A 57,671-nucleotide genomic window follows, 5' to 3' on the forward strand; every position below is an offset into this window, starting at 1 on the left:
ACTTCTTCAACATGGAAAAGATGTTATCGTAGTAAACAAAGATCGTCAGATTGCTGAAGCTAAAAAACATGCTTTGTTAATCGCTGAAGCGGGTTATACACAACCAATCAGAAGAACTGATGTGAAAGTATTAGGAAAACAAGCTCTTGGAATGTTCTTAGTTGGAACAGATCAAATGGAAGCTGGAAAATATATTTCTGAGCATGATAAAAAAATCGCTAACAAACTGGCTTACGTTATGGCCGGAGGTGATTTATCGGAAGCTACTTTAGTATCGGAACAATATTTATTAGATATCGAACGTGAAGCTTTTTTATCTCTTTGTACTGAGCGTAAGACTTTAGAGAGAATTCAATATATGTTAACTAAAGGAAAACCGCTTAGAAACTAGTAGTTGAGTATTAAGATCTGAGTATTAAGTATTAAGATTAAAAAGAATTATGCATCAATTTGAAAAGTTAAAAATCTGGCAGAAAGCTATGGATATTGTAGAAAATGTATACAAAGTTTGTGCAGAATTACCATCAGATGAGAAGTTTAACTTAATAAGTCAAATAAAAAGATGTGCAGTATCTATTCCTTCAAATATAGCTGAAGGCTCTGGTAGAAATTCTAACAATGAGTTTGCTCATTTTTTAGGAATTGCAAATGGTTCAACTTATGAATTAATAACTCAATTAATGATTTCAAAACGTTTGAAATTAGTAGACGAAGAAAAAATATCAACGATAATAAATGAATTAGTAGAAGTCAGCAATATGAATTTTGCTCTTCAAAGAACTCTAAAAAAATAATAACTATATCGATTGGCAGTCTTAATACTTAATACACCAATCTTAATACATTTTATAAATGAAAACAGCATATATAGTAAAAGCATATAGAACAGCAGTTGGAAAAGCTCCAAAAGGTGTTTTTAGATTTAAAAGACCTGATGAATTAGCCGCAGAAACCATTCAGTTTATGATGGATGAACTGCCAGATTTTGACAAAAAACGTATCGACGACGTTATGGTAGGAAACGCCATGCCGGAAGCAGAACAAGGTTTGAACGTTGGCCGTTTGATCTCTTTGATGGGATTAAAAGTAGAAGATGTTCCCGGAGTTACTGTAAACCGTTACTGCGCATCCGGATTAGAAACTATCGGAATGGCGACTGCTAAAATCCAGTCAGGAATGGCAGATTGTATCATTGCAGGTGGTGCAGAAAGTATGAGTTTTATTCCGATGGGAGGTTACAAACCAACTCCGGATTATAAAGTTGCCGCTGCAGGTCACGAAGATTACTATTGGGGAATGGGTTTAACTGCAGAAGCAGTTGCCAATCAATATAAAATTTCAAGAGAAGATCAGGATGAGTTTGCTTATAACTCTCATATGAAAGCCTTGAAAGCGCAAGCGGAAGGAAAATTCGACAAACAAATCGTTCCGATTACTGTTGATCAGACTTTCATCAATGAAAATGGAAAAAAAGAAACTAAGTCTTACGTTGTAAAACAAGACGAAGGTCCAAGAGCCGGAACTTCTGTTGCTGCTTTGGCGGGTTTAAAACCTGTTTTTGCTGCCGATGGAAGCGTTACAGCAGGTAACTCATCACAAATGAGTGACGGTGCTGCTTTTGTTTTAATCATGAGTGAGGACATGGTTAAAGAATTAAACCTTGAGCCAATTGCCAGATTAGTAAATTTTGCTTCATCTGGCGTTGAACCAAGAATCATGGGTATTGGTCCGGTAAAAGCAATTCCGAAAGCTTTGAAACAAGCAGGTTTAGAATTGAAAGATATTGAATTGGTTGAATTAAACGAAGCATTTGCTTCACAGTCTTTGGCTGTAATTCGCGAACTAGGTTTAAATCCTGATATCGTAAATGTAAACGGTGGCGCAATCGCATTAGGACACCCGCTGGGATGTACAGGGGCTAAACTTTCTGTTCAGTTATTCGATGAAATGAAACGCAGAGGCAGTAAATACGGAATCGTGAGTATGTGTGTGGGAACCGGACAGGGAAGCGCAGGGATTTACGAGGTTTTGTAAACAAAGTATTCGCTCCTATTTGTCATTCCGACGAAGGAGGAATCTCCTCGATAATTATCCGCATAGTTTATCAATCGTTGTGGAGCTACTTACGGAGATTCCTCCTTCGTCGGAATGACAAAAAAGCCGGAAATACTAAATTATATAAGGTTATAAAATAAAAAAACATACAAAAAACAAAAGCAATGGCAGATACAATCGAAAAAAACGTAACCCGTGGTGGTCAGTTTTTAGTTAAAGAAACAAAGTGCGAAGATGTCTTTACACCAGAAGATTTTTCGGAAGAGCAGTTAATGATGCGTGACTCTGTTAAAGAGTTTGTAGACAAAGAAATCTGGCCTAACAAAAATCGTTTTGAGAAAAAAGATTACGCATTTACTGAAGAAAGCATGCGTAAAGCAGGTGAACTAGGACTTCTTGGAGTTGCAGTTCCTGAAGAATACGGTGGATTAGGAATGGGATTCGTATCTACAATGTTAGTTTGCGATTACATTTCTGGTGCTACAGGATCTTTCTCAACTGCTTTTGGTGCACATACAGGAATTGGAACTATGCCAATTACCCTTTATGGTACTGAAGAACAAAAGAAAAAATACGTTCCAAAATTAGCTTCAGGAGAATGGTTTGGAGCTTATTGCTTGACTGAACCAGGCGCAGGATCTGATGCTAACTCAGGAAAAACAAAAGCAGTTTTATCTGAAGATGGAACGCATTACAAAATTACAGGACAAAAAATGTGGATTTCGAATGCAGGTTTCTGCAGCGTTTTCATCGTTTTTGCCCGCATTGGAGATGATAAAAATATTACTGGTTTCATCGTAGAAAACGATCCGTCAAACGGAATTTCTATGAATGAAGAAGAGCATAAATTAGGAATCCGTGCTTCTTCTACGCGTCAGGTTTTCTTTAACGAAACGAAAGTTCCGGTTGAAAACATGCTTTCTGAAAGAGGAAACGGTTTCAAAATCGCGATGAATGCATTGAACGTTGGTCGTATTAAATTGGCTGCTGCTTGTTTAGATGCACAAAGAAGAGTTACTTCCGGAGCTGTAAAATATGCTAATGAAAGAATTCAGTTTAATACTGCTATTGCAAGCTTTGGAGCTATCCGTTCTAAATTAGCTGAAATGGCAACTAGTGCTTACGCCGGAGAAAGTGCTTCTTACCGTGCTGCAAAAGACATCGAAGACAGAATCGCTGCTCGTGAAGCAGAAGGAACTTCTCACCAAGAAGCTGAATTAAAAGGTGTTGAAGAATATGCTATTGAGTGTTCTATCCTGAAAGTAGCAGTTTCTGAAGATGTTCAGAATTGTGCTGATGAAGGAATTCAGATTTTCGGTGGAATGGGATTCTCTGAAGATACTCCAATGGAAAGTGCGTGGAGAGATGCCCGTATTGCTCGTATTTATGAAGGTACAAACGAAATAAACAGAATGCTTTCGGTAGGTATGCTGATCAAAAAAGCAATGAAAGGTCACGTTGATTTACTTGGACCTGCAATGAAAGTTCAGGAAGAATTAATGGGAATCCCTTCTTTTGATACTCCGGATTTCTCTGAATTATTTGCAGAAGAAAAAGGAATCGTGGCTAACCTGAAAAAAGTTTTTCTGATGGTTGCCGGTAGCGCTGTTCAAAAATATGGTCCGGATTTAGATTCTCACCAACAGTTATTAATGGCTGCTTCTGATATCTTAATCGAAATTTATATGGCCGAAAGTACAATTTTGAGAACGGAGAAATTAGCAAAATCTCAAGGAGAAGATAAAGTACAAGAGCAAATCGCTATGGCAAAATTATACTTATACAAAGCTGTAGATATTGTAAACTCAAGAGGAAAAGAAGGAATCGCTTCATTCTCTGAAGGCGATGAGCAACGCATGATGTTAATGGGATTAAAACGTTTTACAAAATATACCAACCTGCCAAACGTTGTGGCATTGAGAGAAAAAATTGCAGAAAAATTAGTGGCAGAAAATTCATATTGCTTCTAATTTAAAAATAGTTTTTTAGCTTTTAATTTGTTAAATCCGCATTTGTCCCGAAACAAATGCGGATTTTTTATTTTGTATACATTAGAGAATTTAGGATAATGAACTACGCCACTATTTTTTAACTTCGTCCGGCTTTGGGAACTCAATTTCTCCATCATAAGAAATTGATGCCCTGTTATTACTATTAACTGAAAGAGATGCACCCCCATCAAAAAAAACAATCATAAAAAGATTGTAAACATCATCCTTACCTTTTACAGTTGCTTTTATATTATAGGATTTTTTCTTTTTTTCAATTTGTATACCCTCAGGAATGCCTTCAAATTTTACACCGCCATCACCTCCTCCATAAGGTACGCTAAATGCACGTCCAAAAAATGGCAAATCGCAAGTTGTCCTGGTTTCACTGAATTTTAAAAAATAAGTATTATAATCTAAATTTAAAAGTCCACCTCCTTGAGGTATGACTTTTTGTGCCTCAAAAACAAAATTTTTAGAATCAATAAGACCTTTAATTTCTTTTTGTTTCTGTAATTCTTTTTCTGCTTTAAGTGCTTTTTTAGATTTTTCCTGTGCCAATACGGGAAAAATTAAAAAAGAGCATATGACTAATAAAACAAATACTTTAGTTTTCATAAATTATATTTTAGTTTAAGAAAGGAGGTTTTATCTTTTTGTGAATCGCATCGTTTCAATATTACCAGAAATAAAATTTAAAGTTCTTCCATCATCCGTAATAGTATAGGAAGTTACTTTAGACAAAGTACTCATAAAAACCTGTTCGCCCTGCCCATCTATACACATCATTTTGGTTGTAACCATAGGCTCCTGAAAATTAATTTTGTTTTCAGATACATTAAGTTGGCCTGTATAAGAATTACAGCTGTTATTACCCGAAACCAAATTTTCTTTAGTATTGAAATTTATTGTAGGTTTTTTATCCGGATATAAACCCTCAAAAGCAATTCTTGGTCCAGTGATATAAATAAGTTCCCAATTCCCTTCCAGTTTATAAACGACATCCTTTTTTTTACACTTAAAAACATTACAGGAAATTAACAGAAAACCAACAAAAAAAAGGATAAAAACATTCTTTATCATAATATTAAAATTTTAAAAATCAACAATTAAAAAACAGTTGAAGCCTATTTTTTTCGTTAAAAACAAATACTAATTTAAGCAATCTTTTTAAGCTTTATGTTTAAAGTTAATTAAATAACATCGAATAGTTTTGGATTTTTTTAACGTAAATACTTAAAGAATATCTTATGTTTTATGCTAAATTTACTTATCATTAATTTAAATGCCACACATATGAAAAAAATAATTGTTTCGTTCGCAATAATTACTGCCTTAATAATTGGTTGTAAGACCAGTACAAAATCAAATGATGCTAAAACGCTGACTGTAACTTTAGAGCCAAAAAGCAATAGTAAAGTTACAGGAACCGCAACATTTACAGAAAAAAATGGCAAAGTAACTTTTACAGCAAAAATAGCGGGTTTACAGCCGGGTGTTCATGCCATTCACATTCACGAAAAATCAGATTGCACTGCTGCTGACGGAAGTTCTGCCGGTGGACACTGGAATCCAACTTTCAAAAAACATGGAAAATGGGGAGTTGGCGAATATCATAAAGGCGACATTGGTAATTTTACAGCAGATGCTAATGGAAACGGAACTATAACCATGACTACTGATGAATGGTCTATTGGTGGTGATGATGAAACTAAAAATATTTTAGGAAAGGGATTAATTGTTCATCAGGGAGCTGATGATTTTACTACACAGCCCACAGGTAATGCAGGTGGTCGCGTTGCCTGTGCGGGGATAATTAAATAATAAAAAATTTAATAACCACTATTTTTTTACAAAATCTAGTGGTTATTTCATTTAAAACTAATCTTAAACACAAGAAAAAGATATAGCTTTGTATCCTCAAACTCAAGTTAATGATTAACCCATCGGCACCAGGCTGGATAGACAAATTTTTTAGTGAACAAAAATTCTCAGAAGCTATTCCTTTTGAGACTACTGACTCGTTTTACTATAAGGTTAGAGAAACAGGCTTTATCTATGGGCATATTATCTCTATTGATTCTCAAATCCCAATTCCTATAAAAGGCTGGTTTAAAACCGAGATTTCTAAAATTGCTTTATTAAATACATTATATCATGTTTTTTGTCTTGAAAAAAGAAATTCAGAGCCGAATAACTTTATTTCTGAAGTTCTAAAATTTTATAAAGAAATGAATCCCGAAGGGTTTAGTTTGTTTAAAATTTTGCTACCAAAAGACACTCCATCATTATCATTAGAAAATATAATTGATCAAAGAGTTCAAACCAATGACAGTATCATTAGTAAAAACTTCTCACATCTTGTAACCAATGCTTTATTATTTATAGATGTACTGGCTTTTAGACAATATTTAGAACATGGCGTAATTCCGGAGAAATATCTCAAGCGAATTGAAGAAGCTGTACTTGGAATTGTAGGATTAGCATTAAAAACTAAAACAGTAAAATCTCAACACGACGACTTATTAATTAAACTTTTTGAAGCTTCTATACGGTACTCAAAATTTTCAAAAGTTACTGTTGATACTTTAGAAACTTTAACCCTAAGTTATTTCGATAATAAATTAGAGCATTATTATTTAATCGATATGGCCGGAATGGCTTTATGGAGCGACGGCGTGGTTGAAAATGAAGAAGCTTACTTTTTATATTCGTTAGGATCAATGATGAAAGTTTCTGATGATTTCGTAACTCAAAGTATTGCTACAACCAATTTATTCATCACAACGCACAAAAAGAAAATTCCATATTTTAATTATTCTAATCCGGTAAAACACTTTTACGACCAGATGACACACACAGTTGTAAAACTAATTATCCGAAATAAAAACAGACTGGTTAAGGAAATTGTTCAAAGTAAAGAATTAATGGTTCTTTTGGCGTACTCTACAACAAGAGATCTGGATGCCAAAGAAAAGAAAAAAGTAAAAAAACAGCTTTTGGATATCTGTAAAACGATTCCGTCACTTACCATTTTTTTACTTCCCGGCGGAAGTTTGTTATTGCCGATTTTAATAAAGTTTATTCCAACGATGTTACCTTCTGCTTTTAATGAAAACCTGGACGAGAATGAATAAAAAAAATCGCCCTTTTGAGGCGATTTTTTATTTTATAGATTATTAAGTTGATAAACTTCATCAAGTTCAGAATTCGAACTGATATTTACATTTAAATCTGTTACAAAACCTGAATTTAATCCGTAAACCCATCCGTGAAGCATTAAATCCTGGCCGTTTTGCCAAGCTCCCTGCACGATTGATGTTTTTGCTAAATTGTAAACTTGTTCTTTGGCATTAATTTCAACAAAAGTATTGAAACGTTCTGTTTCATCTTCGATTGAATTTAAATATTTATCGTGCAAACGATACTCATCTTTAATATGACGAATCCAGTTATCGATAATTCCAACAGATTGGTTCCCCATTGCTGCTTTTACACCTCCACAGCCATAATGTCCACACACAATTACATGCTTTACTTTTAAAACATTTACCGCATAATCCAGAACACTTAACATATTCATATCTGAGTGTACGACCATATTGGCAATATTTCGGTGTACAAAAACCTCACCTGGCTTTGCTCCAATAATTTCATTAGCAGGAACACGACTGTCAGAACAACCTATCCATAACAATGGTGGGGTTTGTCCTTTTGCTAAATCTGCGAAATAATTAGGATCTTTTGCTAATGAATTTTCAACCCATTTTTTATTGTTTTCAAGTATTTGTTTATAAAACTCTATCATTGTTTTTTATTTTTTTTGAATGGTATTTCTCTGTGATAACGATTACAAAAGAACTCATGTAAAGTTACCTAAATTTAAGATTCCGCACTCTTTTAGAAATACATTAATTATTTATTTTGTTTTAAAATTTTTCTTTTGCTTCTTCTTTTTTTACTAATACTCTCTTTGCTACATCATAATAATGTTCAATAGAAACATGATTATTATTATCCGGAGTATTTTCTAATTCGTAAGCTTCTTTAAAACCTTTCAGTTTCACCTTGATATTTTCATCAATAGCACGAGTTTCTTTAAATTCTCTGATTAAATCCAATACATCATGGGCAATATATTCTGTATCATGTGCATTGATGATAACTTTAGAGTTTTCAGGAATTTCACTTAATGTTTGTTTTATAGCAGCTTTATTCAAAAATGATACTTCCTGAGCCAAGTCGATGTGAATAATGTCTCCATCTTCGTATTCTTCTTTCTTGAAGATATAAGCTCTTTTTAAGTTACCTCTCAATACAAAAATGATACTGATGATAATTCCCAACGCCACACCTTTTAGTAAATCTGTCGCAACAACAAATACCAAGGTTGCAATAAAGGGAATAAACTGATATTTTCCTTTATGCCAGAAATGTAAAAATGTAGCAGGTTTTGCTAATTTATATCCTACCAAAATCAAAACTGTAGCTAATGTTGCCAATGGAATTTTATTTAATATTGCCGGAATAGACAAAACACTAATTAATAAAAGTACACCGTGAATAATTGAAGACATTTTTGATTTTGCTCCAGCATTATTATTTGCAGATGATCTCACAACTACAGATGTCATTGGCAATCCTCCTAAAAGGGAACTTAACATATTACCAATACCCTGAGCTCTTAATTCTACATTTGTATCTGTATAGCGCTTTTGAACATCCATTCTGTCAGAAGCTTCAATACACAACAACGTTTCGATAGAAGCTACAATGGCAATTGTAATGGCTACGACCCAAACTTGAGGATTTGTAACTGCGCTAAAATTTGGCGTGATAATAATGGACTTAAAATCATCAAAAGATTTTGGAACCGGTAACGAAACTAAATGTTCTTTTGCAATTGCAAGCGAGCTTCCTGACGATATAAAGAATTCATTTAATAAAACCCCCAGAATAACTGCTACCAAGGCGCCTGGTACTAATTTTAATCTCTTTAAAAATGGGACTTTATCCCAGGAAATTAAAACCACAAGCGAAATTAATGAAATTACTACAGCACCTAATTGAATGTGATTAACAACATCAAATAGAAAAGAAAATGAATTGCTTCCATCATTTTGAATGAAAGCCTGATCTCCTTCAAAATCTGAATCGTAACCAAATGCGTGCGGTATTTGTTTTAGAATAATAATAATACCGATACCGGCAAGCATTCCTTCAATTACATTGGTTGGAAAATAATTCGATATACTTCCGGCTTTTAAAAACCCTAATGCTAATTGAATTAATCCTGCAATAAAAACTGATAGTAAAAAAACATCGAAAGCACCAAAATCAGTGATGGCGGTTAAAACAATAGCTGTTAAACCAGCTGCTGGTCCGGAAACACTAATATGTGACTGGCTTAAATAACCTACCACAATACCTCCAATAACACCTGCAATGATTCCAGAAAACAAAGGTGCGCCGGAAGCCATTGCAATACCTAAACACAATGGAAGAGCGACCAAGAAAACCACCAAACCTGAAGCAAAATCAGATTTAAGGTTAGCAAAAAGATTAATTTTTTTTGACATAATACAATACTAAAAATTGATACATTAAAGATCTACTATATTTACTACAAATACAGTTAGTTTAAAATAATCGGAAGTATTACACTAAGTTTGGAGGTGGTGCAAATATGCTAGGAGAAATATTGTCTAGTTTGACAATATTTTCAGACACTATTGTTTTTTTCTGTATATAAAGAGGTATTGCAACTTCATGTTGCAATATTACCGGATAAACGGCTGCCTTAAGTTCTTTGTGTGAGTGCTCTTCTTCAGAAAAACTAAAAAAAATAGATGTATCATTACTCTTCTTCATCAACGTCACAACTGTTGGCGTTGCTAAAAAAGCAATGAATATGAATAATAATATGCGAGCGATTAGTTTCATTCAAGCAAAAATAACTTTTAACAGATAAAATCAAAGTATGAAGCTAAAAATTTTATAGAAATTTAACATTTGTAAAAAAGCTGAATATATACATTTGACTATTCATATTTTCAAACAATTCATAAACAACATATTAAAACACTTCTTCCAGCCAGACATTCATCATATAATTTGTACCTTCATCGCTAATTTTTCCTGACTTATTCAAAATTTCTCTTTCAGTTTTAAGCAAATCTGATAAGAATGTATTTTATTAATTGAACTGCTTTTTCGTCATTTGAAGTGTTTCCTGACGATAAATTAAATCTTCTAAAGTATGAATGGAGCTCCTTAAATCGTTAAAACTCGTTCGGCTATCCTATCTATTTTTAATTGTGAATAGATATACAATTCTTCAATTATTTTTACAAATCTAAAATAACTTCCTTGTAATAATTATAATGAAAAATTATATTTTCTTATTTTTGCATCACAAAATACTATTAAAATGACTATAACTCAACTACAATATGTTTTAGCAGTAGCCGAGCATAAAAATTTCACATTAGCGGCAGAAAAATGTTTCGTGACTCAGCCTACTTTAAGTATGCAGATTCAAAAAATTGAAGAAGAATTGAATATTTTAATTTTCGACAGAAGCAAAAAACCAATTCAGCTTACAGATATTGGTCAGAAAATTGTAAATCAGGCAAAAAACATTGTAAATGAGGCAAATCGTATTCAGGATATTGTCGAACAGCAAAAAGGTTTTATTGGCGGTGAGTTTCGTTTAGGAATTATTCCAACAATCATGCCTACACTTTTACCTATGTTTTTAAATAATTTTATAAAAAAATATCCAAAAGTAAAGCTTTTGATTGAAGAGCTTAATACCGATGAAATTATTACAAAATTAAAAAACGGTCATTTGGATGCGGCTATTGCTGCAACCCCGCTTGAAGACGAAAAAATCAAAGAAATTGTATTATATTTTGAACCTTTTGTAGCCTATATTCCTGAACACCATTCCAGTTTTCAAAAAGACGAAATAGAAGTTTCTGACTTAAACATCAATGAAATCTTACTTTTACAAGATGGACACTGTTTTAGGGACGGTATTTTAAATTTATGCAAAAATGGAACTGATATTGATCAAAACAATTTCCAGATTCAAAGCGGAAGTTTTGAAACACTGATAAAATTAGCAGATGAAGGTTTGGGCACAACATTACTTCCGTACTTACACACACTGGATTTAAAGGACTCCGATAAATTAAAACTTCGTAATTTCAAAGAACCAAAACCTGCACGTGAGGTGAGTTTAATTTATCCTAAAAGCGAATTAAAAATGCAAATCATTGATGCCTTAAGGAGCACTATTGCAGGTGTCGTAAAAGGGGCCATTGTTTTTCAGAATGTTCAAATTGTTAGTCCATTACAAAAAAAATAACATTCATTTAATTATTCAATTTGCTATAAATATAAAATCGTATCCGTAACTGTAAAAAAGCCTATCCGGATACGATTTTATTTAATAAAGATTATTCAGGCTATTTAATTCCCTTCTTAAGTGTTTCAACAGAAGAATCTTCTAAAAGTTTTATTTGCTCAACAACTATTTGTGCAATCTCTGTTGCTCCTTTTAAAGAAAGATGCGTATCATCGTCTTTAGCATCTTTATAATATGGATTTTCTCCTGCTTTGAAATGTAAATGCAACTCTTTTGATTTTTCAGGTCCATAAGATTGTTCTAATAATTCGGTAAAATATTCCAAATCAATAAAAGGAACATTAAATTCCTGCGCAACCAACCTGGTTTCTAAAGGATAATCCCCGTGAGTTCCAATTAACACTCCTTTTTCATTAAAATTTCTTCTTGCAATTGAACTCAGTAAAATTGGAATTGCTCCTTTTGCACGGCTTTCTTTTACAAAACGGATTAGATTATGTCTGTAAGCCGTATGCGGGTTTGTATAACGTAATGAATCCATGTTTTTCCCATCATTATGCCCAAACTCAATAAAAACATAATCACCTTTTTTTAGTTTTTGGTATACCGCATCCCACTGTTTTTCAGCTATAAAACTTCTGGTACTTCTTCCATTTAAAGCCCTATTGTCGATAATAATATTATCTTTAAAAAAAGGTTGTAATACCTGAGCCCAACCGTGTTCAGGGTTTTTTTCCGGATCTTTTTTATTCGCCATTGTTGAATCTCCAATGGTATAAACAGTTGTTTTTTGTGCAAAACAAGTGGCTGACATCAACCAAAGAATTAAGATATAATGTTTCATTTTTTATTTTTTATTAAACTATTTTGCTGCTGAAGGAAATGTAGCTTTTTCTCCGATAAAAACTTCATTCAGAATTACATTCTCAGCATTTGTACTTGATATCGCATTTTTAGCCCACTTAATTTCGATATTATTTAAAGAGATATTTTTGATCTTTTTATCAGCAAATCCCTGAATAACAATCCCTGAAGCAGAAGCTTTATTACATGAAATATCAGAAAAGGAAACATTTGATATTTCAGACTGAAACCCTTTTCCCTCTCCGTGATAATTGGCTGTGATATAAAGACAATCTTCTACTTCATCTAATTGGATATTTCGAACAAAAACATTTTTTATAAAACCACCTCTGTCAGCATTGGTTTTTAAATAGATACCTCTTTTTAAATAACCAGTGGTTTTGCAATTCTCAACAAAAACGTTTTGTACTCCAGCGGACATTTCGCTGCCTATAACTACTCCGTGAAGCCCTTTAAAATTACAGTTTCTAATGATAATATTTTCACTTGGGGTAGCTGCATTAGCTCTTCCTTCATGATCTCTTCCTGCTTTTATTGCTACATTATCATCACCGTTATTGAAAGTTACATTTTCGATCAAAACGTCTTTTGCATATTCAGGATCTACACCATCATTATTGTAATTCAATGACTTATAACTTAATCCTCTAACGGTTATACTTTGTGATTTTAATAAATGCAGACACCAAAAAGGAGAATTTTCAATACGGATATTTTCGACTAAAATATTCTTACAGTTAAAAAACTGAATCATTTGTGGACGCAAAAAATAACCTGTCCCAAATTTCCTTTCATTGACAGGAACATTGTTATGATTCATTTCCCGGCTCAGCTCTTTACCTTTTCCTTCTTGAGATTTAAAGGTTTTCCATGTTTTACCACCTTCTCCATCAATAATTCCCTCACCGGTTAATGCAATATTGGTACAATCATATGCATAAATTAACGGGCTGTAATTATAAAGTATTGTCCCTTCCCAGCTGGTTAAAACCATTGGTAAATAATCCTCAGGCTTATCACTAAATTTAATTTTCGCGCCTTTCTCAATTTTTAAATTGACATTGCTTACAAAATGAATTGGTCCTTTTAAAAGATAAACTCCTTTTGGAACTGTAATAGTTCCTCCCTTATTCTTCTTACACAATGCCATTGCTTTATCAAAAAAGGGCTTACTATCAGAAACAGAGTCTCCTTTGGCTCCTAATTTCGCTACATTAACTTGATACGAAGGAATTTTGGGTAGTTGAATTGCACTTACAATTGAATCTACTTTTGCCGTTGGAAATTTATTGTGCTGAGCAAATGAAACAGTTGAAAACAATACCAGAAAAAAAAGTCTAATATTCATAATTTTTATTTTTGCAGGCAAAATCCTAATTCACTGTTTAACACAAAGGAAATGCTCAATCAATTACTATTGTAGAATTACTCTGATTCAGTTTTTTCTAAATTATTTTTTTTTGACCACTTTTTGTATTTTTTCAAAACTTCTTTAGGTTCATTAGAATACCACGAGTAACCATTTCTTCTTTCTTCACCAATATCAGTTATATATTTCTTTTTAATTCCGTCACGGTCACAGAAAAAAGCCTCATTTGTATCAAGTTCTGCAAATCTTGGCCAAATTGGCGCAACCTCATCAGTTGGATACATTTTTTTACCTATAACTTTACCATCTGCATCATATATTCGCTCTTCTCTAAGATTGGTAATTTTTGTTTTTTCAAACCAGTTATATGCACTTACAATAGCAGTTTTAATTTCAGGTGAAGGATTATCAACAGACATTAAAAATAATACAATTTTTGCAGATTCTTTTCCGCTTAATGAAGCAAGTTCATAAGCTCTTGCATCAGCTGGAGCAAAAGTAACTTCATCATGTTGTGCACACCAAACAGTTAAAACACCATTTTGTTTGTATTGGGTTTTTAAGATGCAATCAATTCCTTTCTCAACAGCTATTTTAGCTTTATCAACAATCTCCTGCGATGGTTTAATACTGTAATATTCAGTTTGATTTGCTATTTCTTTTAATACATTCAAAACATCAACCATTGAATTGTCATTATAAGTAATATGCGTATAATATCCTTTTTTTAATGGAAAATACTGAGGCCATCCTCCATTAGGATATTGTGCTGAAAGTAAATAATTTACAGCTCTTAAAAATGAATCTTTATATCTTTCATCTTTTGTCTGAGCGTACATTTTAGATACAAAAAGTATTTCCTGGGTTGTTGCTCTGTTATCTATTGTACAGTCTTTTCCTGATGGTTTTAGTTCTAATAGTTTAGTTTTCTCTTCCTCAGTCAATTCTTTCAACATTTGGATATTTTTTGGCCATCCGCCAATATCTCTTTGATAAAGCAGAACATTTTCACCTAATTTTTTACCTTCTTCAGAACCAAACCAGGCTGAGTAACTTTTTATAATTAAATCCGGCCATTTTTTAGCTTTTTCCTGTGCGTTAACATAACAGTTCGTACTTATTAAAAGTAATAATACTGTTTTTTTAAGTTGATTCATTTAGTTAATTAATTTTGGTTATTTATTTAGTTATTTATTTTTTCTGCTTTAATTGGTTATCCTAAACCAATCTATTGCAACACTGCCAGCATCATTTATAACACCTTCTCTAAGTGCCACAAATCCTATTTTAGCACCAATCCATTTGCCTTCTCGCGCAGTAAAATTATCGCCAACAGAGTTAAATTTTTGTCCATCTATGCTATATAAAAAATTACATATTCCGCCTGCTTTTACTTTTACTTGCAGGTAAATTGTTTTATCTTTTATTGCAATTTTTTTACTTTCAAGTTCAATTCCTTTTTTATCCGCTTTCAAAGCTGTTCTTTGAGAAAGAAACAGTTTACCTTCTTCTTGTTTCAGACATAAAAAACTATAATCCAGCCCCATAATTACCAATCCTGCATATTCCCCATCAAATCTGGAATTAAACGTAATTTTTGTTGTTGCAGTAAACTCATCCGAAGGAAATTTTTGTAAAAGTAAATTAGGAACATCAAACAGATTATTATAATCTTTAGGAACAGGAATACAATTTAAATTATAATATCCCATTGCTGTAGGAAGTCCCCAGGTAATCTGTGGATTTGCATGCCACTGCCATTGCAGCCCAAGTTTTGGTTTATTAAATTCATCACTTTCCGGTGGCGTTTCAATAGGAAATATTTTTTTACCTACATTTGGTTTTTTATAAGCCATAACAGGCTCTCCAGTACCATCTTTATCTTCGTCATTTCCGATCACCGGCCAGTCATTTTGCCACTTCATAGGCTGTAAATGAACTACTCTTCCGTATGCAAACTGATCCTGAAAATGAATAAACCAATCCTCCCCTGTTTGTGTCTGAACCCAGGCACCCTGATGAGGACCGTTTACAGCTGATTTTCCCTGATCCATAACTTTCCTTTTTTCATAAGGCCCATACACATTTTTGGATCTCATAACCGTTTGCCAGCCAGTAGCTACTCCTCCTGCCGGAGCGAATATGTAATAATAGCCATTTCTTTTGTAAAACTTAGGCCCCTCAATAGTTACTTCATCTGTAGTATGCCCGTCAATAATCATGACATCATCATTATAGGCAGACAAACCATCCGAACTCATTGAACAAACTGCCAAAACACTTTTTATTCCTGCACGGCTTCCAGCAAAAGCATAGCCTAAATATGCTTTACCATCCTCATCCCATAACGGTGTTGGATCAATCAGGCCTTTGCCTTCTTTTACCATAAACGGTTCAGACCAAGGGCCTTCTGCTTTTTTAGCTTTCACAGCATAAATCCCAAAATCGGGATCAGGATAATAGATATAAAATTCATTATTATGAAAACGAATACATGGAGCCCAGACACCATTTCCATGCTGAACTTTATTATAAACCTCTAAAGGCTTTTGTTTTGAAAGTGCGTAACCAATTAATTTCCAGTTTACCAAATCTTTTGAATGAAGGATAGGCAGTCCCGGAATACAATTGAATGATGACGCTGTCATGTAATAATCATCCCCAACCCTAATAGCATCCGGATCTGAATAATCCGCATATAAAACAGGATTTTTATACGTTCCGTTACCTTGATCGGCAACCCAGACTTTGGAAAAATTATTTTCATTTTTTTCCTGTCCTGTTAAGATCTGCATTCCTGTGAAACACAAAAAAAGAAACGCTATTTTTATAAATTTCATTTAAAAAAAATTATACTTATCTGTTTAACTCTAATGCCGCTAATATAAAAGGCCCTGTAGCTTTTGGGTCATTATCTTTCTTTTTTTCATTTACATAATATTCATAGGAACCATCTCTATATGGAGTTCCTCCAAGTCCAGCTACCTGGCAGGCCTGGGTTAAGGTAATTGTTCCGTCAGCATCAACTTTTATTAATTGGGTAGTCAAACCATCAAAAGCCAGGTTTGCCAATTTTTTGAATTTTGAAGGCAAATAACCTTTATTAGCCCCTTTTGCAAACGCATACGCAAACATTGACGAACCTGAAGCTTCCAAATAATTTCCTTCCTTACCCATTTTATCCGTTACCTGATACCACAAACCAGATTTATCCTGATACTTTGCTAAACTTTCTGCAACATTATTCAAATAGCCAACTAATTCTTTTTGTTTTGGATGGTCTTTTGGAAAATAATCCAATGCATCAACTAAAGCCATTACATACCAGCCAAGAGCTCTTGACCAATAATTTGGAGAGTTTCCTGTTTCTTTATCAGCCCATGCCATTTGCTTGCTTTCATCCCAGCCGTGAAATAACAATCCTGTTTTTGGATCTGTAGCATGTAATTGAATTTGTTCAAATTGATGCGCAATATCATCTAGACTTTTTCCATTTTCAAAAGTTGCTGTATATTGAGCATAGAAAGGTTCTCCCATATACAAACCATCTAACCACATTTGATTAGGATATATTTTTTTATGCCAAAATCCTCCAGACTGCGTCCTTGGATGATCAGCTAATTGCTTGCGCAATAACTGCATTGCTTTTAAATATTTTTCTTCTTTAGTTTTATTATACGCATTAAAAAGCAAACGGCCAGCTACAATCATATCTATATTATACTTCTGCATTTCATATGTTTTAATTGTTCCGTCATTTTCAATCAAAGCATCTAGATATCCCTGTACATAAGCTGCATATCTTGAATCTGGATTCTTTTTATACAATTCTTCAAATGAATATAAAACAAGACCATGAACATAGTCCCATTTTGGAGCTTTAGAATCATCTATCTGCCAGGATTCAGGATGGCGTTTCATTAAAGTTAAAGCCATTTTATCAGACCACTTTAAGTTTTTTGAAATAACAGTATAATCCTGCGATTCAGTAGTTTTTACAGGTTCAGGAGAAGCCGTTTTACAACTAAATAAAGTGAATAAAACAAAAAGCATGGCTACTTTTAAGGTATTTAATGTGTTGCTTAACATAGTAATTTATTTTTGACTGTATTGAAATTCTATTTATCTAATTCTATTGCTGCCAGCAGAAAAGCTCCTAATCCATGAGAATTATCGGTAACAATTCTTTCGCTCAAATAATATTCGAATGAACCGTCTCTGTAAGGATTCCCTCCTAATCCTGCACTTCCACATACTTGGGTAATGTGGACTTCACCATTTTTATCTACTTTAATAACATTCTTTATTAATCCATTAAAGCCTTTATTGGCAATTTTTTCAAATTTAAGAGGCAAATAATCTTTGTGTACTCCTTTAGCAAGCACATACACGAGCATTGAAGAACCTGACGATTCTAAATAATTCCCTTTTTGCTTTTGCAGATTTGGAATTTGATACCATAAACCGGATTTATCCTGATATTTGCTTACTGCAATTGCTAATTCATTTAAATAACCTATCAATTCACTACGTTTTGGATGATCCTTGGGAAAATAATCTAATGCATCAACTAACGCCATCCCATACCAACCAAGTGCTCTTAACCAAATATGAGGAGCCGTTCCTGTTTCTTTATTAGCCCAAGGCATTTGTTTACTTTCGTCCCAAGCGTGAAAATACAAATCTGTTTTTTTATCAAATGTATGTTTGTGAAGAAGTTCAAATTGATGGGCTACATCGTTTAATTTTTCACCTTTCTCAAATTCGGTCTTATATCTTGCATAAAAAGGCTCTGCCATATACAAACCGTCTAACCACATTTGATTAGGATAGATTTTTTTATGCCAAAACCCTCCAGATGGTGTTCTTGGGTAGTCATCCAAATTATTTCTTAATGTTTTTAATGCTATCAAGTATTTTCCTTCTTTTGTTTTATAGTATAAATCAAAAAGTATTTTCCCTGCATTTATATTATCAAGACTATGATTTTCAGGATCAAACTTTTTGATTGCACCAGTTTCATCAATAAACACATCCGCATATCCTTTTACGTAGTCATAATATTTTGGATTGTTTGTCTTAGTATATAATTTCTGATAAGCCGTCAAAATCATACCAATTTTATAATCCCATTTTGGAGCTTCATGACCATCAATTTTCCATGCTTCAGGATATCTACTGATTATTGACAATGCCATTCTTTCTGACCATTTTAAATTATCAGAAATTTTTATCTGACTCTGAACATTATCCTGAGCAATTGTTTTACTACAGCAAAGAAGTAATAAAATAATTGCACTTTTGCAGAAATTAGTTTTCGGAGAAATTATCATGTTCATTAAAATTTAATTTTAGTTCTTTTTATTACAATGTCTTATTTTAAAATTTTATCCAAAAACTGAGTCGTATAAAGAACTGTTTCTTCAAACCAAGGATTAAAAAACCAAAATGAATGAGGAGAATCCTTAATTGTATGCACCTCATTATAAATATGGTTTCGATTCAAAATTGCAATCATATCATTCCTTCCTGCATGAAATCTATCAATACTGCTATTTATGAATAATATTGGCGGTGTATTTTTATCTGTGTGTGTTAAGGCAGAAGCATTTTTCCAATTTTCCGGAACTTCAGCAGAAGTCCCTTTAAGCCAAAAAGCTGCCATTTCACCCTCTGAAGATTCAGGATGTTTAAAAGCTAAAACTCCATCTATATCAATAATTGCATTTACTTTTGATGAATATTTGCTTTTATTCTGAACATCGTCAAAATCTGGATTATCATTTGTTGTTCCAATCAAAGCTGCCATTTGCCCTCCTGAAGAACATCCCAAAACAGCAATCCTATTTGGATTTACTTTAAATTTTTTAGCATTATTTTTTATAAACCTAATTGCATTTTTAACATCAAGAATTCCTTCTGGATATTTAGCTTCTAATGACAATCTGTATTCTATTGCAAAACAAGAATAGCCTTTTGAAGCAATTTCCTGCGCCAAAACCTTCATCTGATTCTTATTACCGGATCTCCAACCACCTCCATGAATCATTATTACAGCAGGATTTCTTTTTTTAATTGTACTAAAATATGCATCCAAATGTAATGGTCTGTTTTTATTATCATTATAAACAACGTCATTAATTTGATTAACATTATCTTTTTTTACTTCTTCGGTTATTTTTATGAAAGGATATTTTTTTATCAATTTAGTATAAGTAGCTACTATAGTATAAGAACTATCCACAGGATAAGTACTTTGCCCAAAAATAGCATTTGATAAAAAAAACAACAATCCTACTGACAAAATGTTCTTCATAACTAACAAAACTTAGTTAAGAAAAAAGTTCGATACTTTATCAAACTCATTTTTAAACTAATTCAACAAATAATACAAACCAATCCTTAAGAAAACTAAAATTTAATAAAAATTCGCCATTTAAACTAATTACAGAGAGTTCTTAACTTAGTTTTTGATGGATTCAACCTTTTTTCCATTGATGTAAGTATTTATAAAATTAAAATTCTTGACATTTTTCAATAAATAAATTGAATCTGCTTTTTCAATATTAACATTTTTAAGTACAATATTTTCTACCGGCGACTCTTTATATCCTTCTGCCCAAACACCATATTTGCCAGCCTTTTTTACTTTGACGTTCTCCAAAATTACATTTCTTATAACCGGAATAAAATTTCCTGTCTGGGAACCATATACATTATAAAACATGTTCAATTTCAAAACACATTCTTTAACAGTACCTACATCCAAATTTCTCACGTAAACATCTTCAATTACTCCTCCTCGTTTAGAATTTGTTTTAATACGTATTGCTCTGTCAAGATTTGGACTATCCATAATACAATTCTCTACAAAAACATTATTAACACCTGCAGATATTTCACTGCCAATTACAACACCTCCATGACCATCAATCATTTTACAGTTTTGTACTATTATATTTTTGCTTGGCAACGCAACTCTTCTTCCGTCAGCATCTCTACCAGATTTTATAGCTATACAATCATCTCCTGTATTAAAAATACAATTTTTAATAATTACATTTTGTGAGTATTCAGGATCACATCCATCATTATTTGGACCATGACTATTTACTGTAACACCGTCGATAATTATGTTATTTGATTTCATTGGATGTAAAATCCAAAAAGGAGCATTGATAACCTTAACGTCTTTTATTAAAACAGTATTACATTCAAAAAACTCAATGAAATTAGGTCGCAAATAACGTCCTTCTCCAAAAATTCTTTCTTCTACCGGAACACCCTTTTCAGCCATATCAACTAAAACTTCACGATTGGCAGTATCATTCTGAGATGGAATTCCTTTTTCCCATCCATAACTTTTACCTCCTGACCAAACCCACCAATTAGCAGAATTGGCCTTACCATTCAAAGTGCCTTTACCTGTTATAGCGACATTGGTTTTATTTTTAGCATAAATAAGAGGGGAATAATTCATCAACTCTGTTCCTTCCCAAGAAGTATGAACTATTGGATAATCTTTTGGATTTGTACTAAACAGAATTTCAGCATCATCTTCTAAGTGTAAATTTACATTGCTCTCCAAATGTATTGCTCCTGTCAAGAATTTACCAGTCGGAACAATTACTTTTCCGCCGCCATTTTCAGCACATGCTTTTATCGCTTTTTCAAAAGCTACGGTATTAATTGTTACTCCATCAGCAATTGCGCCATAATCTATAACATTATAACTATTCTCTAAAAATTTAGTCTGAGGAATACTTTTAACAATCAAATCCATTCTTTCCCACGGGGAATTTGAAGCATCGGTAACCTTGCCACCGCATGACAGAAAAAGAGAAGCTATAACAAGAAAAATTGAATTACACTTTAAGCTTTCAAAAACATTCATTTGTGAAATATTTCCATTATAAAAATAAGATTACATCGATTATGTAATCGATTACACGAAAATAGAAAAATAGATTGAATACAACAAATTTATTTCTATATAATTTATGTATTCAATTTTAATTATAAAATTAATTTACACTTATTGTAAAAAAACACATAATTTTTTATTATTGCTCCATTGTTTTAAATCAAAAAAAGAATTTAGGTAATCGATAACATTTTATCTTGGCATATCCAAAAAAAATGTATTTTTGTGTTAAAATAATCAAAATATTTTTTTTGAATGAGTGAGAAAATAACCATATATGATATTGCCAAAAAGCTAAACATCACTGCAGCAACGGTTTCTAGAGCCTTAAATAATAATCCGAAAATAAAAGACAGTACAAGAGAATTGGTACTTGAAACTGCCGCTTCGATGAATTACAAACAAAACAAATTGGCTCTGGCTTTAAAAAGTGGAAAAAGTAATAACATAGGGGTTATTGTTCCTCGTATTGACAGTAATTTTTTCGCATCTGTCATTAGAGGAATTGAAGAAGAACTTTATCCACACGGCTACCAGGTTATTATTTGTCAAACTCATGAAAATCCTAAAAGAGAAAACGAAAACCTTTACACATTAATAGATGCACAAGTTGACGGCATTATAATGTCAGTTACCGATGTTACTAATGAAAATGATAATGCTTTTCATAATGTGTTAGAAAAAAATGTCCCGTTGATATTCTTTGACAGAAGCAAACACATAGATGGTGTAAGTTCAGTAACCATTAATGACTTTAAAGGGGGATACATTGCTACAAAACAATTAATTAATCAAGGATGTAAACATATTGCACATTTATCTGGTGATCAATCATTGGAAATTTTTAAAAATAGATTTTTGGGATACAAACAAGCTTTATTGGACAACGGAATCACATTTAATGAAAAATATGTTATTCAGTCTAAAAGTAGTCTTGAAGCTGGAAAAGAAGCAATAGATATTTTATTAGAACTTGAAACTCCACCGGATGCTGTATTCTCATCAAGTGATTTTGCTGCACTGGGAGTTATACAGGAATTAAAAGAAAGAAACATAAATATCCCGAACGAGTTTTGTGTAGCAGGTTTTAGTAATGAACCTTTTACCAAGTTTATGGAACTTTCTATAACTTCAGTAGATCAGTCACCACTGGAAATGGGAAGAATGTCTGCAAGAGTTTTTCTGGAACAAGTTGACAAAACAGAAACCATTAAAATTGAAAAAAAAGTAGTTTTGGCTCCTGAATTGCATATTCGTAAATCTTCAACAAGAATAAACTTTTAATTTTACCACTAATTAATTATAGTTTTAATCTTAACCAACATTAGAGATATAAAACATAAACACATAACAAACAGCCAATTATCTTCTTAAAACCTATTTGTTTTTATTTTCTACTAATTTATTTAGTAATATACTTTTCACATTATTTTTTTTATAAAAATAGTTTCCTTTATCACAAAATTAGAAACCAAACATTCTATTACTATTAGATGATTAATCTTACAAATGTTATTTTAGTAATCGATAACAATTTATATTGAATTATTCAAAAAAAAGGTATTTTTGTGAAAAAATAATCAGATAAATTTTTTAATGAGCGAGAAAACCACTATTTACGATATTGCCAAAAGACTTAATATTACTGCTGCTACGGTCTCAAGAGCATTAAATAATAGCCCTAAGATCAAAAAAAGTACACGCGAACTAGTTCAGGAAACAGCTGATTTAATGAACTATAAGCAAAATAAATTAGCTTTGGCCTTAAGAAGCGGAAGAAGCAATAATATAGGGATTATAGTTCCTCGTGTTGATAATAATTTTTTCGGAACTGTAATTAGAGGAATTGAAGAAGAACTTTATCCTCATGGCTATCATGTAATTATTTCACAAACTCATGATGATCCAAAAAGGGAAAATGAAAATCTATATGCTTTAATAGATGCACAGGTAGATGGTATTTTAATGTCTGTTACAGATGTTAGTGATCAAAACTATGATGCATTTTTGAACGTATTACAAAAAAATGTCCCCTTAATTTTCTTTGATAGAAGCAGAAACATTGATGGAGTTAGCTCTGTGACAATTAATGACTTCAAAGGTGGATATCTTACAACAAAACATCTAATTCATGAAGGATGTAAACACATTGCTCATTTTTCCAGAGATCAATCTCTTGACATATTCAAAAATAGATTTTTAGGATATAAACAAGCTTTACTAGATAGCGGAATACCTTTTAAAGAAGAATATGTCATCCCTATTAAAAGTAGTGTAGAATCAGGAAAAGAGGCAATAGATATTTTATTACAACTTGAAACACCTCCAGACGCTATATTTTCTTCAAGTGATTTTGCTGCATTAGGAGCTATTCAGGAATTAAAAGAAAGAAATATAAGTATCCCTAATGACTTTTGCGTGGCAGGATTCAGTAATGAGCCTTTTACTAAATTTATGGAACTCTCCATAACTTCAGTAGATCAGTCTCCACTCGAGATGGGAAGAATGACAGCACGTGTTTTCTTAGAACAGGTAGACAAAACCGACGCCATTAAAATCGAAAAAAAGGTAGTTCTTGCTCCTGAATTACACATTCGTAAATCTTCAACAAGAACTACCTTTTAGTAGTTTAGATACGGATAAACATATCCTTTTTTAAACCATATAAGTCATTTGAGAAAAGTAAGCAAATAAAATATTTACTTAAATGAACTTACATAACTTATATGGATATGGATAGCTTTTAGAACTTTATTTAAAGAGAAACCCCTCTTTTCCAAGGAATAAATACATCTTGTTTCAGCTGATCTGCTTTTGTTTCTACGTTTCCGCTTGCCAATTCTATAATATAATCTACGATTTCTGCTCCAACTTCGGTAATGTTTTTTTCACCAGTAATCACAGTTCCAGCATTGAAATCGATAATATCCGACATTCTGTTAGTTAATGCCGTGTTTGAAGCAATTTTCACAACGGGTGCAACCGGATTTCCCATCGGATTTCCTAAACCTGTGGTAAATAAAACAACTGTTGCTCCCGCTCCAACTAATCCTGTGGTACATTCGGCGTCATTTCCTGGTGTATTTAAAAGATTTAAACCTGGTTTTGAAATATATTCACCGTAATCTAAAACGTCTACAATAGGTGCTGTTCCTCCTTTTTTAGAAGCACCAGCAGATTTCATTGCATCGGTAATTAATCCGTCTTTAATATTTCCTGGAGATGGGTTCATATCAAACCCTGAACCTGCATCTACAACTGATTTTTCAAAAGCTTTCATCAAAGATAAAAACTTGTCTGCTTTTTCTTCGTCCACACATCGGTTCATCAATTCTTGCTCAACGCCACATAATTCTGGAAACTCTGCTAAAATGGTTTTCCCTCCTAAAGCTGCGAAAATATCGGAAACAACTCCCAATGCCGGATTAGCAGAAATTCCTGAAAATCCATCGGATCCACCACATTCCAAACCAATACTTATTTTTGAAACAGGAGCAGGTTTACGTTCAATTTTGTTGGCTCTTTTAATAGCTTCATAAGAATCTTTAATCACCATTTGAAACATTTTATCGGTAGTACCAATTTGTTGTTGCTCATAGATCAAAATTTCTTTATCACAATTCGGACTTATTTCTTTCAATGCGTTTTTAAAAATATCTACTTGCAAATTTTGGCAACCCAAACTTAAAACAGTTGCACCGGCAACATTTGGATTGTTTACATATCCTGCAAGCAGTTTTGCCAACAATTCCGAATCTTGTCGAATTCCACCACAGCCCCCTTGATGATTAATGAATTTTACTTCGATATTATCTAAAATATTTTCATTTGAATTTCTATCAGCAACTTCTTCTACGCTTTTTTCTTCAATTAAAGAACGCAATAAATTTTTATAAGAAACTTCTTTTTTTGGTAGTAATTCGTTTTCGAAAATATCTTTCAGTTTTTCGATATTTTTATTTTCACAAAAAACTAATGGAATAAATAACCAAACATTTTTGGTCCCAACTTGCCCATCAGTACGGTGGTATCCATTGAAAGTCTTATCTTTCCAACGATCTATATTTGGAGGAGTCCAACCTAAACTTCCAGTTTTACGAAAAACTTTTTCACTTTGATGTTTTACATTTTCGGTGGTAATTACTTCTCCTTTTTTTACAGGTTCTACAGCTTTTCCTACCAAAACGCCATACATTATAATTTCATCACCAATTGCAAAATCTTTCTCTGCGATTTTATGTTTTGCTTTAACATCAGTTGTTGGTGAAACGGTAGTTCCTTCAAATGCAATTTGTTCGTTTTGTACCAAATCGGTTAAAGCAACAATTACGTTATCTATTGGATTTACTTTTATTAATTTCTTTTGCATGATAATAATTTTAAAAAGGTTTTAATTAGTTTTTAGCGCTGAAATTAGCATAACCTTTTTCAATTCCGTTAGCTTCAATTTCAGTTAAAGCTACTACTAATGCTTCAGACAGACCGTTAATTTTTGTTAAATCTTCACCCCAAAATTCGATATTAGCTAAAACTTTAGCAACAACTAAATCTAAAGACCCGAATTCCCAAGCACTTCTAAATGCTTCAACTAATTCAGGAGTATCTTTTACCGGTAATGCTTCATTATTCCATGTTCCTTTGTAAAACTGAATTAAGGAAGCTAATGAAAAAGTCAAACTAACAGGCAGTTTTTTGTTTGCATTATAATATCCTAATAAACTAGGTAAAACTCTTACTTTGAATTTTGAGATCGAATTTAAAGCAATATCAGCCAATGCATGTTTGATAAATGGATTTTTAAACCGATCCATTACCTCTTCAGAATAAGCAGCGATTTCATTTTTGTCCATAGCAAGGGTTTCACTGATTTCACTGATAACACTGTTTACGAATTTCCCTGTAAAATCTCCATTAACAGTCTCCATTACTAACTTGTTACCATACAAAAGCGACGTAGGAACCATTGCTGTATGTGCACCATTCAAAATACGAACTTTGATCATTTTGAAAGGACGAATATCATCAACAATTTTAACATTCAAATCCGTTTTATGGAAAGGTAACTTTTGTTTTAAATCTTCACCACCTTCAATAGCCCATAAAAAGAATGGTTCAGCAGCAACAATTAAATTATCCTGATAATCTAATTTACTGTTGTAGTCTTCAATTTCTGCTCTTGGGTATCCCGGAACAATTCTGTCAACTAAAGTACTGTGGTACGTACACGCTTCTGTCAACCATGTTTTGAATGCATCCTCTAATTTCCATAAATCGACATATTGCAAAATATATTTCTTTAAAGTCTCCGAGTTATAATCAATCAATTCACAAGGAATGATTGTCACTCCTTTAGAGGCATCTCCATTGAAATGTTTGAATCTTTCATAAAGCAAAACAGTCAATTTTGCAGGAAAGGCTGCCGGCGGCTGCATATCCGGAGTATCTGTATCAAGGAATTCAATTCCGGCTTCAGTAGTATTTGAAACAATAAACTGAAGTTCTTCTTCTTTAGCTAAAGCTAAATAATCTGCAAATTCAGTATATGGATTTATAGCTTTTACAATATTGTCAATTAGCTGAATGTCTTGTATTTTTTCGCCTTTTTTGATACCGTTCATAAACAGAGTATAAAGACCATCCTGATCGTTAATCATGTTTACCATACCATCTTTCAACGGCTGAACAATTGCAATACCAGCATTGAAATCAACCTCTTTGTTTAGTTTATGAAAAGCGTAATCAACAAATGCTCTAAGGAAATTACCTTCACCAAACTGAACTACTTTAATTGGATTTAATTTTTCTAATCCTGTATTTACTCTATTTAATTTTTTCATTTTAAATCTTTTCTAAAAGTGTTATAAATAACATCATTAATCCCTTACCTGTTTTGTTATTGTAAAAGAAACATTACACTTGTAAAGATTAAAATAAAGTTTGCTGTGAGGAGTGACAAGCTTTATTTTTCAAGCGTAATGTTCAATTACAACCTTTAAAACTCTAAAAAAAACTGCTTTACAATAAGGAATAAACTAATTATCCTTATTTATTATTTCTAATATCTTTTATGATGTTCAATACATCATTTACTTTATTTTTTAACCCTTCAAAATCCTGCTTATCCAGCAAATCTTTTGAAATCAATTGTGAACCAAGACCAACGCAGGTAGCACCCGCATTTAACCATGAAGATAAACTTTCTACAGTTGGATAAACGCCTCCTGTTGGCATAATAGTCGTCCAAGGGCAAGGTCCTTTTATTGCTTTAATAAACTCTGGTCCGTAAATATCAGCAGGAAACAATTTTACCACTTCACAGCCTAATTCTTCTGCTCTTGCAATTTCTGAAAGAGTTCCACAACCAGGAGACCACAACACTTTTCTACGATTGCAAGCTATGGCAATATCTTCTCTAAACACAGGAGTTACAATAAAATTAGCACCAAGCTGCATGTATAACGAAGCTGCAGCAGCATCAGTAACAGAACCAACACCTAGCATCATTCCAGGCAATTCAGCCAATGCATATTTATTTAATGCTCCAAAAACTTCAAAAGCAAAATCACCTCTGCTTGTAAATTCCATTAATCTGGATCCGCCATCGTAACAGGCTTTTAATACTTTTTTACTGATTTCAATATCCGAATGAAAAAACAAAGGAACCATACCGTTGTCTTTCATCGTCTGAGCTACTTCAATTCTTGAATACTTTGCCATACTTTATTTATCTTGATACTAATCCGGCCGAGTTACCTCCTGCCATGTTTTCAACTTCTTTTAATGTCACCAAATTATAATCTCCGGCAATGGTGTGTTTTAAGCAACAAGCCGCTACTGCAAAATCCAGTGCCTTTTGTTTGTCTTCTTTATACTCAACCAATCCGTAGATTAATCCCCCCATAAAGGCGTCACCACTACCAACTCTGTCTATCACAGGAGTAACTTCCTGTACAGCGGCATTAAAAATGGTTTTTCCGTCAAATAAAACACCACCAATTCTTTGATGCGAAGCACTAACTGAATAACGTAATGTCGTTGCTACAGTTTTTAAGTTCGGACAAAGCTCATATAACTTAGAATATAAAGCCGGTAAAGATTTTTCATCCTGATAATTCGGATTTACTTTAGGAATTCCTAACATAAAATAAGCTGTATCAATGTCTCCTAAAATAACGTGACTGTATTTTAATAACTCAGGCATAACCTCGCTTGGTGTTTTGCCATATTGCCATAATTTTGATCTGTAATTCAAATCACATGAAATAGTTAATCCTAATTCATGTGCAATCTGAACTGCTTCCAGACAGGCTTCTGCTGCACTCTGAGAAATTGCTGCTGAAATTCCGCTAAAGTGAAACCATGTCGCTCCCTCCAATACTTTCTTCCAGTCAATATCTCCTTTTTGAATAGTTGCCATAGAGCTATGTGCGCGATCATATACAACATTGCTTCCTCTGGTTCCTGCTCCTGTTTCTAAATAATAAGTTCCTAAGCGTTCTCCGCCGTAAACAATACTTTTAGACTCCACATTCATTTTACGCATTTCCTGTACTGCACAGTAACCAATTTCGTTCTCAGGCAATCTCGTAACAAACTCAGCAATAATGCCGTAATTCGCCAAAGAAACGCAAACATTAAATTCACCTCCGCCGTAAGAAGCTGTAAATGCTTTAGCCTGAGAAAAACGCAAATGTCTTTCTGTAGAAAAACGCAACATTATTTCGCCGAATGCAACTACTTTACTCATTATAAATTAATTAAAATTTGAAATATTCTTTTGCATTGTTATACGAAATATCAGAAACCATTTTTCCAATCCATTCCATATCAGCAGGAAGCTCTCCTCTTTGAATTTCATCTCCTAAAAGATTACAAAGAATTCTACGGAAATATTCGTGTCTTGGGAAAGATAAGAAACTTCTTGAATCTGTCAGCATTCCAACAAAACAACTAATTAATCCCATGTTTGATAGGGCGTTTAATTGTTTAGTCATTCCGTCTTTCTGATCCAAAAACCACCATCCTGATCCAAACTGTACTTTTCCTCTCACACTTCCGTCGTTAAAGTTACCAATCATGGTAGCCATCACTTCGTTATCAGCAGGATTTAAGTTATAAATAATCGTTTTTGTTAATTTATCTTTACTGTCTAATGCATTTAAGAAAGCAGATAATTTTTGAGCTTGTGGATAATCTCCAATGGAATCCCAACCTGTATCCGGTCCTAAAATCCTGTGCATACGGGCATTATTATTACGTAAAGCTCCTAAGTGAAATTGCTGTACCCAACCTAATTCATGATATGTTTCAGATAAAAACAATAAAACTGCACTTTGGAATTTCAATGCTTCTTCAGGAGTTATCGTTTGGTTTTCTCTTTTCTTTTTGAAAATTGCATTTATTTCTACTTCACTAAAGTTTTCGAAATAAATCTGATCTAAACCGTGATCACTTAATTTACATCCGTTTGCATTAAAGAAATCAATTCTTTTTCTTAATGCTGAAAGTAAATCAGAATAAGTATTGATTGCTACTCCGGACACATCCCCCAATGTGTCCAAATAAGCATTGTAACTATCATTTAAAATCAAAATAGCTTTATCAGGCCTGAAAGCCGTGCTCATTTTAGTTTCAAATGGATTACTGTTTAATTTTTGGTGAAACTCTAAAGTATCAATAGGATCTTCAGTAGTACAAACCAATTCAGCATTTACTTTTTTAAGCAAATTGCGTGTGCTGTATTCTGTTGAATTTACTTTTGCAGAAGCTTCCTCATATATTCTTTCAGCAGATTTTTCATTCAGCAAATCGTAAATATCAAAATAACGTGCTAATTCTAAATGCGTCCAGTGATACAAAGGATTACGCATAGTATAAGGAACTGTTTTAGCCCAGTTTAGGAATTTATCTTTATCAGAACCATTACCTGTAATAAACTGCTCATTAATCCCTAACGTACGCATTGCACGCCATTTGTAGTGATCTCCGTTTATCCACACATTTGTAATATTATCGAAAATTTTATCTTCAGTAATAAACTGTGGATTTAAGTGATTGTGATAATCAATAATAGGCTGATTTTTTGAATAATTATGATATAATTCTTCAGCGTATTTATTTTCAAGTAAAAAATTATCGTTTATGAATGTTTTATTCGAGCTCATGCTTTTAATATAATAGAAAATTATTCTTCGTTTGATGGTTTTCCAATTGTTGCAAGGATTCCGCCATCAACATATAAAATGTGACCGTTCACAAAATCACTGGCTTTTGATGATAAAAATATAGCTGCTCCTGCTAAATCACCAGGATCTCCCCACTTTGCAGCCGGTGTTCTACTAATGATAAAATCATTAAAAGGATGTCCATCAACTCTGATTGGTTTGGTTTGTTCAGTAGCAAAATAACCTGGTCCGATTCCGTTAATTTGAACATTATATTTAGCCCATTCCGTTGCCATATTTTTGGTTAACATTTTCAGACCTCCTTTTGCAGCAGCGTAAGCAGAAACTGTATTTCTTCCCAACTCACTCATCATTGAGCAAATGTTAATAATCTTACCTTGTCTTCTTTCGATCATTCCTTTGGCAACATGCTTAGAAACAATAAACGGACTTACTAAATCAATATCGATTACTTCTCTAAAATCAGCAACTTCCATTTCCAATAAAGGAATTCTTTTAATGATTCCGGCATTGTTAATCAGAATATCAATTGATCCGACTTCGCTCTCAATTTTCGCTACAGCAGCACTAACTTCTTTCTCTTCAGTAACATTAAATTTGTAACCAACAGCATTGATTCCTTCGCTTTTAAGTGCTGCCACAGCATCATCAATTTTTTGCTGAGAAGAATTTCCATTTACAACAATAGTTGCTCCCGCCTGACCTAATCCTTTTGCCATTGCCATTCCCAGTCCGTGTGTACTTCCTGTGATTAAGGCAACTTTTCCTTTTATATCAAATAAATCTATCATCATCTTATCTTAAATCTGTAATTTTACAAACATCCATATCTCCATAATCCAAATTCTCACCGGCCATTCCCCAGATAAAAGTATAATTACTTGTTCCAGAACCAGAGTGAATAGACCAAGGCGGAGAAATAACTGCCTGATGATTGTTCATCCAGATATGTCTTGTTTCCTGAGGCTGTCCCATAAAGTGACATACTGCCTGATTTTCCGGAATATCAAGATAGAAATAAACTTCCATACGACGATCGTGAACATGTGCCGGCATTGTATTCCAAACACTTCCCGGTTTCAATTCTGTCATTCCCATTTGCAATTGGCAAGTTGTAACCACGCTTCCAATAATCATTTGATTAACGGTACGGTGATTAGCTGTTTCCATTGTTCCCAATTGCAATTTATTAGCTTCAGCTAAACTTACTTTTTTAGTTGGGTAAGTTGTGTGAGCCGGAGCAGAATTCAAATAGAATTTTGCTGGATTGCTGCTATCATCACTTTTGAAGATTACTTCTTTGTTTCCACTTCCAATATACAAAGCATCTTTAAAACCTAACTCATAAGATGTTCCTTCAACAACAACAGAACCGCTACCTCCAACATTGATGATTCCCAACTCTCTTCGTTCCAAAAAATAAGGAGCTTTAAGTGGATCAATAGTTTCTAAAACTAAATCTCCTTTAACTGGAACTGCAGAACCGGTGATATATCTATCATAATGAGAATAAACCAACACCACTTCATCTTCCTGCATCAAATCATCAATCAGAAACTCATTTCTCAATTCCTGAGTATCATATTTTTTTACAGCTTCCGGGCTTGATGCGTATCTTGAACTATATTTTGTCATAATTTTAAATTAATGTAATCGATTGCACAAAATTATATTTTTAAATTTAAATATCATAATAGAAACGAAAAATTATTTGTGTATTTATCACACTTCTACCTTTTTCATTCTTGGAACTAAAATATGCATGATCAGCCAGGCCAGTAAATAAGCTGCTCCACAAATACAGAACATAATAAAATATCCTGTTTCTATTTTACCGATTTTGGTATAATAAACAAACATATTTTTTTGAACTACTGCGGTTAATAAAATTCCGCCAAATGCTCCGAACATCCCACCTATTCCAGTAACCGATGCAGTTGCTTTTTTAGGAAACATATCAGATACTGTTGTAAAAATGTTAGCGCTCCATGCCTGATGAGCTGAAACCGCAAAACCAATCACTAAAATTGCCCACCACATATTTATTGTACCTAAGTACTGAGAAAACAATACTGGTAAAACAGCAAACGCATAAAGTAGCATACTCGTTTTTCTAGCTTTATAAGCTGGCCAATTTTTCTCAATTAATTTTAACGGAAGCCAACCTCCAAAAATACTTCCAACACTCCCAATAACATAAACTAAGGCACATGGCCAAATAATTTCTGTAGCCGAAAGTTTGTATTGTTTCATTAAAAAATCAGGCAACCAGAACAAATAAAACCACCAAACAGGATCTGTTAATAGTTTTCCGATTGCAAAAGCCCATGTTTGACGAAAAGTCAATAGTTTCAACCATGAAACCTTCTCAGTATCTTCTGCCTCAATGACATCAGCTTTATCAGCATTAATATACTCAAGCTCTGCCTGCGATAAACGTTTTTGCTTTTGAGGCACTTCATAAAAAATAAACCATAAGGCCAACCATACAAAACCAATAATCCCTGTTGCAATGAAAGCCCATTGCCATCCATAATTTTCAGCTATAAATGGCACCGATAAAGGAACAATTATTGCTCCAATATTACTCCCTGAATTAAATATTCCTGTTGCTAAAGCACGTTCTTTTTGCGGAAACCATTCTGCTGTTGCTTTTATTGCCGCAGGAAAATTCCCTGCTTCTGTAACTCCTAAAAACACACGTGCAATCAAAAACCCTCCTGTCCCTGTTGCAAATGCATGTCCAACAGCTGCCAAACTCCATAAACCCGTTGCTATTGCATAACCTAATTTAGTACCTAATTTATCAATAATTCCTCCTGCAACCAGCATACCTAATGCATATGCAATTTTAAAAGCTATTTCTATATTTGAATAATCAATAACCTCTTGTTCCGGAGTCCAATGAAAGGCTTCTGCAAGAAAAGGCCTTAAATAACTGATTACATTTCGATCTAAATAATTTACGGTAGTAGCAAAGAAAACTAAGCTACAGATGGTCCAGCGATACTTTCCTATCGCTGCGTTGGTTTGGTTCATAATCTGGTTTGGTTTGGCTGGTAAATAGTTAGCATAAAATCTTTTAAAGATCCGTAATTGGTCTATATTTTGGAACTAATACTTTCATTACGATCCATCCTGTTAAATAACAAACAGCACAGATTGAAAAAATAATCATATATCCTGAGTTTATTCCGTTTACTACAGTATCTCCTGATTCTGATAATGATTTTAAGAAATCTCCTAAATTAGCAACTCCTTTTTCTTTTAAAAACGCCTTTTCTGTTTCCGGATTTAAAAATTGAGGGAATTTTTCTAAGAAAGACTGTCCGTTTACCGAACTCCAGTTTCGTTGTGTAAAATCAAACAAAACTCCTGATCCTTTATTAATTATAGTTGAACCAATTCCCCCTGCTAACCCTCCAATTCCTGTTATGGTTGCAATTGCTTTTTTTGGAAACATATCTCCTACTGTTGTAAAAATATTAGCAGACCATGATTGGTGAGCGGCACCTGCTATTCCTATAATAATTACCGGCACCCAGTAACTGATATAACCTAATGGCTGTGCAATCAAAGCTAATAATGGAAAGAAAGCAAAGATCAACATCGCTCTCATTCTTCCTTCGTATGGATTCATTCCTTTGTTTTCAACAAAATAAGTTGGAAGCCATCCACCTATAATTGACAATAAAGTAATCGTGTACAGAATAAATAGTGGAAAAGCTGCTTCTGTAGAATCCATTCCATAAACAGAACTCAAATAAGCCGGAGTCCAGAATAAGAAAAACCACCACACACCATCAGTCATAAATTTTCCAAAAGCAAAAGCCCATGTCTGCTTATATTTAAAACAATCTGCAAGAGAGACTTTGGTTTTAGTTTCAGGCACATATCCTTCAATTTTGCTGTCAGCAATATCATCTTGTTGAATATAAGCTAATTCAGCCGCATTAACTTTAGGATGTTTCTCAGGCTTGTCATACATAAAAACCCAAAATCCCATCCACACAAAACCTAAAGCTCCAATAATAATAAAAGCCATTTCCCATCCAAAAGCCTTTGCGATGAAAGGAATAGTTATTGGCGCAGCTAAAGCTCCTACTGTTGCTCCTGCATTAAATATACTTGTCGAAAATGCCCTGTCCTTTTTAGGAAAATATTCTGCTGTTGTTTTAATGGCAGCGGGAAAATTACCTGCTTCTCCAACAGCCAAAACAAAACGGGCAAAAATAAATAAGGTTACACTCACATTAATTACCAATGCAGTATCGTTTATAGCGTGAATAGCATCTTTTGCCCCTTCAAAACCTACAAACCAGTTTCCTGTTATGATTCCTGAAGTTGCTATGCCGCAAAAAGCATGTAAACAAGCTCCTAAAGACCAAACTCCAATAGCCCAAAGAAACCCTTTTTTAGTATCCATCCAGTCCACGAATCTACCTGCAAATAAAAGCGATACAGCATAAAAAATTGAAAACAAGGCTGTAATATTACCATAATCATTATTAGTCCAATGAAATTCCGGAGCAATAAATTCGCTCCACGTTAACGAAAGAACTTGTCTGTCTAAATAATTAATGGTTGTTGCAAAAAACAGCAATGCACATATACTCCAGCGATAATTTCCAATAGATTTGTTGGTTTGACTCATAGCAACTATGTTTGTTTTGGTTATAAAACCTTTAAATTAATTTAAAAACTGATGTTTTTCAATTTTATGTAAATCGATTTCGTTGATTAATTATAAAATTCCAAAAGTATAATTAATTCTAATATAAACCTAAAAATGTAATCGATTGCACAAATATAAGTTTAAATACTTATATTCCAAATAAATTACTTAAAAAATTATTTCAGGTGATAAATTAAACAGATACATCAAAAAAACAGATATAATATTACATAATAAATAATACTTTTGTTAAATCAAAGTTGTCTAAAATCTCATTTAAAACATTGATATAATAGCATATAAAATCTGTTATTGGTAAATTATTTTATTGATTTATCAACAAACAATCTATACTTTGAATTATATCTCAAATAATCACATAATACTCATCGAGGACTTAAGTATTTAAAAATCTAATACCTTTTAAAAATTGAAAACATTTATAAAAATTAATTTAAAAAAGAGTTTTTATTTATTCTTTTTATTATTTGGAATCACTATTAATTTACATTCTCAAAATGAAATTTTATCAATTTGGAACAAAATACCTGATGAAATAAATACTCCAGATTATAAGGAAAAAGAAGTAATAAAGGAGGGCAAAATTCAACGCACAAGTCAGGTTATTGTCCCAACATTAAGTGTTTTTCTTCCAAAAGAAACAAAGCCTAATCAAACTGCTGTCCTTATTTTTCCAGGTGGAGGATATGCACATTTATCCATGGAGAAGGAAGGAACAAATGTGGCTGAATGGCTAAACTCTTTAGGAATTACTGCTTTTGTTGTAAAATATAGGCTACCCAGTGATTTAATTATGAAAAACAAATCTATCGGACCTTTACAGGATGCTCAGGAGGCCATCCGTTATGTTCGATCTAATGCAGCAAAGTGGAATATTGATCCGGATAAAATTGGTACGATAGGTTTTTCAGCAGGCGGCCATTTAGCCTCAACCTTAGCAACACATTTTAATGATAAAGTATATGAATCAAAATTTAATAGTAGTGCCAGACCAGACTTTTCACTATTGATTTACCCGGTGATCTCGATGGATAACAATATAAGCCACAAAGGTTCACAGACAAATTTGTTAGGCAAGAAACCTTCGCAGATTCTTATTGATAATTTCTCTAACGATAAAAAAATTACATCCCAGACACCTCCAACTTTTTTAGTGCATGCATCAGATGATAGTGCTGTTTTACCTGAAAACAGTATCAATTATTATTTAGCTTTAAAAAAGAACAACGTTTCAGCCGAATTACATATTTACGAAAAAGGCGGTCACGGTTTTGGCTTAGGAACAAAAGACACCAGTCAGTTTTGGATTAATGATTGTAAAGAATGGCTTAAAATCAATCACTATATTTTTTAAAAACACACTGTTATCATAAAATTTATCTAAAATTATTTTTAATTAATTCAGATATCGGGAAAAGTCGATATATTTACATCATGGAACAAATTGAAATTTTTAAGGCATTGTCTAATAAGTCCAGATTACAAATGCTGGAATGGCTTAAAGAACCTGAAGTCAACTTTCCGGATCAAATTACTGCAGGATTTGAACATGGAGTTTGCGTTGGGCAGATACAGGCAAAGGCAGGCCTTACACAATCAACAGTTTCTGAATACTTGTCAATTTTACAACGTGCAGGATTTATAGAATCTACCCGTGTTGGACAATGGACATACTACAAACGCAACGAAAGTGCCTTTGAAGCACTCAGTAAATTAATTCAAAATAATTTGTAAATTACCATGAGTACAAACACCCTGTTTTCTCCATTTAACTTAAAAACGTTAAATCTTAAGAATAGAATCGTAATGGCGCCTATGACGCGCTCTTTTTCTCCAAACGGAACTCCAACCGAACAAGTCGCTTCCTACTACCAAAAAAGGGCTGAAGGCGAAGTTGGACTAATACTATCTGAAGGAACAGTTATTGACAGACCATCATCTTCAAATGATGCAAACGTACCTCACTTTTATGGCAGTGAAGCATTGAAAGGATGGAAAAACGTCATAGATAAAGTTCATACAGCCGGAGGTCAGATGGGACCGCAAATCTGGCATATGGGAATCATGGACAATCATCACTCGGGATGGGTTCCTCCTGTTCCTTTTGAAGGACCTTCAGGATTCAATCGTCCTGATTTCAGAAACGGTATTGCTATGTCAGAGAAAGATATTGAAAATACCATTTTAGCTTTCGGAAAAGCAGCTGCGGATGCTAAAAATTTAGGTTTTGATACTATCGAAATTCACGGTGCTCACGGTTATTTAATCGACCAGTTTTTTAGAGCAGAAACCAATCTTCGTGAAGATATTTACGGCGGAAAAACTTTACCGGAACGTAATCGTTTTGCTATTGAGGTCGTAAAAGAAATTAGAAAACAAGTTGGCAACGATTTCGCTGTGATTATGCGTTTCTCCCAATTTAAGCCTTCTGATTACAATTATAAACTGGCTAAAAACCCACACGAATTAGAAGCGTGGCTTACTCCGCTTGTGGATGCGGGAGTTGATATTTTACATTGTTCTCAACGTCGCTTCTGGGAGCCTGAATTTGAAGATTCTGATCTTAACTTTGCCGGATGGGCTAAAAAAGTAACCGGAGCTCCAACCATTACTGTTGGGTCTGTTGGACTTTCCAGCGATTTCTTTGGTGCATTTGCCGGAGAAAGTTCTGAGCCAACTTCTTTGGAAGAATTAAACAGACGTTTCGACAGAGGCGATTTTGATTTGGTTGCTGTTGGAAGACCTCTTTTATCAGATCCAAATTGGGTTGCAAAAATCAAAGCAGGTAAAACCGAACAATTAAAAGGTTTTAGCAAAGAAGCTTTAGCTGAATTAGTTTTAGAATAAATGCTATAATTATTTTATTTTAGAAATGTTAGCGCACTGGCTATTGTCTCAACACATAGGATTTCATAAAAAAAGGGATGAACAATTTTGTTCATCCCTTCTCTATTCTATATAACAAATTCTTTATTCTGTAACTGCAACGCTGCGTTTCTGAAATTTATTCTGCAACCAATTACGCACAGGTTCATCATACAGTTTCAAACATAAATAAGCAATTACAATACTGGCAACTAAAACTCCAATTCCCAATAGATAACCATCAGCAAGTGAAACTTTATTATCTACAACCAAGGCTGTATACCAATAAATCAGCGGGTAATGGGTAATGTAAAGCGGGTATGAAATATCACCTAAACCTTTACATATTTTAACGTGAGTTCGACATAAAAAAGGAAGGATATATTTGAAAAACAGAGATGGTTTATGTATATTAAAGCCTGACAAACAATTAATTACATTTAAAACCACCTCTATGTTAGATGCGAATAAAATTACTGAAATTTACTTTCTTATAGACGAATTCTGTAAAGAATTTGATAAAACTATAGCTGCTCATAGCTTAAAAGAAAAAGAGGCTCCAAAGAAAAGAAACCGAAAATTTATTATGTCAGATAGTGAAGTTATAACCATTTTAGTGCTATTTCACACTATGGGTTTCAAAAACTTAAAACATTTTTACTTGTTTTATATAGGAAAACATTTGAATAACGAATTTCCAAACCTTGTGTCTTACAATAGATTTGTGGAACTTCAAAAAAGAACCGCTGTACCAATGGCCCTATTTTTGAAAACCTGCTGTTTAGGTCAATGCACAGGAATTTCTATAATTGACTCTACCCCTTTGAGAGCATGCCATATTAGACGGGAAAAACAGCATAAAACATTCAAAGATTTAGCTACAAAAGGGCATACTTCAACGGGATGGTTCTTTGGGTTTAAATTACACTTAATTATAAATGATAAGGGAGAAATTCTTGATTTTATCTTTACTCAAGCCAATGTTGATGATAGAGAACCTTTAAAAAGCAATAACTTTCACAAAAGAATTTTTGGAAAACTTTTTGGTGACAAAGGATATATTGGAAAAGATTTGTTTGAACAGCTTTTTATAGATGGTGTGCATTTGATTACTAAAATCAAAAAGAACATGAAAAATAGTATGATGCTTTTACAAGATAAAATTATGCTAAGAAAGCGCTCATTAATTGAAACTGTTTATGATCAATTGAAAAATATTTGTCAAATAGAACATACAAGACACAGAAGTTTTGATAACTTTATAACTAATTTATTATCAGCACTAATAGCCTATTCTTTCTTCCCTAAAAAGCCTTCTATAAATATTGATTTTGAAAACAACAGGCTTGTAGCTTAATTATTGTTTACATCGAACTCACGTTATTTTAAGAGAAAACGGATTTTTTATTTCGCCTCCGGCACCAATTACTACGATTAAAGGAAAAATTAGAATAATACAAAAAGATTCGTACAAACCATTCATCCAAAGACTGTTTTCGTCTCCAATTCTTGGTATCATAAGAACAATTGCTATCAATATACTGCATAGCCAGAAAGCACCTTTTATATGAATTAATTTTCCTAATCGGGAAAGTAAAATTCGGGCAAAGAAAGGATACAATAAACGTGTAAACCCAATATTCATTTGTTCCAGATTCAGGGACCAGCCTCCAATAACATCTCCTTTTGGATCAAAAACAGTATAATTAATCAGCATCCCTGCAAACAGCAACACAAAGATTCCCAAAACTTTATTAGAGAATTTTCGAAAGATTAAAGCGTAAAGAATATTCGCTATATATTCGAAAAAAAGCGACCATGCAGGTCCGTCAAGCGGATCCATTTCACCCCATCCCCTAATCTCCATTGATGGTGGAATTGGGAGTAAGGTAAAGCCAATAATCATGGTTAAAATCACTTTCCAAACTTCCATTCCGGCAATCATTGGAAACAAAACATCAGAAGCCTGAAAATAATAGAAAATAGCTCCAATGATCATTCCCATAATAACCATGGACTGCAGGCGAATCAAACGACGTTTATAAAACTCCCATTGTGTCATTTTTGCCCAGCGGTCATCATACGCATAGGCAACAACAAATCCTGATAAAAGAAAAAAGAAATCGACTGCCAGATAACCGTGATTTATAATCTGCTTAAAACGGTTTCCTCTTGCAAAAGCTTCAAAAATATGAAAAGCAACAACTATAATTGCAGCAACTCAACGTAAGCCGTCTAAAATTTCATAATGCTTTTTTGTTTTAATTTCGGTCATAAAATGGTTAGTAATTAGTTGTTAATGGTTAATGGTTGATGGTTAATTATTAATAATTAATCTTGATGATTCTTTAGCCATTCTAACCTGCGCTGATCCGGTAAATGCGTAACTTTGAAGCTTTCAAATTTGGCTTCAAAACCTTTTCCGTCAGGTGAAGCTGCCATCAGACCTACCATAACCGGTGTATTATCCTGCAAAGGTGCATTACGTGTCAGTATATAGTTTTTATCATCATAAGAAAAGAATATTTCAACTGCATCTAATCTTCTCACTACTTTTATCCATACAAAAGGCGGGGATTTGTCTAAAGTAGTTACACTCCAGTCACTCTTATTGTGTGTCACAACGGTACTTATATTGAATTTTCCGTCAACAAACTCCACTCCGGTTTTAATATAGTTTTTTTCATCTACACGAATCATCAGACCCATTTGATCAAAACGGGCAATATAATTTCCGGTCAATTTTACTTTGGCTTCAAATTCACCGCCATAAGTTGCATAATAAAAAGGTGCATCATCAACGGTGAATCCATAATGCGAAATACGCCAATAATCACTCCCAGCGGTTACGTTCATGATTAAGGAATTGTTTTTAATTTCCCACTTTTCAGGTTCATTAAACCATTGCATTTTGTTCAGGCTTTGCGCCGAAAGGTTTTGTATTAAAAACAACACTGTTGCAACTAAAACTATTCGTTTCATTATTATTTTTTTATAAAAGTTAAACATTTTACTATTTTTTAAAAGCAAAGCTGCAACTTTTTACAATTACAGCTTTTACAACCAACCAATTTAGAAAATTAATAAAACTTATTGAAGTAAAAAACTCACTTTAGATTTTATATCCGTTGAAGAGGCACCAACAATAGCTTCAAAAGCACCCGGCTCTGCAACCCAGTCGTGTTTTTTATCATCGAAAAAGCTTAAGGCTGTTTTATCTATTGTAAAAGTTACTGTTTTTTCTTCTCCTGCTTTAAGCGAAATTTTCTCAAAACCTTTTAATTCTTTTACTGGACGAACCAAAGAAGATTTTAAATCACTGATGTAAAGCTGAACAATTTCTGAACCTTCTCTGTTTCCTGTATTTTTTACTTTAACAGAAAATGTAATCTGATCTCCTGCTGACAATTGTTTTTTATCGGCAGTTACTTTTCCGTATGCAAAAGTCGTGTAGCTTAAACCGTGTCCAAAAGAGAATAATGGTTTTGCTTTTTGTTTGTCTGCCCAACGATACCCAACAAAAATGCTTTCTTTATAAGTAACCTCATCGCCTCCCGGAAATTCTCCCAAAGCATGTGCTCCGTTATCAGATAATTTTACAGGAAAAGTAAAGGTTAATTTTCCGGACGGATTCACATCGCCAACCAAAACATTTGCCAGCGCATTTCCGGCTTCTGTACCTAAGAACCATCCCTGTACAATTCCAGGAACTTCTTTTACCCAAGGCATTGCCACTGCATTTCCGGAAATATTTACAAAAACCATATTTTTATTTACTTTAACTAACTCACTTATTAATTTATCCTGATTGTATGGAAGTTGTAATTCCTTACGATCAGCTCCCTCAGCATCCTGGTTGTCACTTTTGTTTAATCCTCCAATAAAAAGTACAATATCGGCATCTTTAGCTACTTTTAAAGCTTCAGCTTTTAACTCGGCTGCTGAACGTTTGTCTTCTAAACTAACTTTTGCCACAACTCCGTTATAATTGCTTGTCGGATCTCCAACATAACCTCTGGCGTAAACAATCTCGGCCTGATTGCCAATTCTTTTCTTCAAACCTTCAAGCGGGGTGATTTCATATCTGGCTTTTAAGGATGAGCTTCCTCCACCAACTGTCATCATTTTAATAGCGTTTTCACCAATGACAGCGATTTTCTTCGTTTTAGAAAGATTGATTGGTAAAATAGTATTGTTGTTTTGAAGCAATACAATTCCTTCTTCAGCAATTTTCAAACCTGCTTTTGCATGCTCTTCTGTACCAAATGATCCGAAAGGCCTGTCTTTGTTCATATTAGTCAGGAAGGATAAACGTAAAATACGGCGTACTTTTTCGTCTAACTCTTTAGTTCCGACTTCACCTTTTTCAATCATTGTTGAATATGGTTTTGCCAGATAATAATTGTCATACGCATTACTGGTTCCCCATGAAAGGCCGTTGGTCCAGGAACCAAATTCCATATCCAAACCATTATGAATGGCTTGTTTTGTATCGTGAACACCACCCCAATCTGAGATTACAACACCTTTAAAACCCCATTCTCCACGAAGAATATCATTTAGTAAAAACTCATTATGGCAGCAATGCTGTCCTTTATATTTGTTGTATGAACCCATAATTGCCCAGGCATCACCTTCCTGAACAGCAGCTTTAAAAGCAGGTAAATAGATTTCGTACAAGGCACGATCATCAACGATTACGTTTACGGAGTTACGGTTTGTTTCCTGATTATTTAAGGCAAAATGTTTTACGCAGGCAGCTACACCATTTGACTGAACTCCTTTAATATAAGGAACCACCATTTTTGAAGTCAGGAAAGGATCTTCGCCCATATATTCGAAGTTACGTCCGTTTAATGGCGTTCTGTAGATATTTACTCCCGGACCTAACAGTACATTTTTGTTGCGATAACGTGCTTCTTCTCCAATTGATTTACCGTATAATGAAGCCAATTCTTTATTCCATGTGGCAGATAAAGCCGTAAGAGCCGGAAATGCAATGCAGGAATCATTCGTCCAGCCTGCCTGGTCCCACTCATCCCATTTTACTTCAGTACGAATTCCATGAGGTCCGTCAGTCATCCAGTTTTCAGGAATTCCTAAACGCGGTACACCCGGCGAACTAAATTTAGACTGCGCATGAATCATGGCAATTTTTTCATCAGTAGTCATTCGCGAAAGCGCATCTTCTACACGCTCATTAAGTGTTTTTTTATCATCCAGATAAATTGGATTTTTATTTTGTGCATTACTTCCAAATGAATTCAGCAATAGTAAAACAGCTATTACTTTAACGTTCTTAAACATACCTTTTTATTTATTAGTCATTAGTCAGACTACTTAGATTAGCATTTAAAATGCCTTCTAAATAATATGGTAAAGCTAAAACGATATCGTGTTCGTAAAAATCCTAAATAAAAAAAAGTAGTATTTTTAAAACACAAAAACCTATAAAACAATACTTTAAACAAAATTAAGCAGCAAAAAAAGTAGTGATTCTGAAAACAAACAATTAGCCTTTTTGAGAAATCAGGCCAATTTTCATTACCATTTCCTCAAAATCATTTCGGGAAACTATGGCTTTGTTTCTGGCTCTGGTACGATAATTATAAATGGTACTTAAAGAGTAACGAAGGAAAGCCGCAATTTTTACACTATCGGTTATTCCGAGTCTAATCAAGGCAAAAATTCGAAGCTCTGTATTGAGTACTTCTCCCTGCTTCAATACAATCTGCTCTTCATTAATAAGCAAGGCGTTGAAGTCTTTTACAAAAGTTGGATATAAATTTAAAAAGATGATATCAAAATTCTTGTATAATTCTTCCAGTTCTTTATCAACTAAAGTAGTCGATTTCAACATTCTGGATATCTCATCAAATTGTTTAGCTGTTGCCTTTTTATTCAAAATAAGACGGTAATTCTCCAGCTTATTGATATAAGCAGAGCAAAGGTTGAAAAAATTTGCAATATATTCTTCCTTGATATGGTTTGACTCTGACAATTGGGCATTACGTTCCTGAAGCTGATTATTGGCCTCCGTGATGTCTTTGTTTAACTCTGCTAGTTTTTGACTAGTTTCATAAAGTTCTCCACGAATTCTGGAAACCTTTTTCATTTGCTTATAAACATATATCACGGCAACAATTAAAAATAAGGACAACAAACTAATAAACAAAAGGTAAGCCTGAAGTTCTGTTTTTCGCTCGGATTCACGTTCTAAATAAGCGGTATTGATAATAGAATACAATTGCGACATCAAAAGTGTGCGAAACTGCACATTACAATAAAGCGCATCTTCAATAGCAGATTGCGTGAGTTTGTATGCCATATCAACATCTCCTAAGTTATAAAAAACGATAGCCAGTTCCTGTATTGAAGCATTATCTTTTATGGCCTGTTTAATATCTGAAACCGCAGAAAGGGCATAATATTTTTTTACTAATTCTATTTTACGGGTATTTTGTGAAATATTCCCCAAAAGGTATGTAATCATGGCATATTGAGGATTATCGTCCTTCATTCCTTTCAATAAGTTTAGTAACTCTTTTTGGGCAGCATCAAATTCCCTGTGGTAAATTTTTTTCTGAATTTTAGTAATCTTATAATCTAAAGAATTAGGATTTAAAACGCCCAGCAGCGAATCACGATATTTACCTATCTGCTCAAAAAACTCACTACTTCGACTGTTTGCGCTATAATGCTCATAAAATTCCCGATACGTAATATAATAATTAGGCAGTAATGATTTTTCTAATTCTTTTTTATTGATATTTTTTAAAATCGCTTCTGATTCCCGGTATTTTCCTGTTGATGAATACAGGTTTGCCAGTTGCAGTTCCGCCAGATTCAACAACTCTTTCTTATGAAGTTCATCAGCTATTTTAAGATTTCTCTTTACATAAAAAATAGCCGAATCTGAATTGAATTTCTGATACTCTTTATATAATGCCTGATTATAATTATACTCTTGTTCTTTAGAAAGATCTTGTGATTTTATTTTCTTGAAATTTGAAATCCGTTCTTCTTTTAGACGGACATAATGCTGTTTATTTTTTACAGCATCGTTTAGCTTATCCAGAATAGCATCAGTACTATTTGATGCGTAACCGGAAAAGCAAACCAGAAGAGTTATAAAAAAAAGACAATACTTTTTCAAACGATAAAAAAATAAGATTTATAATTATACCGCAATTGGCGCTGCCAGACAACTTTCAGGAATGTCAAATGCATTTACCAAAGAAACCGCATCCGGTCTTATATCCCAGCAAAGCTGATTGACCATTTTACGAACTGCTTTGGTTTTCACAGCTTCCATATATCCGTCTTCCAGGTACCAGGCCTTGTTTTTTTCAATCTGCGAAAGTGCATACAATTGATTTAATTTTATCAGGATTGCTTTTGTTTTTTCATCTTCTATTTTAGAAACTACTATTTGAAATTGCTCCAACACTAATCGCTCCAGATAAGCCTCAGCCACTTCAATCATCTGATGCTGTACCACATTAAATGCATCATAAGCTTCTAAACCGCCATCAACCAATTTTTTAATACGTCTTGCCGCAGAAGCCAAAATTGTTTTTTCCCTGTGGATGAAAGCCTGCAGGTGAAATTCTGAATCCAGCAAATGTTCATCATCTGTCTTTCTGGTTACGATTGGGTTTTTCTCTGCGAAAGCCGTTTTGGCATTTTCAAAAACATAATTAATGATGCCGAAAGATCCCATTTCTCCAAATGCTTTTCTGAATTCTGCCAGACGATTTTTGGCAACCAACTGCATCAAAACAGTGTTATCTCCTTCAAAAGTGGTATAGATTTCTGTATCATTTTTCAAAGCGTCAATTCTGTTTTCAGACAAATATCCTTTTCCTCCGCAGGCTTCACGGCATTCCTGTAATATATCTCTTGTACTCCAGGTAGAGTATGATTTCATTCCGGCTGCCAATGCCTCAATTTCCTGCATTTCGGCTTCGGTTTTGTTTAGAAAACGATTCGTTAGATATTGCAATCCAAAATGGACGGCATAGGTTTTCGCTAAATGCGGAATCAATCTTCGCTGATGCATCCTGTAATTTAAAATCGGGACTTCAGAACCTCCTTCAGGACCAAATTGTCGTCTTTGATCGCTGTAGCGAATAGCAATCGTAAGTCCAGATTTCGCTGCTGCCAAAGCCGAACGCGGAATTCCTATTCGTCCGCCAACCAAAGTACCTAACATGGTAAAGAAACGTCTGTTATCACTCGGAATCGGGCTTTCAAATTCTCCTTTGTCGTTCACAGAAGCAAAACGATCCAGCATATTTTCTTTCGGAATCACGACATTATCAAAACGAATGGTTCCGTTATCCACACCATTCAGTCCCATTTTATGACCGCAATCGCCTATTGTAATTCCGTTTAAAACATTTCCATTTGTGTCACGCAGCGGCACTACAAAAGCATTTACACCATAATCGTGTCCGTCAATAATCAGTTTGGCAAAAACGGTTGCCATTTGTCCGTGAACGGCAGCGTTTCCAATATATTCTTTTTGTGCTTTTTCGTGAGGGGTGTGAATTGTAAAAGTCTGATCGTTATGATTGTAAGTTGCTGTGGTTTCAAGTCCTTTTACATTTGAACCATGATGTGTTTCAGTCATTGCAAAACAGCCCGGAAGTTTTAATTCGCCAATATCTTTAAGGTATTTAGCATAATGTTTTTCAGTTCCCAAAGACTGAACACTCATTCCCCAAAGTCCAAATTGTACGCCAAATTTAATCACCAGACTTAAATCATGATAACTCAGCGTTTCCATGATGGCAAAATAATCCGCTATGTTTTCACCTCCGCCATGTCTTTTTGGATATGCCATATTGCCGAGATTTTCATTGGCTAAAATTTTACACCAATTGTAAACTGTCTGACGATAAACATTAATATCAGTAGAAGTTTCATAAGCAAATTCCGGTCTTGAAATAACTTCTTTTACTTTTTTGATAATACTGGCCTGATCGCCATCCAGGATTTCAGTCAACTTTTGGATTTCAAAATTATCGTTGGTTTTAGTAGTCGCAGTCAAAGAGTCTCCCTGGGTTTTGAAGTTCTGAATTAATTCTTCACCCAAAGCGCCCAGGTCATTTTCTAATTTTGTAAAATTCTGTTCCAATACTGAAATATCCAAATCCTTTTCAGAAAGTGCTACAGCGATATCAAAAATGGATTTTATGGACGATTTATCTTTAATACTTTTCTCAATATCCGATTTCCATTGTGTGAGTTCATTTCGCGAAGGCGGATTCAAAACATCCACTTTCGAAAGCAGAAACTGCTGCTCTTCCGGTGAAAGAATCGTTAGAGAGGTAATAAATGCCTGTAAAGTCGAAAACTCTTTTTGCGTTAAAAGATCGTCTGACCAAACAAGGTATAAAAGTGGTATAAAAGCCTTAATTTTTGAATTCTCCATAGTAAACTAAGTATTAATTTGTCTGTGGTTAAATTAATATAATTAATTGAAGTTTTCTATAAAACAGGCTCAATTAGGATTTTTTTCACATTTCAAAAATCAAAAGCAAATTTCCATGATTGTAAATTCCTGACCTGCTTTGCTAAATGTCTGAAAAGTATCTTTCATTCCCAATTTCTCATAAAAGGATTTTTTATTGGATCTTGCATTGCACCAAATTCTTCTCAAATCTTTTTTTCTGGCTAATTGGAAGATATATTCTAAAAGTTCAGAAGCTATTCCACGGCCTTGAAACTCCTGTAAAGTGGCTAGTTTTCTAAACTGCATTTCATTTTCTGAAATAAAACAAGATACAATTGAAACCAGTTTTTCTTCAATAAAAACACCAAAATGCAGTCCGGATTGATCTTCATCCAGCTGAACAAATTCTAAAGGCTGGTCAGGCCACATTACTTCATGCCTGATTTGCCAGGAATCAGAAGGTTTGATTGATTTTATAATCATATAAAAATAAAAAGAAACCGTCTAATCCATATGGAAAAGACGGTTCTAAAATAAGCTATTTTTTTCTTATTTAGCTACCGGACTATATTGTTCTAAAGTAACATATTCTTCTAGTTTCTTTTCAGACAAACCACGTGTCAGCCATCCTTTTTTATGCGCAGTGATAATGGCATACGGAGTGATCCAAAACAGGCTAAAGCTGTAAAAAACACTATATGAATAAGCCCACATGGATTCAGAAAAACTATATTTTTTAGCATAAAAAAAAGCTGAAAAACTTGATATAATGAATATACTTACGAGTGTTGAGCTAAAAAACAAAAGTGGATGGATTGCAATAAAAAAGAACATGAAAAATAAAAATGGTAAAGACATTATAATTTTTGCCGTTTGATCTAAGTATAAAAGTCTTGTTCCTAATTTAGATCCGGTTCTGAAATTTTTGAAAACATACTTTGCCATCATTATATTTTCCCTAACATTGCTTCTGCCCCAACGGATAAACATTTTATACAATCCAGTATATCCTTCCGGAACATTCGTAAGTACAATTGAATTTCTTTGAAATAAAACCTGATATCCCTGTTTCAAAATCATATTGGTCATCGCGCGGTCCTCACCAATATCTGAAGGTTCTCCCATAAATGTCTGGTTAATCCATTCGTCAAGACAGTCAAATATAGCAGTTTTTCGATATGCTGCCAAAGCTCCCGGAGTACAAAATACAGAACCTAATACGCTTTCTACAGATCTTACAAACTCAAAGCTCATTACAAAACTCACATTAAGCATTTTAGGAAGCATTGCTGTTTTATTATTCAAAACGTGAACATTTCCGGCAACAGCTCCACATTTTTCATTGTTAAAAAAAGGGCTGACTAAATTTCGCAATGTATCTTTTTTTACAATCGAATCACTGTCAACAGTCACAAAAACATCTCCTGTCCCTAATTTAAATCCTCTGTAAAGTGCGTGACGTTTTCCTTTATTTTGTGGCTGCTGATAAATGGATAAACGGTCGCCAAGTTTTATTTTAGCCTGTTGAATCCAATACCAGGTATCATCTCTACTACCATCATCAATTGCGAGTATTTGCATTTTCTGCTCTGGATAATCACTGTTTGCCAAACTTAATAAGGTATCCCAAACCAGTTTCCCTTCATTATAAGCCGGAACAATTATGGTACACGAAGGCAGTAATTCATCTGAAACAGATTCTATAGGTTTGTATTTAAAATAGAGAAATGACTTATACAGAAAAACAACTGCTTTAAAAAGAAACAAAACAGTAGCCAGAATTAAAAATGGATAACCCCAGGCAGAATTTATCCTGTCAATATGAAACTGATCAAAGTCGGATTGGAATTTATAAACCAAAAAAGCTCCGGTTATCATTAGTAAAAAAGTGCCTATAAGTACTGCAATACCCGTTGCACTTGTAGTTTGATTATTATTTATTGAGTATTGCTCTTTTTGTGCTTCGTGAAGACCTGAGTCATAAAGCTGTTCTGAAGTAATTGATTCGCTTTTCATTCTGGATTGTATTTTTTATGTAAATGGCATTTATTTTTAATTCTTTATCTGAGAGAATTGCTACAATCCTGAATAGGCAAGGCTTGTGCCATTTGAATTCATATCTGATATTGAGTCATTTAAAAAAATGAGCTATTTTTTTATGTGTATTTATTACACACTTTTCCGAAACAATACACACATTTTTAAGTTTTAACGAATAAAAAAAGACAAGTCAATTTCAAAACATATCAAATAGAAAAACCGCCTGATTCTAAAAGAAAAAGACGGTTTTGAAAATTAATATATAACCTTAAAAATTATAAAATATAATCAGTATTGATGAAATTAGATTCTTTACTGTTTAATAATTCCTGAAGGATTTCATTGTTATAAGCTATATCTTTTGAAGCTACGAAAGTACGGATTGAAAATGAACGCAATGCATCCGGAATACTCAATGTTCCTACCGCAGAGTCTTTACGGCCTGTGAACGGGAACGCATCAGGACCTCTCTGGCAAGAACTGTTCAGGTTTACCCTGCATACTAAGTTAACCAAAGCATCAATAAGCGGTGCAAGAGTTTTGATATCTTTTCCAAACAAACTTACCTGTTGTCCGTAATTTGATTCGGCCATATCGTCAAGCGGTTCGTTAATATCCTTGAAGGAGATAATTGGCACAACTGGTCCAAATTGCTCTTCATGATACACTCTCATTTCTTTGTTTACAGGATAAAGAACAGCAGGGAAAATATAATTTTCTGAGTGCTTTCCTCCTTTTTCATTTAATATTTTTGCGCCTTTACTTTTTGCATCGTCGATTAAGCCCTGAATGTAAGCTGGTTTATCTTCCTCTGGAAGCGGAGTCAAAGAAGCTCCTTTTTCCCATGGATTTCCAAATACTAAAGCATCTACTTTTTCAGAAAAACGTCTGTTAAATTCTTCAGCAATAGACTCATGAACATATAACACTTTTAAAGCTGTACAACGCTGACCATTAAAAGATAACGAACCTGTAATACACTCCTGAATTGCCAAATCTAAGTCGGCATCCGGTAAGATAATGGCAGGGTTTTTAGCTTCCAGACCTAAAATCAAACGCAGTCTGTTTTTGTTTGGATGCTGATCCTGTAAAGCAATAGCTGATTTACTGTTTCCAATCAATGCCAAAACATCAATTTTTCCTGATTTCATGATTGGAGAAGCCACTTCACGACCTCTTCCGTATACGATATTGATAACTCCCTTTGGAAAGCTGCTTCTGAAGGCTTCTAATAATGGAGAAATACATAAAACTCCGTATTTTGCCGGTTTAAAAATCACGGCATTACCCATAATCAGAGCAGGAATCAATAACGAGAACGTTTCGTTAAGAGGGTAGTTATATGGTCCAAGGCACAATACAACCCCAAGAGGCCCACGGCGAATCATTGCGTTTACGCCCTGAACTTTTGAGAATTTAGAACTGCGTCCGTTTAATTCTTTATAACTGTCAATAGTGTCCTGAATATATTCTACTGTTCTGTCAAATTCTTTTTGGGAATCGCCAAGGTTTTTTCCGATTTCCCACATCAAAAGTTTCACTACTTCTTCGCGGGTTTCTTTCATTTGCCTTACGAAATTCTCCATGCATTTGATACGGTCAATCACTTTCATCGTTGGCCATAAACCTTGTCCTTTATCATAAGCAGCAGTAGCAGCTTCAACTACCTCAGCTGCTTCTTTTTCTGCCATGAACGGAATAGAACCCAATAATGTCGGCGCATATTTTTCAGTAGAAGAAATAGTAGAAAACACAGGTGTAGTCTGACCTGTCCACTTTTTTAATTCTCCGTTTACAAGATAAGTATCCTGATTCAGAAGGTCTTTAATTTGATATTCCTCGGGTATAAAACTCATAATCTGGTAATTTTAGTTTTGGTTATTTATTCGTTTTTAAATGAAAAAAGAGGCTTTACCGCCTCTTTCACTTTTATGGATTTACGGTATCACCTTCCCAATCCAGGATTCCGCCAAGCAGATTATAGGCATTCTCAAAACCTAATTCATTCATAATCTGACATGCTTTTGCGCTTCTCGCTCCCGAACGGCAATACACATAATAGTTTTTATTTTTATCCAGTTCTTCTATTTCATAAATAAAAGCCTGACCTTTATTGATGTCAATATTAACAGCATTTTCAATATAGCCGTCGTTAAACTCGTCTTCAGTTCTTACATCAAGTATAACTGCATTTTCATCAGATTTTAATTGTTCAACCCAATCTTCTTGTGATAAATTCATAGCATTGTGTTTTTTGTAAAATTAAATGTTTTTACTAAATAAAATACGTACAAAATACGATTTCGATTATTATTCACAGAAAACGTTTTAGAAGAAGTATTATACTTAGTGTTTTACAAATTTACTCACTATTTTCAAAAAAACATACTGGAATGTCGATAGAAAATAGGATATTTTCATTTCAGGAATTCCTTTCTTAAAAATAGTTTTCTGACAATTTATAACAATTCAATCTATTATCTTTGCAAACAATTATAAGTTTTAGTTTGTTTTTGATAAAATCTGTAATAACAAAACATTAAGATTTTATTTTTAACGGGAAGACAAAAAATTAAAGATTTAGAACAGTATCGTTTATTTTTAAATTTCACCCATGCAGCCTTCATTAAAAACCCTCTTTCCAAATTTCTCCAATGAACTGATTGCTGTTATTGAAGAAACCGGGAGTCCACAAGATTTTAAATCCGGAACAATCTTAATGCGAACCGGACAGTATATTAAAAATACGGTTTTGATTACCAAAGGAAAAATCAAAATCTATCGCGAAGGCGAAGATGGCGGTGAGTTTTTAATGTATTATTTACAGCCGGGACAGGCCTGCGCCATTTCTATGATTTGTACCGCAAAAAGCGAAAAAAGCCAAATTATGGCCAAAGTAGTCGAAGATGTTTCTGTCATGATGATTCCCCTGCAAATGATGGACAAATGGATGATGGAACACCGTTCCTGGTACGAATTTGTCATTGAAACCTATCGAAGCCGTTTTGAAGAAGTCCTTGAAGTTATTGATAATATCGCTTTCCGATCCATGGATGAACGTTTGGAATTTTACCTGAAAAGACATTCTGACTCCTGTGGTTGCTCTGAAGTCAAACTTTCTCATCAGGAAATTGCAACCGAACTGAATACCTCAAGAGAAGTCGTTTCAAGATTGCTCAAAAAAATGGAACAAAGAGGATTGGTGAAGCTCAACAGAAACCAAATTGAGTTATTAAAAACTAATTTCACGAATTAGCACTAAATCTATTCTGTCACATTGAGCGAAGTCTACATGCTTTTCGGGTTCTCAACTCCGCTCGAACTGACATTATAAGTAACATAAAAATCCATTTGATATTTTAATCTATTACAAAATCACCTTCTGTGATAAATGTTACTGTAGATTTCTAATTTACAAACCACCTTTGCATCAAAACAAATGCAATGGAATATCTGGGTTATTTTGCCTCTATCATTATCGGAATTTCGCTGGGCTTAATTGGCGGCGGCGGATCGATATTGACTATTCCGATTCTTGTTTATTTGTTTAAGGTAAGTCCGGACCAGGCCACTTCGTACTCTTTATTTATTGTTGGGCTTACAGCTATGTCAGGAAGTTACAGCCATTACAAAATGGGAAACCTCAAACTCAAATCGGCGTTTTACTTTGCCATTCCGTCTGTGGTTTCAATTTTAATCATCCGTGAAGTTATTTTTCCGAAAATCGCAGCCACGTTATTTTGCATAGCCTCTTATTCGGTTTCAAAAGACTTTCTGATTATGATTGTCTTTTCAGTATTGATGATTACTGCAGCAATTTCGATGATTAAAAAAGACCAGCCCGAAATAAAAAATGCCGAAACCAATTACCCGCAATTAAGCTTAATCGGTTTTGTGGTCGGAATCGTAACCGGATTTCTGGGTGCCGGTGGCGGTTTTTTAATTATCCCGGCCTTATTATTTTTTGCCAATTTACCCATGAAACAAGCCGTTGGAACATCATTATTAATCATTACAATCAATTCAACAATAGGTTTTGGAGGCGATTTATATATCGGAACACCCATAGATTATCCCTTTTTATTAAGCGTTTCTGCCATGGCACTCCTGGGAATGCTAATTGGAAGCCAGTTTTCTAAAAAGATTGACGGAGCAAAACTAAAACCTCTTTTTGGCTGGTTTGTTCTCGTAATGGGTGTTTATATTATTACAAAAGAAGTTTTGTTTTAAGGCTTTCACGCAATTTTTAAATATTTTGAATTTAGTTTCACTTGTAGAGTAGTCTTTGTCAGGATTCTGAATTTTGACAAAGACGAAACTAAACCTAAAATTAGTTGTAATTCTTACCAAAACAGCTTTAGAACCTTTAAATTAATCAATTCTTTTTGGCACTAAGTTTGTGTTTCTTGGCGAAAACAATCCGCCTAATGAATAAAATTACTCTCGTTTCTCTCTTTTTTTACTTTTGTAACTTTACTTACAGCCAGAATATCATTTACAGAACAAATTCTTTAAATAATACTGTAATCCAAACTGATGTCAAATTGGAAGTAAATTACAAAACCGACTTATTTGGCAACACCATTATTGAAGATGCATATGGAAGAACACTCGTAATTTTAAAGAAAGATATCTTTGGTAATATTATCATTACAGACCCATTCGAAAAAATTATAGCCAAACAGGTTAAAGATATTTTCAACAATGTTATGATTAAAAATGGGAAAGACGAAATCATAGCCAAAGAAGTAAAAGATATATTTGGTGATATCAAAATTGTAGACAAACATGATCGGATACTGGCAAAACAAAAAAAAGATTTTCATGGAAACACTGTAATTGTAGATAACAATGACCAAATTTTATCTACAAACAAAAATGCTCTTTTTGGTCCCATACTAATAGAGAGACCATACGAAAGATCAATTATTATTGAAAATTGGGGAATCTATGGCGATTTGAAAGTTTTTTTCGATTAAGAATTTATATTTTTTTGACGTTCTTTATATCGGGCTATCCATACCAATCCATAGCGCCCGGTTAAATCATATCCTCTTGTTCCTAAAAAAAATTTAGCCCAAAAAATGAATTTTGGGCCAAAACAGAACGCATTTCAATTGGAGTTACTTCAAATTTCCCCAAATTTTTGTTTATAACGTCCAAGCTCAATTTCTGTCCTGTTTAAAAGCTTTTCTAATAGCTGAATTTTGTCTTCATATAGTTCTTTGATCGTAGAAGTATTTTCTGTGTTAATCAAAATACTCCCATTATTATTTCCGGTGATTTTATTAAAAGAATTAAAGTACCGATCGTAATCAAAACTGATGATATCTTCAACACTTACATCAAGAATTCTTCCTATTTCGACCAGTTTTTCGTAACTCAAAGAAGTTTTTCCTTTTTCAATTTTACTATAACCGGCCTGAGTTACACCTAATTTTTCTGCCATATATTCCTGAGTGTAATTTTTTAACTCTCTAATGTTTTTGATTTTGTTTTTAATTGTTGTTGTGGCCATATCTTTTTTAATTTGGGGTCAGGTATAGCTAAAACAGCCCGCCATTAAACTTTTTAACAGCATAACTATACCTTATTTAGGGTACTCTAAAACTTCATATTGTCAGGAATAGTAACGCAGTAGTTCATTATTTTTTTCTGCTGGTAATAAAATAACCATACATCAAAGCTGCCATTATGAAAACTAAATCATAATGGGAAATTCCAAATAAATACATTTTTGATTTTTTTATTTAAGCAGTCTTTTTTATACTTCTTTCAAACTGAAGATCCAGAAAATGATCTATCTGTTCGCCTATCACAGGTCGGTCCTTTGCTGCAATTTTAATCTTTATTTCTTTTCTGTAAATATCTTTTACAAATACGAAATACACAAATTCTGAAGTGTTATCAAATCTTGCGATTATAATAAAAACGTAACATAAAAGTGTCGGAATAATATAGTATAGATCCATCAGGTCTGAGAAAATCATACAATAATACGCTACGGCGGTTACGGCTATAAAAGCAGCATTTTCAAGAAAATACTTTTTCTTTTTTTTTAGCAATCCCAGTTCTTTAATTTCATCAAAATCATACTGCCAGTTTTTAGATTTGTAGTGAAATTTAATCGTGTCGGTAAAAATAGTTATGAACATAATAATAAGTAAATAAAAAAATAAAGGTTTGTGTAAAATCTTTTGGAATCTTTATAAAAATTCTTAGATACGCAATATTAAGCATTAACTTCTTTTTTTTCTTACAACACAAATTATAGAATATAACTAATAGTTGTAATTAAATCCTTAGAAAAAACTAGAGTGAATTGCCTTTACTTTTTATCTTATTTACTAGAGAATATTATTTTAGGCTTTTCCTACGGCCGGGCTATACGCTAAATCAACTGCTAACAAAACCTACGGCTGAAAAGTGCTTTTTCTATATCGGGAGATACCGGTGCTATCTCTAATGCGGTCAACTAATCATAATGTTTTTTATTACATATCTGGAAAAGTCTGGAATAATCCATTTTTTTGAGAATTGAGAAACATCTAAAATTCAATTACAAACTAGAGAGATTTAGTATGGAGTAGGTTTTACATGAGGGAAAATAATTTGAATAACCGGTATATTTTGCCTGTTTCAACAGATTAGGTTTTGAAAAATCAGGCTATTTATAGTGCTTACAAATTGACTAAATTCAAGTATAAAAATAAATTACTATTTTTGCTTTTTAAGGTGTCCATAATATATACAAATACCACATGACAGATATAATTGCATTCTCTTCAAGCTTATTAGGTTTGTTTTTTCTAATATTGAATACCTTTTTATTTTTTAAAAATAAACAAGTACGTGAAAAAACTGAAAAAACTTTTTTGTGGTATCTATTTTCTCTTTGTATTGTAGAAATAATATGCCATCTGATAGGATTTTTATACTTTGGACAAAACTTTTTTGTATCGCACTTTTATTTTTATTTCCAACTATTATTTTTATCTATACTTTTCAAAAAATTAATTTCAAATACGATTTTGAAAAAAGTTATATTGACAGTTTTAATCGCACAAACAGTAATTTTAGCGTCAATGTATATAAAAGATCCAAATTCATTTTGGAACTTTAATAATTATGAAATTATTTCCATCTCTATAATTTTAATACTTTATGCGCTTTATTATATTGTCTCCAATTTAGCAACCGAGCATCGTTATTTCAACTTTTCTATTGGTTTAATTCTATATTTTGCGTGTAGTGTCACGATTTTTTCTGTAGGCAATTTAGAATTAGTGTTATGTGAGGATCCTTTTATAGATATATGGATTTTTAATATTGTCTTCTATATTATTTTTCAAATCTTTATCTTTAAGGAGTATCTTTTCCTGAAATCAAAAAAACAAATGGAATGAACATTAAAGTGTTTCTAAAACCCATTTTGTTTATTTTTTATGCAGTCGTTTTTTTTAATACGTCGCTTGTTTTTTCTTTTCAAACAAAGAATTTTTCACTTCAAAACCCAAATGGTGATGTTACCACAATTGAAAAAACATTTCTAAATAAAAAACAGCCTATTTCTGACCAGACGATAAATGAAGTAAAGAAAAGCCAAATTTTATTACTGGTTGTTGTTACTTTTTTTGTGAGTGGGTTTCTGTTCTTAATTTATCACTTAAAAAAAGTACGAATTATAAACCAGCAGTTAGAAAGTTATTCCAAACAAAACGAATTTTTAATTAGCGAAACCAATCATCGGGTCAATAATAATTTACAACTAATTTCATTACTTATAGCTGATACACTTCGTAAAAAGCAAGGGGACGAGAATAGAAATGATTTTGTCAAGCTTTTATCAAAAG

At 33.4% G+C, this 57,671-nt stretch carries 50 protein-coding genes (2 of these 50 running past the window's edge); 17 read left to right on the forward strand and 33 right to left on the reverse strand.

All coding sequences use genetic code 11. From position 1 onward, the window contains the following. From FLACHUCJ7_RS10850 to FLACHUCJ7_RS10865, 4 genes are all read left to right on the forward strand, one after another. Nucleotides 1–391, forward strand: partial view of a 3-hydroxyacyl-CoA dehydrogenase/enoyl-CoA hydratase family protein gene (locus tag FLACHUCJ7_RS10850; RefSeq protein WP_180908927.1) — the 3' end only. Its footprint begins 2,000 nt before the window's first position; only the last 391 of its 2,391 coding nucleotides appear in the window; its start codon lies off the left edge, out of view; it ends in the stop codon at nt 389–391. A 49-nt stretch (nt 392–440) separates the two neighbouring features. Beyond that, nucleotides 441–794 (forward strand): four helix bundle protein, encoded by a 354-nt coding sequence (locus FLACHUCJ7_RS10855; RefSeq protein WP_180908928.1) that lies wholly within the window; start codon nt 441–443, stop codon nt 792–794. A gap of 58 nt (nt 795–852) precedes the next feature. Continuing rightward, on the forward strand, nt 853–2,034 hold the full coding sequence (locus FLACHUCJ7_RS10860) for a thiolase family protein (protein ID WP_072962715.1): 1,182 nt from the start codon (nt 853–855) through the stop codon (nt 2,032–2,034). Between the two features lie 185 nt (nt 2,035–2,219). After that, entirely contained in the window at nt 2,220–4,025 is a 1,806-nt protein-coding gene (locus FLACHUCJ7_RS10865) for an acyl-CoA dehydrogenase family protein (protein ID WP_078226275.1), read from the forward strand. 111 nt (nt 4,026–4,136) lie between these two features. Here the strand turns inward: FLACHUCJ7_RS10865 and FLACHUCJ7_RS10870 are convergent, their stop codons facing one another. Together FLACHUCJ7_RS10870 and FLACHUCJ7_RS10875 are read right to left on the reverse strand one after the other, a co-directional pair. Next, complete coding sequence (locus FLACHUCJ7_RS10870) at nt 4,137–4,661, reverse strand: DUF4251 domain-containing protein (RefSeq protein ID WP_078226274.1); 525 nt, start codon at nt 4,659–4,661, stop codon at nt 4,137–4,139. Nucleotides 4,662–4,691: 30 nt separating this feature from the next. Then, nucleotides 4,692–5,126 (reverse strand): META domain-containing protein, encoded by a 435-nt coding sequence (locus FLACHUCJ7_RS10875; RefSeq protein WP_180908929.1) that lies wholly within the window; start codon nt 5,124–5,126, stop codon nt 4,692–4,694. 213 nt (nt 5,127–5,339) lie between these two features. Here FLACHUCJ7_RS10875 and FLACHUCJ7_RS10880 point away from each other — a divergent pair, with 213 nt between their 5' ends. Together FLACHUCJ7_RS10880 and FLACHUCJ7_RS10885 are read left to right on the forward strand one after the other, a co-directional pair. Then, nucleotides 5,340–5,867 carry a superoxide dismutase family protein gene (locus FLACHUCJ7_RS10880; RefSeq protein WP_078227912.1) on the forward strand — a complete coding sequence of 176 codons (528 nt, stop codon included), beginning with the start codon at nt 5,340–5,342 and terminating at the stop codon, nt 5,865–5,867. Between the two features lie 110 nt (nt 5,868–5,977). Beyond that, complete coding sequence (locus FLACHUCJ7_RS10885) at nt 5,978–7,180, forward strand: LETM1-related biofilm-associated protein (RefSeq protein WP_078226272.1); 1,203 nt, start codon at nt 5,978–5,980, stop codon at nt 7,178–7,180. Nucleotides 7,181–7,212: 32 nt separating this feature from the next. Here the strand turns inward: FLACHUCJ7_RS10885 and can are convergent, their stop codons facing one another. The 3 genes from can to FLACHUCJ7_RS10900 form a co-directional block, all read right to left on the reverse strand. Beyond that, a complete protein-coding gene (gene can / locus FLACHUCJ7_RS10890; protein ID WP_078226271.1) occupies nt 7,213–7,851 on the reverse strand; it encodes a carbonate dehydratase in 639 nt (212 codons plus the stop codon). 121 nt (nt 7,852–7,972) lie between these two features. Further along, on the reverse strand, nt 7,973–9,622 hold the full coding sequence (locus FLACHUCJ7_RS10895) for a SulP family inorganic anion transporter (RefSeq protein WP_180908930.1): 1,650 nt from the start codon (nt 9,620–9,622) through the stop codon (nt 7,973–7,975). Nucleotides 9,623–9,701: 79 nt separating this feature from the next. Further along, entirely contained in the window at nt 9,702–9,986 is a 285-nt protein-coding gene (locus FLACHUCJ7_RS10900) for a hypothetical protein (protein ID WP_180908931.1), read from the reverse strand. A 487-nt stretch (nt 9,987–10,473) separates the two neighbouring features. Here FLACHUCJ7_RS10900 and FLACHUCJ7_RS10905 point away from each other — a divergent pair, with 487 nt between their 5' ends. After that, nucleotides 10,474–11,415, forward strand: a complete 942-nt coding sequence (locus FLACHUCJ7_RS10905) for a LysR substrate-binding domain-containing protein (RefSeq protein WP_031456285.1) — start codon at nt 10,474–10,476, stop codon at nt 11,413–11,415. A gap of 100 nt (nt 11,416–11,515) precedes the next feature. Here FLACHUCJ7_RS10905 and FLACHUCJ7_RS10910 read toward each other — a convergent pair whose 3' ends face one another. From FLACHUCJ7_RS10910 to FLACHUCJ7_RS10945, 8 genes are all read right to left on the reverse strand, one after another. After that, nucleotides 11,516–12,259, reverse strand: a complete 744-nt coding sequence (locus FLACHUCJ7_RS10910; RefSeq protein WP_031456286.1) for a rhamnogalacturonan acetylesterase — start codon at nt 12,257–12,259, stop codon at nt 11,516–11,518. An 18-nt stretch (nt 12,260–12,277) separates the two neighbouring features. Next, nucleotides 12,278–13,627: a glycoside hydrolase family 28 protein gene (locus FLACHUCJ7_RS10915; RefSeq protein ID WP_180908932.1), complete on the reverse strand. Its 1,350-nt coding sequence runs from the start codon at nt 13,625–13,627 to the stop codon at nt 12,278–12,280. A 77-nt stretch (nt 13,628–13,704) separates the two neighbouring features. Next, the gene (gene pelA / locus FLACHUCJ7_RS10920) at nt 13,705–14,805 is read right to left on the reverse strand and encodes a pectate lyase (RefSeq protein WP_180908933.1); all 1,101 of its coding nucleotides are present in this window, start codon (nt 14,803–14,805) and stop codon (nt 13,705–13,707) included. Nucleotides 14,806–14,853: 48 nt separating this feature from the next. Beyond that, complete coding sequence (locus tag FLACHUCJ7_RS10925) at nt 14,854–16,488, reverse strand: glycoside hydrolase family 43 protein (protein WP_180908934.1); 1,635 nt, start codon at nt 16,486–16,488, stop codon at nt 14,854–14,856. 16 nt (nt 16,489–16,504) lie between these two features. Then, nucleotides 16,505–17,737, reverse strand: coding sequence for a glycoside hydrolase family 88/105 protein (locus FLACHUCJ7_RS10930; protein WP_180908935.1), 1,233 nt, complete (start codon nt 17,735–17,737; stop codon nt 16,505–16,507). A 29-nt stretch (nt 17,738–17,766) separates the two neighbouring features. Beyond that, nucleotides 17,767–18,981 carry a glycoside hydrolase family 88/105 protein gene (locus FLACHUCJ7_RS10935; RefSeq protein WP_180909089.1) on the reverse strand — a complete coding sequence of 405 codons (1,215 nt, stop codon included), beginning with the start codon at nt 18,979–18,981 and terminating at the stop codon, nt 17,767–17,769. Nucleotides 18,982–19,022: 41 nt separating this feature from the next. After that, nucleotides 19,023–19,964, reverse strand: coding sequence for an alpha/beta hydrolase (locus FLACHUCJ7_RS10940; RefSeq protein ID WP_180908936.1), 942 nt, complete (start codon nt 19,962–19,964; stop codon nt 19,023–19,025). Nucleotides 19,965–20,111: 147 nt separating this feature from the next. Next, nucleotides 20,112–21,542 carry a glycoside hydrolase family 28 protein gene (locus FLACHUCJ7_RS10945; RefSeq protein WP_180908937.1) on the reverse strand — a complete coding sequence of 477 codons (1,431 nt, stop codon included), beginning with the start codon at nt 21,540–21,542 and terminating at the stop codon, nt 20,112–20,114. A 285-nt stretch (nt 21,543–21,827) separates the two neighbouring features. Between FLACHUCJ7_RS10945 and FLACHUCJ7_RS10950 the strand changes: the two genes are divergently transcribed. Together FLACHUCJ7_RS10950 and FLACHUCJ7_RS10955 are read left to right on the forward strand one after the other, a co-directional pair. Further along, nucleotides 21,828–22,856: a LacI family DNA-binding transcriptional regulator gene (locus FLACHUCJ7_RS10950; RefSeq protein WP_078226262.1), complete on the forward strand. Its 1,029-nt coding sequence runs from the start codon at nt 21,828–21,830 to the stop codon at nt 22,854–22,856. A 312-nt stretch (nt 22,857–23,168) separates the two neighbouring features. Further along, complete coding sequence (locus FLACHUCJ7_RS10955) at nt 23,169–24,197, forward strand: LacI family DNA-binding transcriptional regulator (RefSeq protein WP_078226261.1); 1,029 nt, start codon at nt 23,169–23,171, stop codon at nt 24,195–24,197. Nucleotides 24,198–24,327: 130 nt separating this feature from the next. Here the strand turns inward: FLACHUCJ7_RS10955 and FLACHUCJ7_RS10960 are convergent, their stop codons facing one another. From FLACHUCJ7_RS10960 to FLACHUCJ7_RS11000, 9 genes are all read right to left on the reverse strand, one after another. Continuing rightward, nucleotides 24,328–25,941, reverse strand: coding sequence for a UxaA family hydrolase (locus tag FLACHUCJ7_RS10960; RefSeq protein ID WP_078226260.1), 1,614 nt, complete (start codon nt 25,939–25,941; stop codon nt 24,328–24,330). Between the two features lie 25 nt (nt 25,942–25,966). Beyond that, complete coding sequence (locus FLACHUCJ7_RS10965) at nt 25,967–27,409, reverse strand: tagaturonate reductase (RefSeq protein ID WP_180908938.1); 1,443 nt, start codon at nt 27,407–27,409, stop codon at nt 25,967–25,969. A gap of 205 nt (nt 27,410–27,614) precedes the next feature. Next, nucleotides 27,615–28,289, reverse strand: a complete 675-nt coding sequence (locus FLACHUCJ7_RS10970) for a bifunctional 4-hydroxy-2-oxoglutarate aldolase/2-dehydro-3-deoxy-phosphogluconate aldolase (RefSeq protein ID WP_078226258.1) — start codon at nt 28,287–28,289, stop codon at nt 27,615–27,617. Nucleotides 28,290–28,296: 7 nt separating this feature from the next. Then, on the reverse strand, nt 28,297–29,319 hold the full coding sequence (locus FLACHUCJ7_RS10975; protein ID WP_078226257.1) for a sugar kinase: 1,023 nt from the start codon (nt 29,317–29,319) through the stop codon (nt 28,297–28,299). Nucleotides 29,320–29,329: 10 nt separating this feature from the next. Further along, nucleotides 29,330–30,736: a glucuronate isomerase gene (gene uxaC / locus FLACHUCJ7_RS10980; RefSeq protein ID WP_180908939.1), complete on the reverse strand. Its 1,407-nt coding sequence runs from the start codon at nt 30,734–30,736 to the stop codon at nt 29,330–29,332. Between the two features lie 20 nt (nt 30,737–30,756). Then, nucleotides 30,757–31,551, reverse strand: a complete 795-nt coding sequence (locus tag FLACHUCJ7_RS10985; protein WP_180908940.1) for a gluconate 5-dehydrogenase — start codon at nt 31,549–31,551, stop codon at nt 30,757–30,759. Nucleotide 31,552: 1 nt separating this feature from the next. Continuing rightward, nucleotides 31,553–32,392 carry a 5-dehydro-4-deoxy-D-glucuronate isomerase gene (gene kduI / locus FLACHUCJ7_RS10990; protein ID WP_078226255.1) on the reverse strand — a complete coding sequence of 280 codons (840 nt, stop codon included), beginning with the start codon at nt 32,390–32,392 and terminating at the stop codon, nt 31,553–31,555. A gap of 87 nt (nt 32,393–32,479) precedes the next feature. Beyond that, complete coding sequence (locus tag FLACHUCJ7_RS10995; RefSeq protein ID WP_180908941.1) at nt 32,480–33,796, reverse strand: MFS transporter; 1,317 nt, start codon at nt 33,794–33,796, stop codon at nt 32,480–32,482. Between the two features lie 43 nt (nt 33,797–33,839). Next, entirely contained in the window at nt 33,840–35,411 is a 1,572-nt protein-coding gene (locus tag FLACHUCJ7_RS11000) for an MFS transporter (RefSeq protein WP_078226253.1), read from the reverse strand. Nucleotides 35,412–35,862: 451 nt separating this feature from the next. Here FLACHUCJ7_RS11000 and FLACHUCJ7_RS11005 point away from each other — a divergent pair, with 451 nt between their 5' ends. From FLACHUCJ7_RS11005 to FLACHUCJ7_RS11020, 4 genes are all read left to right on the forward strand, one after another. Further along, entirely contained in the window at nt 35,863–36,807 is a 945-nt protein-coding gene (locus FLACHUCJ7_RS11005; RefSeq protein WP_180908942.1) for an alpha/beta hydrolase, read from the forward strand. Nucleotides 36,808–36,887: 80 nt separating this feature from the next. Next, a complete protein-coding gene (locus FLACHUCJ7_RS11010) occupies nt 36,888–37,187 on the forward strand; it encodes an ArsR/SmtB family transcription factor (protein WP_078226251.1) in 300 nt (99 codons plus the stop codon). Nucleotides 37,188–37,193: 6 nt separating this feature from the next. After that, nucleotides 37,194–38,300, forward strand: a complete 1,107-nt coding sequence (locus FLACHUCJ7_RS11015; RefSeq protein ID WP_078226250.1) for an NADH:flavin oxidoreductase — start codon at nt 37,194–37,196, stop codon at nt 38,298–38,300. Nucleotides 38,301–38,772: 472 nt separating this feature from the next. Then, nucleotides 38,773–39,675 (forward strand): IS982 family transposase, encoded by a 903-nt coding sequence (locus FLACHUCJ7_RS11020; protein WP_078227759.1) that lies wholly within the window; start codon nt 38,773–38,775, stop codon nt 39,673–39,675. 18 nt (nt 39,676–39,693) lie between these two features. Here the strand turns inward: FLACHUCJ7_RS11020 and FLACHUCJ7_RS11025 are convergent, their stop codons facing one another. The 9 genes from FLACHUCJ7_RS11025 to FLACHUCJ7_RS11065 form a co-directional block, all read right to left on the reverse strand. Then, nucleotides 39,694–40,530, reverse strand: coding sequence for an acyltransferase family protein (locus tag FLACHUCJ7_RS11025; protein ID WP_317170908.1), 837 nt, complete (start codon nt 40,528–40,530; stop codon nt 39,694–39,696). 119 nt (nt 40,531–40,649) lie between these two features. Further along, nucleotides 40,650–41,300: a DUF1349 domain-containing protein gene (locus FLACHUCJ7_RS11030; RefSeq protein ID WP_078227909.1), complete on the reverse strand. Its 651-nt coding sequence runs from the start codon at nt 41,298–41,300 to the stop codon at nt 40,650–40,652. Between the two features lie 108 nt (nt 41,301–41,408). Next, the gene (locus FLACHUCJ7_RS11035) at nt 41,409–43,625 is read right to left on the reverse strand and encodes a glycoside hydrolase family 3 C-terminal domain-containing protein (protein WP_180908943.1); all 2,217 of its coding nucleotides are present in this window, start codon (nt 43,623–43,625) and stop codon (nt 41,409–41,411) included. A 205-nt stretch (nt 43,626–43,830) separates the two neighbouring features. Continuing rightward, nucleotides 43,831–45,474, reverse strand: a complete 1,644-nt coding sequence (locus FLACHUCJ7_RS11040) for a DUF6377 domain-containing protein (protein ID WP_180908944.1) — start codon at nt 45,472–45,474, stop codon at nt 43,831–43,833. Between the two features lie 24 nt (nt 45,475–45,498). Beyond that, nucleotides 45,499–47,757 carry an acyl-CoA dehydrogenase family protein gene (locus FLACHUCJ7_RS11045; protein ID WP_180908945.1) on the reverse strand — a complete coding sequence of 753 codons (2,259 nt, stop codon included), beginning with the start codon at nt 47,755–47,757 and terminating at the stop codon, nt 45,499–45,501. A 99-nt stretch (nt 47,758–47,856) separates the two neighbouring features. Next, nucleotides 47,857–48,261, reverse strand: coding sequence for a GNAT family N-acetyltransferase (locus FLACHUCJ7_RS11050; RefSeq protein WP_180908946.1), 405 nt, complete (start codon nt 48,259–48,261; stop codon nt 47,857–47,859). A 66-nt stretch (nt 48,262–48,327) separates the two neighbouring features. Next, entirely contained in the window at nt 48,328–49,794 is a 1,467-nt protein-coding gene (locus tag FLACHUCJ7_RS11055) for a glycosyltransferase (RefSeq protein ID WP_180908947.1), read from the reverse strand. 299 nt (nt 49,795–50,093) lie between these two features. Further along, nucleotides 50,094–51,674, reverse strand: a complete 1,581-nt coding sequence (locus FLACHUCJ7_RS11060) for an NADP-dependent glyceraldehyde-3-phosphate dehydrogenase (RefSeq protein ID WP_078226244.1) — start codon at nt 51,672–51,674, stop codon at nt 50,094–50,096. Nucleotides 51,675–51,747: 73 nt separating this feature from the next. After that, complete coding sequence (locus tag FLACHUCJ7_RS11065) at nt 51,748–52,059, reverse strand: rhodanese-like domain-containing protein (protein WP_078226243.1); 312 nt, start codon at nt 52,057–52,059, stop codon at nt 51,748–51,750. A gap of 373 nt (nt 52,060–52,432) precedes the next feature. Here FLACHUCJ7_RS11065 and FLACHUCJ7_RS11070 point away from each other — a divergent pair, with 373 nt between their 5' ends. The 3 genes from FLACHUCJ7_RS11070 (at nt 52,433) to FLACHUCJ7_RS11080 (ending at nt 54,797) form a co-directional block, all read left to right on the forward strand. Further along, nucleotides 52,433–53,074 carry a Crp/Fnr family transcriptional regulator gene (locus tag FLACHUCJ7_RS11070; protein ID WP_031456317.1) on the forward strand — a complete coding sequence of 214 codons (642 nt, stop codon included), beginning with the start codon at nt 52,433–52,435 and terminating at the stop codon, nt 53,072–53,074. Nucleotides 53,075–53,262: 188 nt separating this feature from the next. Next, a complete protein-coding gene (locus FLACHUCJ7_RS11075; protein ID WP_078226242.1) occupies nt 53,263–54,048 on the forward strand; it encodes a sulfite exporter TauE/SafE family protein in 786 nt (261 codons plus the stop codon). 197 nt (nt 54,049–54,245) lie between these two features. After that, on the forward strand, nt 54,246–54,797 hold the full coding sequence (locus FLACHUCJ7_RS11080) for a hypothetical protein (protein WP_180908948.1): 552 nt from the start codon (nt 54,246–54,248) through the stop codon (nt 54,795–54,797). A 149-nt stretch (nt 54,798–54,946) separates the two neighbouring features. On the opposite strand, the gene FLACHUCJ7_RS11085 is transcribed toward FLACHUCJ7_RS11080, so the two are convergent. Both FLACHUCJ7_RS11085 and FLACHUCJ7_RS11090 read right to left on the reverse strand, forming a co-directional pair. Next, a complete protein-coding gene (locus tag FLACHUCJ7_RS11085; protein ID WP_078226240.1) occupies nt 54,947–55,336 on the reverse strand; it encodes a helix-turn-helix transcriptional regulator in 390 nt (129 codons plus the stop codon). 232 nt (nt 55,337–55,568) lie between these two features. Continuing rightward, a complete protein-coding gene (locus FLACHUCJ7_RS11090) occupies nt 55,569–55,973 on the reverse strand; it encodes a hypothetical protein (RefSeq protein WP_078226238.1) in 405 nt (134 codons plus the stop codon). A 1,247-nt stretch (nt 55,974–57,220) separates the two neighbouring features. Here FLACHUCJ7_RS11090 and FLACHUCJ7_RS11095 point away from each other — a divergent pair. Continuing rightward, nucleotides 57,221–57,671, forward strand: partial view of a sensor histidine kinase gene (locus FLACHUCJ7_RS11095; protein ID WP_180908949.1) — the 5' portion only. The gene runs 428 nt beyond the window's last position; 451 of the gene's 879 nt are visible here — the first part of the coding sequence; it begins with the start codon at nt 57,221–57,223; its stop codon lies off the right edge, out of view.

Origin of the sequence: Flavobacterium salmonis (assembly GCF_903819435.1) — a bacterium.
GTDB lineage: Bacteria > Bacteroidota > Bacteroidia > Flavobacteriales > Flavobacteriaceae > Flavobacterium > Flavobacterium chungangense.

What these genes read in the sequence shown, in the direction of transcription:
- FLACHUCJ7_RS10855 (WP_180908928.1), top strand. Translation starts at nt 441, where the DNA reads ATGCATCAATTTGAAAAGTTAAAAATCTGGCAGAAAGCTATGGATATT.
- FLACHUCJ7_RS10860 (WP_072962715.1), top strand. Translation starts at nt 853, where the DNA reads ATGAAAACAGCATATATAGTAAAAGCATATAGAACAGCAGTTGGAAAA.
- FLACHUCJ7_RS10865 (WP_078226275.1), top strand. Translation starts at nt 2,220, where the DNA reads ATGGCAGATACAATCGAAAAAAACGTAACCCGTGGTGGTCAGTTTTTA.
- FLACHUCJ7_RS10870 (WP_078226274.1), bottom strand. Translation starts at nt 4,661, where the DNA reads ATGAAAACTAAAGTATTTGTTTTATTAGTCATATGCTCTTTTTTAATT.
- FLACHUCJ7_RS10875 (WP_180908929.1), bottom strand. Translation starts at nt 5,126, where the DNA reads ATGATAAAGAATGTTTTTATCCTTTTTTTTGTTGGTTTTCTGTTAATT.
- FLACHUCJ7_RS10880 (WP_078227912.1), top strand. Translation starts at nt 5,340, where the DNA reads ATGAAAAAAATAATTGTTTCGTTCGCAATAATTACTGCCTTAATAATT.
- FLACHUCJ7_RS10885 (WP_078226272.1), top strand. Translation starts at nt 5,978, where the DNA reads ATGATTAACCCATCGGCACCAGGCTGGATAGACAAATTTTTTAGTGAA.
- can (WP_078226271.1), bottom strand. Translation starts at nt 7,851, where the DNA reads ATGATAGAGTTTTATAAACAAATACTTGAAAACAATAAAAAATGGGTT.
- FLACHUCJ7_RS10895 (WP_180908930.1), bottom strand. Translation starts at nt 9,622, where the DNA reads ATGTCAAAAAAAATTAATCTTTTTGCTAACCTTAAATCTGATTTTGCT.
- FLACHUCJ7_RS10900 (WP_180908931.1), bottom strand. Translation starts at nt 9,986, where the DNA reads ATGAAACTAATCGCTCGCATATTATTATTCATATTCATTGCTTTTTTA.
- FLACHUCJ7_RS10905 (WP_031456285.1), top strand. Translation starts at nt 10,474, where the DNA reads ATGACTATAACTCAACTACAATATGTTTTAGCAGTAGCCGAGCATAAA.
- FLACHUCJ7_RS10910 (WP_031456286.1), bottom strand. Translation starts at nt 12,259, where the DNA reads ATGAAACATTATATCTTAATTCTTTGGTTGATGTCAGCCACTTGTTTT.
- FLACHUCJ7_RS10915 (WP_180908932.1), bottom strand. Translation starts at nt 13,627, where the DNA reads ATGAATATTAGACTTTTTTTTCTGGTATTGTTTTCAACTGTTTCATTT.
- pelA (WP_180908933.1), bottom strand. Translation starts at nt 14,805, where the DNA reads ATGAATCAACTTAAAAAAACAGTATTATTACTTTTAATAAGTACGAAC.
- FLACHUCJ7_RS10925 (WP_180908934.1), bottom strand. Translation starts at nt 16,488, where the DNA reads ATGAAATTTATAAAAATAGCGTTTCTTTTTTTGTGTTTCACAGGAATG.
- FLACHUCJ7_RS10930 (WP_180908935.1), bottom strand. Translation starts at nt 17,737, where the DNA reads ATGTTAAGCAACACATTAAATACCTTAAAAGTAGCCATGCTTTTTGTT.
- FLACHUCJ7_RS10935 (WP_180909089.1), bottom strand. Translation starts at nt 18,981, where the DNA reads ATGATAATTTCTCCGAAAACTAATTTCTGCAAAAGTGCAATTATTTTA.
- FLACHUCJ7_RS10940 (WP_180908936.1), bottom strand. Translation starts at nt 19,964, where the DNA reads ATGAAGAACATTTTGTCAGTAGGATTGTTGTTTTTTTTATCAAATGCT.
- FLACHUCJ7_RS10945 (WP_180908937.1), bottom strand. Translation starts at nt 21,542, where the DNA reads ATGAATGTTTTTGAAAGCTTAAAGTGTAATTCAATTTTTCTTGTTATA.
- FLACHUCJ7_RS10950 (WP_078226262.1), top strand. Translation starts at nt 21,828, where the DNA reads ATGAGTGAGAAAATAACCATATATGATATTGCCAAAAAGCTAAACATC.
- FLACHUCJ7_RS10955 (WP_078226261.1), top strand. Translation starts at nt 23,169, where the DNA reads ATGAGCGAGAAAACCACTATTTACGATATTGCCAAAAGACTTAATATT.
- FLACHUCJ7_RS10960 (WP_078226260.1), bottom strand. Translation starts at nt 25,941, where the DNA reads ATGCAAAAGAAATTAATAAAAGTAAATCCAATAGATAACGTAATTGTT.
- FLACHUCJ7_RS10965 (WP_180908938.1), bottom strand. Translation starts at nt 27,409, where the DNA reads ATGAAAAAATTAAATAGAGTAAATACAGGATTAGAAAAATTAAATCCA.
- FLACHUCJ7_RS10970 (WP_078226258.1), bottom strand. Translation starts at nt 28,289, where the DNA reads ATGGCAAAGTATTCAAGAATTGAAGTAGCTCAGACGATGAAAGACAAC.
- FLACHUCJ7_RS10975 (WP_078226257.1), bottom strand. Translation starts at nt 29,319, where the DNA reads ATGAGTAAAGTAGTTGCATTCGGCGAAATAATGTTGCGTTTTTCTACA.
- uxaC (WP_180908939.1), bottom strand. Translation starts at nt 30,736, where the DNA reads ATGAGCTCGAATAAAACATTCATAAACGATAATTTTTTACTTGAAAAT.
- FLACHUCJ7_RS10985 (WP_180908940.1), bottom strand. Translation starts at nt 31,551, where the DNA reads ATGATGATAGATTTATTTGATATAAAAGGAAAAGTTGCCTTAATCACA.
- kduI (WP_078226255.1), bottom strand. Translation starts at nt 32,392, where the DNA reads ATGACAAAATATAGTTCAAGATACGCATCAAGCCCGGAAGCTGTAAAA.
- FLACHUCJ7_RS10995 (WP_180908941.1), bottom strand. Translation starts at nt 33,796, where the DNA reads ATGAACCAAACCAACGCAGCGATAGGAAAGTATCGCTGGACCATCTGT.
- FLACHUCJ7_RS11000 (WP_078226253.1), bottom strand. Translation starts at nt 35,411, where the DNA reads ATGAGTCAAACCAACAAATCTATTGGAAATTATCGCTGGAGTATATGT.
- FLACHUCJ7_RS11010 (WP_078226251.1), top strand. Translation starts at nt 36,888, where the DNA reads ATGGAACAAATTGAAATTTTTAAGGCATTGTCTAATAAGTCCAGATTA.
- FLACHUCJ7_RS11015 (WP_078226250.1), top strand. Translation starts at nt 37,194, where the DNA reads ATGAGTACAAACACCCTGTTTTCTCCATTTAACTTAAAAACGTTAAAT.
- FLACHUCJ7_RS11020 (WP_078227759.1), top strand. Translation starts at nt 38,773, where the DNA reads ATGTTAGATGCGAATAAAATTACTGAAATTTACTTTCTTATAGACGAA.
- FLACHUCJ7_RS11030 (WP_078227909.1), bottom strand. Translation starts at nt 41,300, where the DNA reads ATGAAACGAATAGTTTTAGTTGCAACAGTGTTGTTTTTAATACAAAAC.
- FLACHUCJ7_RS11035 (WP_180908943.1), bottom strand. Translation starts at nt 43,625, where the DNA reads ATGTTTAAGAACGTTAAAGTAATAGCTGTTTTACTATTGCTGAATTCA.
- FLACHUCJ7_RS11045 (WP_180908945.1), bottom strand. Translation starts at nt 47,757, where the DNA reads ATGGAGAATTCAAAAATTAAGGCTTTTATACCACTTTTATACCTTGTT.
- FLACHUCJ7_RS11050 (WP_180908946.1), bottom strand. Translation starts at nt 48,261, where the DNA reads ATGATTATAAAATCAATCAAACCTTCTGATTCCTGGCAAATCAGGCAT.
- FLACHUCJ7_RS11055 (WP_180908947.1), bottom strand. Translation starts at nt 49,794, where the DNA reads ATGAAAAGCGAATCAATTACTTCAGAACAGCTTTATGACTCAGGTCTT.
- FLACHUCJ7_RS11060 (WP_078226244.1), bottom strand. Translation starts at nt 51,674, where the DNA reads ATGAGTTTTATACCCGAGGAATATCAAATTAAAGACCTTCTGAATCAG.
- FLACHUCJ7_RS11065 (WP_078226243.1), bottom strand. Translation starts at nt 52,059, where the DNA reads ATGAATTTATCACAAGAAGATTGGGTTGAACAATTAAAATCTGATGAA.
- FLACHUCJ7_RS11070 (WP_031456317.1), top strand. Translation starts at nt 52,433, where the DNA reads ATGCAGCCTTCATTAAAAACCCTCTTTCCAAATTTCTCCAATGAACTG.
- FLACHUCJ7_RS11075 (WP_078226242.1), top strand. Translation starts at nt 53,263, where the DNA reads ATGGAATATCTGGGTTATTTTGCCTCTATCATTATCGGAATTTCGCTG.
- FLACHUCJ7_RS11080 (WP_180908948.1), top strand. Translation starts at nt 54,246, where the DNA reads ATGAATAAAATTACTCTCGTTTCTCTCTTTTTTTACTTTTGTAACTTT.
- FLACHUCJ7_RS11085 (WP_078226240.1), bottom strand. Translation starts at nt 55,336, where the DNA reads ATGGCCACAACAACAATTAAAAACAAAATCAAAAACATTAGAGAGTTA.
- FLACHUCJ7_RS11090 (WP_078226238.1), bottom strand. Translation starts at nt 55,973, where the DNA reads ATGTTCATAACTATTTTTACCGACACGATTAAATTTCACTACAAATCT.